The organism is Nocardia sp. NPDC051911, from assembly GCF_040681035.1.
In the GTDB taxonomy this organism is placed as follows: domain Bacteria; phylum Actinomycetota; class Actinomycetes; order Mycobacteriales; family Mycobacteriaceae; genus Nocardia; species Nocardia sichangensis.
Genome location: NZ_JBFAXY010000025.1, coordinates 1 through 56,118, shown reverse-complemented (window position 1 = coordinate 56,118; position 56,118 = coordinate 1). Strand labels below are relative to the sequence as shown.

At 67.2% G+C, this 56,118-nt stretch carries 56 protein-coding genes (1 of these 56 only partly in view); 32 read left to right on the top strand and 24 right to left on the bottom strand.

The window, feature by feature from the left end; all coding sequences use genetic code 11:
* From AB0L97_RS27075 to AB0L97_RS27030, 10 genes are all read right to left on the bottom strand, one after another.
* Nucleotides 1-746, bottom strand: partial view of a hypothetical protein gene (locus tag AB0L97_RS27075; protein ID WP_364434678.1) — the 5' portion only. The gene continues 82 nt to the left of window position 1, outside the view; 746 of the gene's 828 nt are visible here — the first part of the coding sequence; its start codon is at nucleotides 744-746; its stop codon lies beyond the left edge, outside the window.
* Between the two features lie 378 nt (nucleotides 747-1,124).
* Nucleotides 1,125-1,496, bottom strand: a complete 372-nt coding sequence (locus AB0L97_RS27070) for a hypothetical protein (protein WP_364434675.1) — start codon at nucleotides 1,494-1,496, stop codon at nucleotides 1,125-1,127.
* Nucleotides 1,497-2,167: 671 nt separating this feature from the next.
* A complete protein-coding gene (locus AB0L97_RS27065) occupies nucleotides 2,168-2,503 on the bottom strand; it encodes a hypothetical protein (RefSeq protein ID WP_364434672.1) in 336 nt (111 codons plus the stop codon).
* 136 nt (nucleotides 2,504-2,639) lie between these two features.
* On the bottom strand, nucleotides 2,640-4,421 hold the full coding sequence (locus AB0L97_RS27060) for a VWA domain-containing protein (protein ID WP_364434669.1): 1,782 nt from the start codon (nucleotides 4,419-4,421) through the stop codon (nucleotides 2,640-2,642).
* A 33-nt stretch (nucleotides 4,422-4,454) separates the two neighbouring features.
* Nucleotides 4,455-5,639, bottom strand: coding sequence for an AAA family ATPase (locus AB0L97_RS27055; RefSeq protein WP_364434666.1), 1,185 nt, complete (start codon nucleotides 5,637-5,639; stop codon nucleotides 4,455-4,457).
* Between the two features lie 750 nt (nucleotides 5,640-6,389).
* Nucleotides 6,390-8,177: a BTAD domain-containing putative transcriptional regulator gene (locus AB0L97_RS27050; RefSeq protein WP_364434662.1), complete on the bottom strand. Its 1,788-nt coding sequence runs from the start codon at nucleotides 8,175-8,177 to the stop codon at nucleotides 6,390-6,392.
* 4 nt (nucleotides 8,178-8,181) lie between these two features.
* Complete coding sequence (locus AB0L97_RS27045; protein WP_364434659.1) at nucleotides 8,182-8,925, bottom strand: hypothetical protein; 744 nt, start codon at nucleotides 8,923-8,925, stop codon at nucleotides 8,182-8,184.
* A gap of 90 nt (nucleotides 8,926-9,015) precedes the next feature.
* Nucleotides 9,016-10,158 carry a lipase family protein gene (locus AB0L97_RS27040; RefSeq protein ID WP_364434656.1) on the bottom strand — a complete coding sequence of 381 codons (1,143 nt, stop codon included), beginning with the start codon at nucleotides 10,156-10,158 and terminating at the stop codon, nucleotides 9,016-9,018.
* A complete protein-coding gene (locus tag AB0L97_RS27035; protein ID WP_364434653.1) occupies nucleotides 10,155-11,393 on the bottom strand; it encodes a cutinase family protein in 1,239 nt (412 codons plus the stop codon). The genes AB0L97_RS27040 and AB0L97_RS27035 overlap by 4 nt, the downstream gene beginning before the upstream one ends.
* Nucleotides 11,390-12,190 (bottom strand): hypothetical protein, encoded by an 801-nt coding sequence (locus AB0L97_RS27030; protein ID WP_364434650.1) that lies wholly within the window; start codon nucleotides 12,188-12,190, stop codon nucleotides 11,390-11,392. Before AB0L97_RS27030 ends, AB0L97_RS27035 begins: the two co-directional genes overlap by 4 nt.
* A gap of 718 nt (nucleotides 12,191-12,908) precedes the next feature.
* On the opposite strand from AB0L97_RS27030, the gene AB0L97_RS27025 reads away from it, so the two are divergent.
* From AB0L97_RS27025 to AB0L97_RS27010, 4 genes are all read left to right on the top strand, one after another.
* Nucleotides 12,909-13,751 carry a helix-turn-helix domain-containing protein gene (locus AB0L97_RS27025; protein ID WP_364434647.1) on the top strand — a complete coding sequence of 281 codons (843 nt, stop codon included), beginning with the start codon at nucleotides 12,909-12,911 and terminating at the stop codon, nucleotides 13,749-13,751.
* 128 nt (nucleotides 13,752-13,879) lie between these two features.
* The gene (locus tag AB0L97_RS27020; RefSeq protein ID WP_364434644.1) at nucleotides 13,880-14,683 is read left to right on the top strand and encodes a helix-turn-helix domain-containing protein; all 804 of its coding nucleotides are present in this window, start codon (nucleotides 13,880-13,882) and stop codon (nucleotides 14,681-14,683) included.
* 144 nt (nucleotides 14,684-14,827) lie between these two features.
* Nucleotides 14,828-15,316, top strand: coding sequence for a flavoprotein (locus tag AB0L97_RS27015; protein WP_364434641.1), 489 nt, complete (start codon nucleotides 14,828-14,830; stop codon nucleotides 15,314-15,316).
* A complete protein-coding gene (locus AB0L97_RS27010; protein WP_364434638.1) occupies nucleotides 15,313-16,056 on the top strand; it encodes a haloacid dehalogenase-like hydrolase in 744 nt (247 codons plus the stop codon). The genes AB0L97_RS27015 and AB0L97_RS27010 overlap by 4 nt, the downstream gene beginning before the upstream one ends.
* On the opposite strand, the gene AB0L97_RS27005 is transcribed toward AB0L97_RS27010, so the two are convergent.
* Nucleotides 16,053-17,468, bottom strand: a complete 1,416-nt coding sequence (locus AB0L97_RS27005; protein ID WP_364434635.1) for a hypothetical protein — start codon at nucleotides 17,466-17,468, stop codon at nucleotides 16,053-16,055. The two genes, AB0L97_RS27010 and AB0L97_RS27005, sit on opposite strands and share 4 nt — an antisense overlap.
* 193 nt (nucleotides 17,469-17,661) lie before the next feature.
* Here AB0L97_RS27005 and AB0L97_RS27000 point away from each other — a divergent pair, with 193 nt between their 5' ends.
* On the top strand, nucleotides 17,662-17,862 hold the full coding sequence (locus AB0L97_RS27000; RefSeq protein ID WP_364434632.1) for a hypothetical protein: 201 nt from the start codon (nucleotides 17,662-17,664) through the stop codon (nucleotides 17,860-17,862).
* Nucleotides 17,859-18,341, top strand: coding sequence for a DNA-directed RNA polymerase subunit beta (locus tag AB0L97_RS26995; protein ID WP_364434629.1), 483 nt, complete (start codon nucleotides 17,859-17,861; stop codon nucleotides 18,339-18,341). Before AB0L97_RS27000 ends, AB0L97_RS26995 begins: the two co-directional genes overlap by 4 nt.
* Here the strand turns inward: AB0L97_RS26995 and AB0L97_RS26990 are convergent.
* Nucleotides 18,322-18,483 carry a hypothetical protein gene (locus AB0L97_RS26990; protein ID WP_364434626.1) on the bottom strand — a complete coding sequence of 54 codons (162 nt, stop codon included), beginning with the start codon at nucleotides 18,481-18,483 and terminating at the stop codon, nucleotides 18,322-18,324. The genes AB0L97_RS26995 and AB0L97_RS26990 overlap by 20 nt on opposite strands.
* Before the next feature lie 108 nt (nucleotides 18,484-18,591).
* Here AB0L97_RS26990 and AB0L97_RS26985 point away from each other — a divergent pair, with 108 nt between their 5' ends.
* The 5 genes from AB0L97_RS26985 to AB0L97_RS26965 are packed head-to-tail and all read left to right on the top strand — an operon-like array spanning nucleotide 18,592 to nucleotide 22,381.
* Nucleotides 18,592-19,746, top strand: a complete 1,155-nt coding sequence (locus AB0L97_RS26985) for an aspartyl/asparaginyl beta-hydroxylase domain-containing protein (RefSeq protein ID WP_364434623.1) — start codon at nucleotides 18,592-18,594, stop codon at nucleotides 19,744-19,746.
* Nucleotides 19,743-20,609, top strand: a complete 867-nt coding sequence (locus AB0L97_RS26980; RefSeq protein ID WP_364434620.1) for a nucleotidyltransferase domain-containing protein — start codon at nucleotides 19,743-19,745, stop codon at nucleotides 20,607-20,609. Before AB0L97_RS26985 ends, AB0L97_RS26980 begins: the two co-directional genes overlap by 4 nt.
* A complete protein-coding gene (locus tag AB0L97_RS26975) occupies nucleotides 20,609-21,178 on the top strand; it encodes an LOG family protein (protein ID WP_364434617.1) in 570 nt (189 codons plus the stop codon). The genes AB0L97_RS26980 and AB0L97_RS26975 overlap by 1 nt, the downstream gene beginning before the upstream one ends.
* Entirely contained in the window at nucleotides 21,175-21,732 is a 558-nt protein-coding gene (gene pyrE / locus AB0L97_RS26970) for an orotate phosphoribosyltransferase (RefSeq protein WP_364434614.1), read from the top strand. Before AB0L97_RS26975 ends, pyrE begins: the two co-directional genes overlap by 4 nt.
* The gene (locus AB0L97_RS26965) at nucleotides 21,719-22,381 is read left to right on the top strand and encodes an HAD-IA family hydrolase (protein ID WP_364434611.1); all 663 of its coding nucleotides are present in this window, start codon (nucleotides 21,719-21,721) and stop codon (nucleotides 22,379-22,381) included. Before pyrE ends, AB0L97_RS26965 begins: the two co-directional genes overlap by 14 nt.
* A 15-nt stretch (nucleotides 22,382-22,396) precedes the next feature.
* Here AB0L97_RS26965 and alaS read toward each other — a convergent pair whose 3' ends face one another.
* The 3 genes from alaS to AB0L97_RS26950 form a co-directional block, all read right to left on the bottom strand.
* Nucleotides 22,397-25,069, bottom strand: coding sequence for an alanine--tRNA ligase (gene alaS / locus AB0L97_RS26960; RefSeq protein WP_364434608.1), 2,673 nt, complete (start codon nucleotides 25,067-25,069; stop codon nucleotides 22,397-22,399).
* A 165-nt stretch (nucleotides 25,070-25,234) separates the two neighbouring features.
* Nucleotides 25,235-25,600, bottom strand: a complete 366-nt coding sequence (locus AB0L97_RS26955; RefSeq protein ID WP_364434606.1) for a DUF397 domain-containing protein — start codon at nucleotides 25,598-25,600, stop codon at nucleotides 25,235-25,237.
* A 2-nt stretch (nucleotides 25,601-25,602) separates the two neighbouring features.
* The gene (locus tag AB0L97_RS26950; protein ID WP_364434603.1) at nucleotides 25,603-26,466 is read right to left on the bottom strand and encodes a helix-turn-helix transcriptional regulator; all 864 of its coding nucleotides are present in this window, start codon (nucleotides 26,464-26,466) and stop codon (nucleotides 25,603-25,605) included.
* Between the two features lie 176 nt (nucleotides 26,467-26,642).
* On the opposite strand from AB0L97_RS26950, the gene AB0L97_RS26945 reads away from it, so the two are divergent.
* The 11 genes from AB0L97_RS26945 to AB0L97_RS26895 all read left to right on the top strand — a co-directional run bounded on the left by AB0L97_RS26945 (nucleotide 26,643) and on the right by AB0L97_RS26895 (nucleotide 38,031).
* A complete protein-coding gene (locus AB0L97_RS26945; RefSeq protein ID WP_364434600.1) occupies nucleotides 26,643-26,918 on the top strand; it encodes a hypothetical protein in 276 nt (91 codons plus the stop codon).
* Between the two features lie 157 nt (nucleotides 26,919-27,075).
* On the top strand, nucleotides 27,076-27,546 hold the full coding sequence (locus AB0L97_RS26940; protein ID WP_364434597.1) for a hypothetical protein: 471 nt from the start codon (nucleotides 27,076-27,078) through the stop codon (nucleotides 27,544-27,546).
* Between the two features lie 3 nt (nucleotides 27,547-27,549).
* Nucleotides 27,550-28,005 (top strand): DUF4254 domain-containing protein, encoded by a 456-nt coding sequence (locus AB0L97_RS26935; RefSeq protein ID WP_364434593.1) that lies wholly within the window; start codon nucleotides 27,550-27,552, stop codon nucleotides 28,003-28,005.
* Nucleotides 28,005-28,442, top strand: coding sequence for a DUF4254 domain-containing protein (locus tag AB0L97_RS26930; RefSeq protein WP_364434590.1), 438 nt, complete (start codon nucleotides 28,005-28,007; stop codon nucleotides 28,440-28,442). Before AB0L97_RS26935 ends, AB0L97_RS26930 begins: the two co-directional genes overlap by 1 nt.
* Nucleotides 28,443-28,543: 101 nt before the next feature.
* Nucleotides 28,544-29,650: a nucleoside hydrolase gene (locus AB0L97_RS26925; RefSeq protein ID WP_364434587.1), complete on the top strand. Its 1,107-nt coding sequence runs from the start codon at nucleotides 28,544-28,546 to the stop codon at nucleotides 29,648-29,650.
* A complete protein-coding gene (locus tag AB0L97_RS26920) occupies nucleotides 29,650-30,552 on the top strand; it encodes an SAM-dependent methyltransferase (protein ID WP_364434862.1) in 903 nt (300 codons plus the stop codon). Before AB0L97_RS26925 ends, AB0L97_RS26920 begins: the two co-directional genes overlap by 1 nt.
* Nucleotides 30,549-30,896 carry a hypothetical protein gene (locus tag AB0L97_RS26915; RefSeq protein ID WP_364434584.1) on the top strand — a complete coding sequence of 116 codons (348 nt, stop codon included), beginning with the start codon at nucleotides 30,549-30,551 and terminating at the stop codon, nucleotides 30,894-30,896. The genes AB0L97_RS26920 and AB0L97_RS26915 overlap by 4 nt, the downstream gene beginning before the upstream one ends.
* Nucleotides 30,897-31,070: 174 nt before the next feature.
* Entirely contained in the window at nucleotides 31,071-31,292 is a 222-nt protein-coding gene (locus AB0L97_RS26910) for a GNAT family N-acetyltransferase (protein ID WP_364434859.1), read from the top strand.
* A gap of 210 nt (nucleotides 31,293-31,502) precedes the next feature.
* A complete protein-coding gene (locus tag AB0L97_RS26905) occupies nucleotides 31,503-33,494 on the top strand; it encodes a class I SAM-dependent DNA methyltransferase (protein ID WP_364434581.1) in 1,992 nt (663 codons plus the stop codon).
* Nucleotides 33,491-34,795 carry a restriction endonuclease subunit S gene (locus AB0L97_RS26900; RefSeq protein ID WP_364434578.1) on the top strand — a complete coding sequence of 435 codons (1,305 nt, stop codon included), beginning with the start codon at nucleotides 33,491-33,493 and terminating at the stop codon, nucleotides 34,793-34,795. The genes AB0L97_RS26905 and AB0L97_RS26900 overlap by 4 nt, the downstream gene beginning before the upstream one ends.
* Nucleotides 34,796-34,797: 2 nt before the next feature.
* On the top strand, nucleotides 34,798-38,031 hold the full coding sequence (locus AB0L97_RS26895; RefSeq protein ID WP_364434575.1) for a type I restriction endonuclease: 3,234 nt from the start codon (nucleotides 34,798-34,800) through the stop codon (nucleotides 38,029-38,031).
* A 657-nt stretch (nucleotides 38,032-38,688) separates the two neighbouring features.
* On the opposite strand, the gene AB0L97_RS26890 is transcribed toward AB0L97_RS26895, so the two are convergent.
* A complete protein-coding gene (locus tag AB0L97_RS26890) occupies nucleotides 38,689-40,359 on the bottom strand; it encodes an FAD-dependent oxidoreductase (protein WP_364434572.1) in 1,671 nt (556 codons plus the stop codon).
* Between the two features lie 181 nt (nucleotides 40,360-40,540).
* On the opposite strand from AB0L97_RS26890, the gene AB0L97_RS26885 reads away from it, so the two are divergent.
* Nucleotides 40,541-41,032, top strand: coding sequence for a histidine phosphatase family protein (locus tag AB0L97_RS26885; protein ID WP_355080039.1), 492 nt, complete (start codon nucleotides 40,541-40,543; stop codon nucleotides 41,030-41,032).
* Between the two features lie 23 nt (nucleotides 41,033-41,055).
* On the opposite strand, the gene AB0L97_RS26880 is transcribed toward AB0L97_RS26885, so the two are convergent.
* On the bottom strand, nucleotides 41,056-41,259 hold the full coding sequence (locus AB0L97_RS26880) for a hypothetical protein (RefSeq protein WP_355080041.1): 204 nt from the start codon (nucleotides 41,257-41,259) through the stop codon (nucleotides 41,056-41,058).
* 58 nt (nucleotides 41,260-41,317) lie between these two features.
* Here AB0L97_RS26880 and AB0L97_RS26875 point away from each other — a divergent pair, with 58 nt between their 5' ends.
* Complete coding sequence (locus AB0L97_RS26875) at nucleotides 41,318-41,689, top strand: glyoxalase superfamily protein (protein WP_355080043.1); 372 nt, start codon at nucleotides 41,318-41,320, stop codon at nucleotides 41,687-41,689.
* A gap of 10 nt (nucleotides 41,690-41,699) precedes the next feature.
* Here the strand turns inward: AB0L97_RS26875 and AB0L97_RS26870 are convergent, their stop codons facing one another.
* Entirely contained in the window at nucleotides 41,700-42,308 is a 609-nt protein-coding gene (locus AB0L97_RS26870) for a TetR/AcrR family transcriptional regulator (RefSeq protein WP_355080045.1), read from the bottom strand.
* Nucleotides 42,309-42,385: 77 nt separating this feature from the next.
* Between AB0L97_RS26870 and AB0L97_RS26865 the strand changes: the two genes are divergently transcribed.
* The 6 genes from AB0L97_RS26865 to AB0L97_RS26840 all read left to right on the top strand — a co-directional run bounded on the left by AB0L97_RS26865 (nucleotide 42,386) and on the right by AB0L97_RS26840 (nucleotide 47,099).
* A complete protein-coding gene (locus AB0L97_RS26865; protein WP_364434566.1) occupies nucleotides 42,386-43,270 on the top strand; it encodes an alpha/beta hydrolase in 885 nt (294 codons plus the stop codon).
* 123 nt (nucleotides 43,271-43,393) lie between these two features.
* Complete coding sequence (locus tag AB0L97_RS26860; protein WP_355080049.1) at nucleotides 43,394-43,852, top strand: MerR family transcriptional regulator; 459 nt, start codon at nucleotides 43,394-43,396, stop codon at nucleotides 43,850-43,852.
* Nucleotides 43,849-44,859: an aldo/keto reductase gene (locus AB0L97_RS26855; protein ID WP_364434562.1), complete on the top strand. Its 1,011-nt coding sequence runs from the start codon at nucleotides 43,849-43,851 to the stop codon at nucleotides 44,857-44,859. Before AB0L97_RS26860 ends, AB0L97_RS26855 begins: the two co-directional genes overlap by 4 nt.
* Nucleotides 44,860-44,884: 25 nt before the next feature.
* Nucleotides 44,885-45,178, top strand: a complete 294-nt coding sequence (locus AB0L97_RS26850; RefSeq protein WP_355080053.1) for a putative quinol monooxygenase — start codon at nucleotides 44,885-44,887, stop codon at nucleotides 45,176-45,178.
* Nucleotides 45,179-45,318: 140 nt separating this feature from the next.
* Nucleotides 45,319-46,113, top strand: a complete 795-nt coding sequence (locus AB0L97_RS26845) for a GNAT family N-acetyltransferase (protein WP_364434558.1) — start codon at nucleotides 45,319-45,321, stop codon at nucleotides 46,111-46,113.
* Nucleotides 46,110-47,099 (top strand): pirin family protein, encoded by a 990-nt coding sequence (locus AB0L97_RS26840; protein ID WP_355080057.1) that lies wholly within the window; start codon nucleotides 46,110-46,112, stop codon nucleotides 47,097-47,099. Before AB0L97_RS26845 ends, AB0L97_RS26840 begins: the two co-directional genes overlap by 4 nt.
* A 208-nt stretch (nucleotides 47,100-47,307) precedes the next feature.
* Here the strand turns inward: AB0L97_RS26840 and AB0L97_RS26835 are convergent, their stop codons facing one another.
* Together AB0L97_RS26835 and AB0L97_RS26830 are read right to left on the bottom strand one after the other, a co-directional pair.
* Nucleotides 47,308-47,784: an SRPBCC family protein gene (locus AB0L97_RS26835; protein ID WP_364434553.1), complete on the bottom strand. Its 477-nt coding sequence runs from the start codon at nucleotides 47,782-47,784 to the stop codon at nucleotides 47,308-47,310.
* Nucleotides 47,781-48,113 carry a metalloregulator ArsR/SmtB family transcription factor gene (locus AB0L97_RS26830; RefSeq protein ID WP_364434550.1) on the bottom strand — a complete coding sequence of 111 codons (333 nt, stop codon included), beginning with the start codon at nucleotides 48,111-48,113 and terminating at the stop codon, nucleotides 47,781-47,783. The genes AB0L97_RS26835 and AB0L97_RS26830 overlap by 4 nt, the downstream gene beginning before the upstream one ends.
* 299 nt (nucleotides 48,114-48,412) lie before the next feature.
* On the opposite strand from AB0L97_RS26830, the gene AB0L97_RS26825 reads away from it, so the two are divergent.
* Nucleotides 48,413-49,036 carry a hypothetical protein gene (locus AB0L97_RS26825; RefSeq protein ID WP_364434547.1) on the top strand — a complete coding sequence of 208 codons (624 nt, stop codon included), beginning with the start codon at nucleotides 48,413-48,415 and terminating at the stop codon, nucleotides 49,034-49,036.
* On the opposite strand, the gene AB0L97_RS26820 is transcribed toward AB0L97_RS26825, so the two are convergent.
* Complete coding sequence (locus tag AB0L97_RS26820; protein WP_364434544.1) at nucleotides 49,033-49,887, bottom strand: helix-turn-helix transcriptional regulator; 855 nt, start codon at nucleotides 49,885-49,887, stop codon at nucleotides 49,033-49,035. The genes AB0L97_RS26825 and AB0L97_RS26820 overlap by 4 nt on opposite strands.
* Nucleotides 49,888-49,988: 101 nt before the next feature.
* On the opposite strand from AB0L97_RS26820, the gene AB0L97_RS26815 reads away from it, so the two are divergent.
* A complete protein-coding gene (locus tag AB0L97_RS26815; protein WP_364434541.1) occupies nucleotides 49,989-50,999 on the top strand; it encodes an aldo/keto reductase in 1,011 nt (336 codons plus the stop codon).
* Between the two features lie 242 nt (nucleotides 51,000-51,241).
* Here AB0L97_RS26815 and AB0L97_RS26810 read toward each other — a convergent pair whose 3' ends face one another.
* The 3 genes from AB0L97_RS26810 to AB0L97_RS26800 all read right to left on the bottom strand — a co-directional run.
* Nucleotides 51,242-51,766 (bottom strand): DUF4442 domain-containing protein, encoded by a 525-nt coding sequence (locus AB0L97_RS26810; protein ID WP_355080069.1) that lies wholly within the window; start codon nucleotides 51,764-51,766, stop codon nucleotides 51,242-51,244.
* Between the two features lie 78 nt (nucleotides 51,767-51,844).
* Nucleotides 51,845-55,798: a DNA-directed RNA polymerase subunit beta' gene (locus AB0L97_RS26805; RefSeq protein ID WP_355080071.1), complete on the bottom strand. Its 3,954-nt coding sequence runs from the start codon at nucleotides 55,796-55,798 to the stop codon at nucleotides 51,845-51,847.
* Nucleotides 55,799-55,900: 102 nt separating this feature from the next.
* Nucleotides 55,901-56,118 (bottom strand): hypothetical protein (locus AB0L97_RS26800; RefSeq protein WP_356968766.1); only part of this gene is annotated, 218 nt, incomplete at its 5' end.

Sequence of the window (56,118 nt, the reverse complement as noted above, 5' to 3'; positions counted from 1 at the left end):
TGCACCGCGCCACTGGACCGCCCGAGTTCCTTACCGATCTGGTGGGGGGTGAACTCCTTTCCGGGGTTGTCGCGCAGGAAGTCATCGACCTGTCCCCGCAACGCACCGGCGGGCAGCCGTTCCACCGTCGACTCCGCGTTCGCCGCTGCCGCGTCATCGGCCGGGACCGGGACCGCCGGGGCCGGTTCGGCGGAATCGTCGCCCATGGGTGCAGCCACCACCGTCTCCGGCGCGCTGTCCGGCACGGGGTCGGCCAGTGCCGCCTCCTCGGCGGGGGCGGCCGGTTCGGGCGAAACGGATTCCGGCGCGGCAGGTTCGGCCGGGGCCGGTTCCGGGGTCACCGATTGCGGCGCGGCCGGTTCCGGGGTGGCGGATTCGGTCGTGGCCGGGTCCGGGGTGGCCGGTTCCGGATCGGCGGCGGGTTCGGGCTCGGCCGATCCGGCGGTCCAGGTTTTCGCGACCCGGGGCGATGCGGGGTCGGTGGCCGACCACGCGGCCCCGGCGGTTTCCCACCCCGTCAGCAGACGGCGCGCCGTCGACACCCCGATGCCCGCCGCGTCGGCCAGCGCGGCGGTAGTGCTGCCGGGGTTGCTGCCCAGCGCCGCCCACAACGCCCGGACGCTGTCGTTGCCCAGCACGGGCACCGCCCCCGCCCGCGAACGGGTTTCCGGTACCGGTGCGGCGGTTTCCGGGCCGGGCGCGGCCGGTGCCGTGGGCGCGGTGGCGGCGTTCTTCTTTTTCGACATGGGGGATCCTTCCAACATTGGGTTTCGGTGAATTCGGTGATGTCCCGGTCGGGACGGAAACCACACCGATCGGGGCGAATTCCCGGGGGGGTCGGTGCAATTCCGGGTTCCATGGACGCTCGATACGGGGTGCGGTGTCAAGCGGAACGTGGAAACGAATTCCGACCCCGAATTCCTCTCTTCCATTTCTGGAATGCGAACAGCACGAGAGGAATTCGACTCGCGGGCAATTGTTGCGGCAGCGCGAGGGCGACTCGCGCCCGGCGGCCTCGCCGCCGGGTCACGGCGGGCGAGCACACCGCGCAGAACGAGGCCGGTCGGTGGCGGTGTGCCGATCCTGTTCTGGCACACCGCCACCTCTCGCGCGGGTTGTGCCCGCTACGAGTCGGCCTCAGCGGGCTGGATACCGCCGGTGTCGGTTTCGGCGGGCGGTGTGTCGAGGGCTTTGCGCAACCGTCGCCCGCCGCCAGTGAGTTCGTAGTGCACGTGATGGTCGAGTTCCCAGCTCTCGGCGGACGCTGCCGACGAGATTGCGGTTCCCTGAGTCCAGCGAATCTCCGAAGAGGCGATACTCCCGTCGACCAGTCGGATACATTGCGTGACATGGGGATCGGCGATGAGATAGGGCGCGAACGCGCCGAACGAGAGAATGCGGCGGCCCAACTCGCGGCGCGTTCGGCCGTCGATGCGGTCAGGAACTGGACAAGGTCGATAGACGCACTCAATCAAACCGCGCTCGAGATCGTTCAAGCCTGTGTCGATCTAGGCCACCCCGTCAACGCCAGCTCGACGTTTCACCGTGGGTGGAGTTTGTCTTTCCCCAGCGTCGTCCCTTACAACGGCGACCCCTCCCGCCCTGCTTTCCGTCACCTCGCAGTCCTCTACCGGAAAGATGGTTCCTGGCAACTGCTCGCACCCCGCGAGTGGAGATGCTCGCGTTCGAAAAAGAGCGGCGGCAGTTGCATGACGCGACATTCTGCCGTGCCGCGTACGTGGACTGAAGGACGTTGGCGCTCAGAGGACCACCTGACACCCGAACGCATTCTCCAGTCAGCAAAACCCAAGCTCGCGTCGGCTGGCCTAACCCCTGTCCACCTGCATTGAGGGCGCTGGCCGCTGGAGGGCCGAGGTCCGTAGCCGAACTCACGCATCGGGGATCGAATCACTCTCGCCGCGTTCGGCGCACACACCTGCGAGATCAGGATGGACCGTGGCGCGGTCGACCGTGACCCCACCTCTGCGACGGCGGTTTTGGGGTCGCCGACCGCAACGACTACGACGACGAGGACGACTGGGGCTCGGAACCTGCGTAGCGCACGGACCCGCCCCACGAGAGCGACGAACACGAACGAGCCGACCCTTTCCGGGTCGGCCCGTTCGGCGTCGTCGTCGGCGCGGTGGCGCACCGGCACAGGTACCCGCTAGGAGTCGGTGCCGGGCTCGGCGGTGCCGGTCAGGTGCTCGTACAGGGGGCCGGTGGTGCGGTCGAGCCACACACTCGCCCCGTGCCCGCGCCCGCTCCGGCGCACCAGGTCGGCGGCACCGGTGGCGTAGGCGGCGATGTCGTCGGGGTGCACGAGGTGAATCCGGGGGGCGGCATAGCCGCCCGTACCGCCGGTCACGTGCGCCACGGTGTACATGCCGCGCTCGTCGTGCGGGCCGGGGGCGTAGATGATGAATTGATCGCCCGTGATGGCGTTGGCGATCACGTAGATCGGCTCGAGGGCGGCGGTAGTGGGGATCGCGGGGTCGGTCATGGTTGCCTCCTGTCGTTGCCGCCCCGGTCGGGGCGGGGTGAGGGTTGGTGGTGGTGGTGGTTGGGCCGCGCCGGTGGCACCGTGGCGGCCCTGTCCGGGTGCCCCGGGCGCGGTGCGCGCCCGGGGCACCCGGGGTTTAGGCGGCGCGTACGGCGGCGGTGGCGGCGCGGCCGATGGCGGCGGCGGTGGCGGCCGGGTCGGTAACCAAGTGCAGGGTCACTCCGTCCAGCGGTTCCGGGTCGCTGTCGGCCGGTGCCAGCCACAGCACCGCGCATCCGGCCGCGCGCAGCGCGTTCACGCGGGCTTGGGCACGGTTACGGTTGTGGCCTTGGTATTGGCCGTCGGAGATGATGACCAACAGCCGGGTTGCGCCGGGCCGGGCCAGGTCGAGGGCGCCGTCGAGGGCCTCGACAGCGGTATCGATGGCGTGGAGGTAGTCCGGGCAACTGAATTCGGTCACCCGCGCCGGGGCGGTGCCCGGGTAGGTGATCGGTTTGACCGAGGCCCCGAACGTCACGGTCGCGGTCTGGGCGGGCATGGTGGCCAGCTCGGCCGCGCGGGCGATGATCCACGCGGCCGAGGCCGCCGGGGCGGCGTAGTTGCCCATCGAGGAGGACACGTCGCACGCGACACCGACTCGCAACGGCGGCACCGGCGGGGTTTTGCGGATGGTGCGGGTGAACGGCTCGGCGGTCGGAATCGCCCCGGCGGCGCGTTGGGCCTCCCGGGCCAGCGCGCCGCGCATCCGCAACCGGCCCGGCGGCAGCGCGGAGGTTATTTTCACGGCGGTCCGTTCGCGGGTGGCGGCGGTGTTGAGGGCGCGGGCCAGTACCCGGGCGGCGGTGTGCTCCTCCGGGCGGGCGGTGCGTGTGCGTCGCGTGCTTGCGGTGCGGCCCCGGCCCGACCCGTCACCGAACACCGTCCGCGCTTGCCTGGCAGCGTGTTCGGCGGCGCGTTCGGCGGCCTCCCGCGCGGCGGCGGCGACCTCGGCCGGGTCGGGGTCCACCGGCGAGGCGGCGACCGCGTTGCCGATGTTGGTCACGGTGTCGCCGATCGCGGCCCCCAGCGGCGAGGACGGCACCGGATCGGTGTGGGGGTCGGGGCCGACGATATCGAGCCAGCGTTGCCCGAGCTCGAGCATGGCGGCGGTGTCGGTGTCGGCCACGGTGTGGGCCTCGCGCCAGATGGCGCGCAACTGGTCGAGGGTGTCGGTGCCGAGGATGGCCTCGATCGCGGTGGCGGTGGGCGCGCATTCGGCCGCCTCCAGGATGCCGCCGTCAAGGCGGGCCAGGATGAGCGCGGCGTTGCGGGCGGCGTTGTAGCGGGTTGGGGGGATCTGGGCGGCGGCGATCGCGCCGCCGTTGTCCCCGATCACGATCTCGGTGGTGCTGGCGCGCAACCAGTGCCGGTCGTCGGGGCGGCGGCGAATCTGGGCGGCCTCGATCCGTGATTCCTCGAGCAGCATCGCGGCCTCGACCACCCCCGGGTGCGCCACCGGCGGCGGGTTCCACGCCGAATGTTTGGCGTGCGCGCACTCGTGCACCAGCGCGCCCCACACCGCCGGGTAGCGGTTGCGGTCACTGTTGCGGGCGGGGTTGGCATCTGCCGGGTCGATCTTGAGGCGGGAACCGTCGAGTTCGATGGCCGCGAGCCCCGGCATGAACACCGCCGGGTTCCCGAACGCGGCACCGGGGGCGATGCTCACGGTCAAATCGTCACGGTCGGCGATCGGCGGAACCTCGGCGGTCATCGCAGCGGAGAGGGTGGCCCATCCCCCGGTCACCGGCACCGGCACCGACGCCGGGGCGGGGGTGGCAGGCGCGGCGGGGGCCGCCCCCGCCCCGGCGGCGGCCGGGGCGGAAGCGGTGCCGGTGCCCGGGGTAGCGGGGGCGGGGGCGGTGATCACGTGGTCGGTCATGCGGGCAATGCCTTTCGTAGGCGGGGTGGCGGGTCAGATGCGGGGGCCGAGGGCCAGCGGGGCGTGGTTGGTGCCGTACAAGGTGCGCACCACGGCGGCCACGATGGCCCGGTCGTCCTCGGGGGCGGCCCCGATCAAATTGGCTGCGGCGGTGGCGGAGTCGGTGGCGGCGGCGATCTTGCGGAACGCCAGCAGTTCGCGCAGTTGGGGTGCCCACCCGATTTCTCCCTTTTCCTGTCGGGCGGCCAGCTCGCGCGCCACTTTCACCGCCCGCCGTTCCACCCCGAGCTGGGCGGCGAGGTCGTAGTCGCTGCCCACCTGCACCTGGAACGCGAACCGGCTCGCCAGCGCATCGGACAGGATCGCCCCGTGCACGCCGGGGTTATGGCCTGCCACCACGAAGAACCCGGGCTCGGCTTTGATCACCTCGCCGCCGTGGGCTTTGATGACGATCTCTTGGCGGCCGTCCATGGCCGGGTACACCACCGACAGCACGGTCGGCGGGATGAGGGTCGCGTCGTCGATGAACAGCACCCGGCCCTCACGCATGGCCCGGACCAGTGGCCCGTGCACGAAAACGAAAGTGCCGTCCGGGTTCTGGGTGTACTCGCCCACCAGGTCGGCGACCGTGGTGTCCCCGTCGCCCTGCACGGTCAGCAGGTCCCCGTAGGCGGCCTCGATGAGCGAGGTCTTGCCGGTGCCGGGCGGGCCGTACAGCAGCACCGGCACCTCGGCCGCGCGCATCGTTTGCAGCACATCGACATCGGCGCGTCCGGCGAGCTTGCGCACGTGGTAGTCCTGCCCGTTCGGCCGGGCCACCGTGTTGCCGGTCCGGGCCGGTGCCGCCGGGGCGGCGGGCGCGGCCGGGGCGGCGGCGGTGGTGTTCTGCTTGGTCCGGCGGCGGGCCGGTTTCGCCGCCCTACTGGCGGCCGGGGCTGCCGGGGCGGCGGGCGTGGCCGGGGCCGGGGCGGCGGCGGTGGCAGTAGTGGGGGTGGCGCGGTAGCGGCGGGGCGAGGCCGAAGTACGTTCGGCGTGCCCGGCGGCGGTCAACGCCTCGAGGGCGTTGCCGACCGCGCCGGAGGACCGGTTGAGCCCGTTGGCGATTTCGCGGGGCGACTGTTCGCGGCCCGGATCGGCGGCCAGCGCACCGGCGACCATGCGCCGCAATTCCCCGTTGGGCAGGCGACCGGCGGTGGAGGTGGCGGGTGTGGTGGTCATTGCAACTCCTGAAAATCCGTTCCGAATTCGTGCGCCGTTTCGGCACAGATGCGGCGGGGCCGCCATTCGGATTTCTGCGAATTTCCCGGCGAATTCCGGGAACGTGGTCGACGCTAGCTCGACCTCGAACGAGCTCACAACCCCAAAAAGCGCTCGAATTTCCGGAATTTTTCCGGACAACGGCGAGTCGCGCAGCGCAATACGAACATGAAACGCGCACACAGCAATACCCACGCCCGACAACAGGCAGCCAGCCAAACGAACGAAAAGCAACAAGGAGATAAAAGAAGAACGAGAAAGAAAGGGGAACAAGACGGATGGAGCAGCGGAAGGTGGGCACCAACCGAATGTCGGAGGCGGGCGACGACGGACCGGCGACGCATGTCTATATAGCTTTGTATATAGACAATCCTGGACGCTATCCGCGCAGATATTCGGCCCGCTACCTGCGGATATGCTGGCCGGTGGTGGGGATATTTGACCGCCCCACGTATTTCCGTACGTATTTCCCCACGCATTTCCCCATGTATCGACCGCGCACAACTCGCAGAGAGTTCCGGAGATCGAATTTCCGGATATTCCGAAGCGATCCGGCTCGATAGATTTCGGAGAACACTGTCGGGCGACCCGAATATCGGCGCGGCGATTCCGGGCGAATAGGCGCTGTGGATTCGACCATTCCCGGCAATAGACTACCTGCTGTTTCCGCATTTTTAGGCGTGTACGGGTAATCGATTTCTGCCCGACCAGTCAGGGTTCAGGCTGGAGTGGATTTCGGTCTTCTCCTCGGCGGAGATGTTCGAGGAGTTCGCGGGTTTCTCGGCTCGGGGTTTCGCCGATCTCGCCGAGTTTGCGGGTCATGAGTGTGTAGGTGCGGGCGAGAGCGGCGTATTCGCCCAGGCGTGCGTGCTGGCGCAGGATGTCGCGCCAGACGGTTTCGTTGTAGGGGTCGGTTTCGGCTGTCAGCTCGAGCAGTCCGAGGGTTGTGCGGGGGTCGTGGTCGGCGTCGTGGGTGGCCAGCCAGTCCAGCGCGTTGTGGGCGTCGCGGCGCGCGGATTCGCGCAGCGGTTCGATCCAGGAGCCGGTGATGTCGGTGGCCAGGTCGGTGCTGGCGATGCCGGTGATGGCCCGGCACGCGGCACTGCGGTCGGTGTCGCTGCTGGCGCGGCGGCGCGCGGCGACAGCGGCGAGGAACTCCCAGTAGTCGACACTCGCCGCGGTCGCCGACAGACGGCAGTGCAGCCGGTCATCGACGAGCAGCCCGGTGATCTGCCCGCCGGTGGCCGTCGTGATCGAGGCCCGCAGCCGCGAGAGGGCATTGCTCAACGCGGCCGAGCGCTCCGGCGAATGCCCGCCCCAGATCAGATCGATCAACCGAGATCGGCTCAACCCCTCCGGATGCAGTGCCAGCAGGGCCACGATCTCACGGCTGCGCGGCTGCAACTGGCTCGTGATCTCCACCTGCTCACCGGACTCGGGCGCACGCCAGAACACCCTCGTCGCCCCGAACACGAACACCGACAGGGCAGGCGAGTCGAACTCCGGCGACGCGGCGAGGTCGTCCTCGCCCAGCTCGCCGGCATCCTCGCCCGGCTGGTCGGCGTCCTCGGCCTCGCTCGCGAGAACAGGCTCGGGAGCCGGTGGCCCCCCGCTGGGCACCGGAGGTTCGGCGACTACGGGCTCCGGCGCGGGTGGGCGCGGTGGCGGCGGCAGGTCGATCCGGTAGATCGTCGGCCCGGCGTCATCACGGCGACTCGGGCGGCCCTGGTGGACAGCCTGGGGTGTGTGCGGCTGGGCGAGGCGTTCGCGGCGGCCCTCGGCGCGGAGCTGGAGTTCCACAGCGGCGGTGATGAGCCGGGCAGGCGGGAGCAGTTGCGAGGACCGCCGGACGCGGCGGCCTGCCAGTAGCGCCTGAGCACCAGCGCGGGTGGCGGGCAGGCTACCCACTACCGGGACACCGAGGGCAGTGGCGTAGTCGCGGCTGCCGCCGATGAGCACGACACCCCGGGGGCAGCCGTGGCGGGTGAGGGCACGGATGCGCCGGATAGCGGGCTCGGGATCGATGTGCTCGGCACGCACCACGAACAGGCAGGCGTCGGCGGCGGCGATGACCGGGTGCGGGGGCGAGTCCGGCTCGGGGACACCACAATCGGCGAGCACGGTCGCGCCGAGCCCCCGCCAGTTCGCGTAGCGGCCGGTGAGCAATTCGGCGGCCGGGACAGCGCGCTCGGGGTCGCGGTGCGGCGGCGCGGCCAGCAGCGCCTCTCCGCCGGGCAGGAACTGCAGGTGCTGTGCCAGCAGATCCGGGGTGATGGGCTCGCCCGAGGTCGTCCTGCGGGCCAGGCTCGCCAGACCGAGATACGGGTCCGCGCCGACCATGTCGGCGAGCTGCCCGCCTGCGGGGTCGGCTTCGACGATGAGGGCGGTTTCCGGGCCGGGCCAGGTGTGGGCGAGGGCGACGGTGGTCGTGCTGGTTCCGGCGCGGGGGCTGCATCCGGCGACCGCGATCAGTAGTGGCGCCTGCGAGCCTGTCCTCATCCCTCTATCCCTGCTTCTGGAAGTTGGAGATCAGCAGCGCGGTACCGGTGTCGGCGGGGCGGGTGTTGATCAGTTGGAGGTAGTCGACGCGGGTGCGGTCCGGACGCAGCTCGGCGATGTGGACGTTCGCGGTGGTCGGGGTGATCGCGGTGATCGCCACGCAGTGCCGAGTGCCGGGCGGGATGCTGGCGATGCCCGCGGCGAGGGCATCGGCGGTGATCCCGGTCTCGGGCGCGAGCAACGGCATCGCCTTACTGGCATCACGGTCGATGTAGTAGGCGGATTCGAACGAGGCGATCACCCCGGCCAGGGTGGCGGGGTCACCGGCGCGGTCGGTGACGACCTCGCCTGAGAGCCCGGCGCACGGGCCCTGCGCCGTGGTGGTCGGGCTCGGCGGCGCGGCGGTGGCCTGGACCTGCGGACCGGCGTCGCGGCTGTCGGTCGCCGTGCCCACCAGGACCCCGGTCAGTATTGCGATGGCGGCCACCAGCGCGGCCCAGGCCGCGCGCGGCAGCCGGTCCCCGATGCTGACCCACCATCCGGAAATCCGGCCCGTGTCGGCGGTGTCGGGAGTGTCCTGTAGCGGGGCGAACCAGACGCCCTCGGGCAAGGGTGACTGGCCGGGCTCGTCGACGCCGGAGACGAAGCTGGAGTCGGCAACGACGTGCGAGTCCGGAAGAGACTGAGGCAGGTCGACCCATGCTTCTGCCTCGTCGTCATCGGATGGATTGTGGGGGTACCTCGCCATTCATCTCGCCTCGCCTCGGATCGGGGTGTCTCCGGGGCCTGCCCGCACCCCGGGAGGGGTTGCGGGGTACGGGCAGGTTCCCCGGAGGGGTCAGGGGCGGCTCGTGTGCTCGGCCTCCGGTGCCACTGGTGTGGTGGTGGGCTGGTGCAGGGGTCGGCTGGTGATGTCCACGGTGAGCCGGGCCAGGACATCGGAGATCGCCAGGTGCGCGGTACTGCGGTGGTCGGCGTCGTACTCGCGCCAGCTGACCTGGGTGCCGCGTTGGCGGTAGGCGATGAGGGTGCGACGTCCCGCCGACACGGGAACGATGGCATCCAGCCCGCCGTGGTAGAGGTGCAGCGGCATCCCGGGGCGGGTGTGGGCGAGGGTCTCCATCGCCAGTACCCGCCGCCACCAGTGGTCGTTCCAGGGATCGGGACGACGGCACCAGTGCGCCACCGGCTGCGGGAACTGTTGCAGCAGTTCGGCGGCGGTGAGGTGCTGGGCCTGCTCGACCGCACGCGCCCCGTCCTCCGACAGCACGTGACGCAGCGGCAGGTGCTCATAAGCGCGGGAAAGGCCGACCAGGGCGGCGAGCCCCAGGCCGGTGGCCTCGCCGCGGGTGAACGCCGGTGCCAGGGCGGCGAGGTCGGAGGCCACGGCTCCGGCGGCGATACCACGCAGGTCCACCTCCGGCGCGTACCACGGCTGCAGTTCCCCGGCGGCGGCGACCGTGCGCCCGCCATCGGCGTAACCCCAGGCCACCACCGGCGCGACCGCGACCCCGAGGTCCGCGCCCTGATAGACCGCTCGCGCGAGATCGAGCACCACCCGCCCACCGGCGCGGGCGGCGAGGAAGGTGTGTGGGCCGCCTCCGGTGATGCCCAGGCCCTCTCCGTCGACGATTGCCACCACCCAGCCTCGCGCGAGGGCGGCCTCGATACCGGTGGTGTCGGGTTCGGCACCGATCGCCAGCAATTGCGAGGGCGCACACACCCCGCCCAGGCCGCGAAACCCCGGGCAGTACACCAGGATCGCGGTCGCGCCCGGGCCTGCGATGGTCTCGGGGACCAGCACGATCCCCGAGGCCGCGATGGTTTCGGAGCGGGCGTTGGCCGTGGCGTAGACGACCTGCCACGCCCCCCGCGCCTCGCTCAGCTGCGCAACGAACACCGGTCGTGTGCGCACCAGGTCTCCGGGGCGGCAGCCATCGAGGGTCGTGACGTTGTAGAAGTCGTTGCACTCGGTGGTCATGGGTGGCTCCCGGCGAGGTCGTGGGCGAGTGCGGTCAGCCACGCGATGCCGCTGGCGAGTTGCCCGGCTGCGGCGTAGCCGGTGTGGCGGCCGTGGATGTCGGCGTAGCGAAGCCACACCGCCGGATCGAGCAGGTCGGCGTTGTCGCCGACCAACTGCCCCCACGCACCCGAGAGTTGCCCGGCCAGCTTCGGCAATTGCCCGACCGGGTCGGAGGCCACCACCCCGGTGATCTGTCCCCACCGGGCCGTCGCGGCAGCCGTCTGGTCCGGATCGGGTCGTGGAGTGCGGGGGTCGGAGGCGTCGGTGAGCCGGTCGGCCAGACTCACCGCGGGTGCGTAATCGACGATTCTGGGGCCGATGCGGAAGTCGTTGTTCACCACGGTGGTCCAGGCGTCACCGAGCACCCCCGACAGCAGCGCCTGGATCGAGCCGAGCGCGGTGACCGGATCACGCAGATCCGCTTGGGCGGCGACCTGCGCGGCTACCCGCAATAGGGCGGCGCGATCGGGTGCCGAGCAACTCAAGTCGCCCTCCACGCAGATGTCGGCCACCCGGCCGGTCAACGCCCCGTACTCGACACCCTCGCCGGGAGCGATGCCGCCGCCGGAGGCCGGGGCGGTGGTGATCGACACCCCCGACACCGCCGCCCCGGACGTTCCGGGGGCGGGGTCGGGGATGAGTTGGCCGGGACGGCCGGGGATCACCGGCGAGCCCGGGGCGCGATCGGGATCGGAGTAGAGGGCGATACCCGCCACCCGCTCGGGCGGGACGGGTCCCTCGCCCGCGCCGACAGCGCGGGCGAATTCCGAGACCACCTGCGCGCCTTGGGAGAATCCGACCACCGCGAGCGCCGTGGCCGGGCAGTCGGCGGCGACCCTCGCCGCGGTCGCGGTCAGTGCGGCGAGGCCCTCGCCGACCGAGGCCGCGTACGGGGCCGTGCCGCCACCGGTGCCTACCGCGCCTCCGAACGCGGCCGGATACGGGATGTAAGTGCGCTGCACCAAATCCGGCACGGCGGCAAGCACCGGGCCGAGCAAGAATCCGAGCATCCCTGTGTCGGCGGTCTCGGAAGCCCCCGGCGAGGACTCGCCGGTGCCCTGCACCCCGAGGACCCACAACACCGGGCAACCCGGCCCGGCGGCGGATGGTTGCGCCGACCCGAAGCCTGGCGTGCACAACGCACTCGTGCAGGCCGCCACGACGGTGGCGGTGAAGATTCGCAGACCGGTCACGGCTGGCCCACCCCCACTCCGGCGCCGAACCCCGCGCCCACCGTGCCACCGGCCAGCGCGCCGACCGCGGCGGCGGGAATCCCGGCCACGATCGCGCCCGCGACAGCGCCCGCTGCCGCGCCCAGCGCGGTACCGGCCACACCGGAGGTGATCGTGCCGATGACCGGCACGGTCACCACGGTGCCCAGTGCGGCACCGGCGATGCCGCCGATCGTGCCACCGGCCAGCCCGCCCGCGACCGCGCCCGCTGCCGCCGCCGGGGCACCCGCCAGCGCGCCTCCGATCGCACCACCGATCCCTGCCCCGGCGATCGTGGCACCGGCCACCCGATCAGAGCGACCCGCCGGGATCCCGATCGAGTCCAGGAACGTCGCAGCCTGCGCTTCGACGTTCGCGGCGGCGGTGTTGATGCCGTCACGGATCTCCGGGGGCAGCCAGTCCGGCGACGGCGTCTCCCACTGGCCGATCCGGATCGTGTCCGGCGGGGCCTCGATCGGCGCGACCGGAGGCACCGGTTCCGGTGAGTGCAACTCGACCACCTGCACCGGCGGCGCGGGAGCGGGTGAGGGCGCCGGGCGCGGGGCCGGGCCGTTGCGGACCTCGGGCGGCTGTTGCGGATACACAGCGGGCTCGGACGGCGGCGCGACCGAGGGCGGCGGAGGCGGGGCCGGAGCGGCGGTTCCGGGCTGGACCGGGGCGGTGACTCCAGGCTGGTCGGCGATCGGACCCAGCGTCACAGCACTGGCATCCGGGACGGCCAGCAGCATCACCACCGGCACCACGCCGACAGCCAACACACGGCCACCCCACAGCAGCCGACCCCCGTACGCGAGAGATGTAATCCCATTTTCGGGCACGACAAATAACCCTTTCAATCGAATGAGAAAGGAGAGGAAAAGGATCAGTAAATACGCGTGACAACGCGCAAGAAAGTCTGATACTCCCGGCTGCCCGACCACAGCCGGGAGGCTCTTGGACGTATCTCTCGAATCAGAGGAATGGCCCCACGTTCAGACGAACGACAGGACCAGACTCAACGCCTGCGAGGCGACCGACAGCACATTCGAGACCAGCGACGCACCCGCATCGAGTAGCACCAGAATGTTGTATATGTCCACGGTTTCCCTTTCTGAGGAGGTGTGATGCTCCACCATCACAGCCCCGAAAGCCGCTGCTGCGCTACCCCTTCGAGAGGTAAAGAATGTGCTATCACAACCATTACCCCTCCGGCCGCACATGATGGCCTGCGTCGATGCAGGAAAGGGGTAACGCGAGTATCAGTAGAGAAACTAGAGAAACGTCCCGAACGCGCGTGTCATCCCGGTGCGCGAGCACAGCAACACGCCGCGCCTGCTGCGCGGACACCTATGGCTATTTGTCGGCTAGCTCACAGAAAAACTTGTTTGCCGGGGATGATCTTTCTCTGGTAGGAACGAATCAGCTCGGGGAAAGTGAACCCTTCAACGTACCCCACGTGGAAGGAAGTACGGAAGACCGTAGTAGGAGGGGCTTTACGTGACCCGGACAACGAACCCGGCCCACCATCCGCGACGACGCCGCCAGCAGGACCGCGCCAGTTCCTCTCGGTCGGAGATACCCGACCTCGGCTGCTGGGCGCGCCGGATCCGCGAGCGCCGCAAGCTCCCCCGCCCGCGCGCGGCTGACCGCCTCCACATCAGCGAGGAGATGCTCAAAAAGATCGAACACAACAAGGCGACGCCCTCACCAGCGGTCCTGAGCCACCTCGTCACCGCCTACGAGCTGGATCGCGGGCAGGAACGCTACACCCGCGACCTCGCCCGACCCCCGGTCGCTCTGCCACCGATCTCCGAACTGCGCACCCGCATCGACACTCCCGAGCACCGCGCGACACTGACCCGCCTCGACCGCCGCGAGATCGCCTGCGCCTACATCGATCCGCTGTGGAATGTGGTCCTCGCCAACGAACGGTTCACCGCGGGCCTGCCCGGCATCGAACAGTTCCGAGGCAACGTCGTCTTGTGGTTTTTCCACCCCGGCTCCACCACGCCCACCGCCGAACCCATCGTCCTGCACTGGGACAGCGCCGCCGCCTACCTGGTCGCGACCCTGCGCGGCGCCCTCGGACGCCACCGCGCAACCCCGCACGCCCTGACCCTGTTCCACGACCTGCGCGTTGCGGCCACTTTCCGCGAGGCGTGGGAGACCAGCGACGCGGTCGCCTACGGCCGCCGCCCCGAGGAACCCCTCCACCTGCGCGACCCCATCACCGGCGAGCCGTACTCCGCACGCATCCACCTCGGCTACGCCTCGAGTTCCCACGACGTCCGATTCTGCGTGTGCTACCGCGAGCCCTACAGCGGACCAGCACTGCTCTGATCGACCACCGAACAGGAGTACCGAATGACAGGCAATCCCTCCACCCGCCACCACAACGCCGAGTCGGCACCTCGTCGTGCGCGCGCCGGGCGGATCGCGCACTCGCTACCCCCGCAGAGACGGGCAAGATGAAAATGCGGAAAGCCCCGGCACTCGACGGGATGCCCGACTTCCACGACTCGCTGGAATGGCTGCGCCACCGCCATCACCTCTCCCGCGAATCCACCGCCCAACAAGCCGGTTTCAGCAGCTCCTACCTCCACCGGCTCATCCGGAATCGGACCTACCCCGGCCCTCGTGTCTTCACCAAACTGGTCGACTCCTTCGACCTCGACTCCTCCCAGCGACGACACCTGCACGACATGTGGCAACCCTCTCTCGAACTGCCACCCGCCGAGGAACTACGCCAGCGCCTCACCGGCCTGGGCATCCAAACCCACCTCGACCAACTCGATACCCGCTACACCCTCGCCGTCTACCTCGACCCCCTCCGAACCGTGCTGCACGGCAACCAGACATTCCACCGCATGGTCCCCGGCCTCGCCGAGGCCGACAACAACTACTTCCAGTGGATGTTCTCCCCCGCCGCCCGCGACCACATTCACGACTGGGACAACGAAGCCCGCTACACCGTCACCATCCTGCGCGCAACCCTCGGTCGATACCGTGACCTCCCACGAGCACGAACCCTGTTCCAAAGACTGCGAACCACCCCCGAATTCCCCAGCATCTGGGAATCCACCCCCATGCAAGTCACCTACGACCGCCCCCGCCCGACACCAATCCACGTACGCACACCCGGCACCGACAAGCCCCTCTCGCTGAGTCTCGAGATCAGCGATTACGGCGAGTGCCCCGACGTCCTCCTCGCCTATGGCACACCCGCCCTCGCTGCTGAGAACACCACCTTGGAACACGACAGAACCGGGTAGTCGCGGGGTGGCCGCCCGAGTGCCATCGGAGCGCCGCCGGGCGAGTTGGGCGACCTCGCCCGGGGCGTGTAGGCGTAGTGATGGTGTAGCCCGGCAGTGTCCTCTGCAGACTGCCATGATGGGCTCATGACTGACCGAACTCAGGTGAGTGAGCTGGTCGAACTCGCCCAGGCTGAGGGCTGGGACGTGTTCGTCGTCGCCTCGCCGAACGGTGTCCGCTTTCTCGATACCGACGCTTTGGAGGCGCAGACCGGTCACCCGGTGCGCTGGGAGTTCAAACAGCCAGGAACCGAGGACCTCCTGCCCCTGGCCGACGCGATCATCGCAGCACCGCTGACGACGAACAGGATGGCGAAATGGTCAGCCGGTATCGGTGACACACTGCCGCTCGCCCTGTTGGTAGAAGCCGTCGGCGAAGGGCTGCCCGTCGTAGCGATCCCGCACGACAAGCAGGAGCAGGTCAACTTCCCCGCCGTGCGTGAGGCCCGCGAGCGACTAGCTGCCTGGGGTGTGTGGTTCGTCCGCATTACCGAGGACGGTGAAACCAGACCGCTTCCTTGGACGCGGGCGCTGAACGTGCTGGGTGAACCGTTGACCGCTGCAGGGTCCGCTACCGTCTGCCAGAATCGATGAACATGGCTGAGACACGGGCAGGGCTGATCATCTGGGATGTGGACGGCACGCTGATTCCGGCGGACCTGCGCTGGCTGCGGCGAGCAGTAGCCCGGACCTACGACATCGAAGAGTCGGCTGTCGTGTTTCCCGCTGCGCGGATACATGGTTACACCGACGAGTCCATCGTCGTGGACACGGCCATAGCCTCGGGCGTCGCCAGCGAGACCGCCGAAGAAGGATTCAGCCGGTACGCTGAGGTGCTGATGCAGGTCATGAGGCAGGGAGAGGCTGAGCTCGCCCGCGACCAGGCAGCGTATCCGGGTGCCGTGCAAACTATCGCTACTTTGGCCGAGCACGGGTACGTCCAGACGGCTCTTACCGGGAACCTCCGTGTATCGGCCGAATTCAAACTGACCGTGGCGGGCCTGGACTCCCACCTCGACCTCGAAATCGGTGCCTTCGGCTCAGACGCGCGGGAACGCTTCGACTTGCCCGCGTTCGTCGCCGACCGATATCAGGCGAAGTACCGGCACCCCATTGAACCTGCGCGGACCGTCATCATCGGCGATGCGCCGAATGACATCGCCACCGCTCGGCACGCCGGATTCGGCGTTGTCGCGGTGTCGCACCGGATCACCTCCGAGGAGCTGTGGGAACACTCGCCAGATGCGGTCGTGGACCGGCTGGATCCCGACGAGGTACTCGAAGCTATCCGTTCGGCACAGACGATCCGATCAGCCGCGAAGCTCGATCGCTAGGCGGAGGTTTCGCCTACTCGCTCCATCAACGCGAGGACCGGCTTCTCGTTCTGCCATGGAGCCATCTTCTCGATTGCGCGTTGCGCACGTTCGAGTCCGCGACGATTGCCCATGGTTGCCAAATCCTCGTAGGTCTCACCGAGTACCCGGCATCCCTCGTCCAGTTCTCCTGACAGCGCGTACGCGCTGGCGAGGTCGACGCGCGCCGCCAGGGCGACGTTGGGGCTGTCCATCTCGGGCGAGTCCAGCGCGGCGGCAAGGGCGGCGATAGCGCGTTTCGGTTGCCCGAGGAGGAGCTGGCAGGTGCCGACGTAGACTTGGATCCGGGTGCTGTTCCAGTCGCTGAACAGGCCGGAGCGGTTGTCTTCATCGATGCTCTCCGCGGCGCGCTGAGCGCGAGTCAAGGCTTCCTCGCATTCATCCCGAAGGTCCAGCACGGCGTAAGCCTGCGCCTGCTCGGCGCCGATTCGTGCTCGCGCCGCAGGTGGCAAGAAGGCGGCGAGGCCGGCTGCCTCATTGAGTACTCGGAGCCCGATGACCACGTCACCATCCGAACTGATCAACGTCGCTGCATCCGACCGGAGATTGCTCTCGAAGATTCGTGCGATACCGCCCAACGTCTTGTCTTGGAGCTGGTCGGCAAGCTTGCGGGCGAACGCGGCATGGGTGAGTGCCATCGACCGGTCACCGATGGCGCTCCACACCCGGCTCGCCACAACGGATGTCTCGCCCAGGAGCGCCCCCGCCCGCCGTTTGATCACATCGTCGCTCGCAGCTCGAAACAATGACGCGACAGCATCTCGGTGAGCCTCGATCGGGCCGATGAGCGCATCGGGTGCCAAACTCTGGCGCTGACCAGCCAGCAGATCGGTCACGGTAGCGAAACTGCTGAGAGAACTTCGCGCCGAGCGCGTTCGCATCAGTGCCGAAGCCTCTTCCACGTCCAACACATCGATTGCCGTGTGATCGGCCCCGACCAGCACCGAGCTGCTGATCGGTGCGACGTCAACTGTCGACGCGGAGGAGTCACCGCCCCCGGCCAACGGAAAGTCCGTACTCACCGACGCTGACTCGGGGGCCGTGGCCGGGTCAGCGCTGGGCACATTACCGGTGTTCGAGTCAGCCTTGCTTCTACGCGCACCTTTCGGGTGACGTGCTCGCCAGGCGGCTTCGCCTTCGGCCACGATCTGCTCGAACCGTTCCCGGTCTTCCGGTGTGGCGCGTTGGGCGTAGGCGGTGTCCAGGATCTCTTGGGTATGCGCGCGGAGTCTGACCGCGCTCAGCCCCGACTTCCAATTGCTGATCGTGGTGCTTTCGACGCCGAGCATCGTGGCGAACTGCCGAATCGGTTGTCGCATAGCCTCTTGCAACACCGCAGCTTCGAAGCCGGTCCATTCCCGCGCTCGTATCATGCGGCCCCCTTATTCCCGCTCCTGAACTGGGAAGTGCCTACGGTACGCCTACGCTACGCCAACACTGTGCGGTTCCTTCCAATACGGCTGGCGCGCCACGATTTTCACCAGGAACCCATTCCTGGGGAGGCCGAGGCACAACCGCCCGATCCGACTTCCCTCAACGTTGGAAACGCCATCAGGGAGGCCGCGCATGAACGGCAGCAACGAGCCGAACTCACTCCCGCCCGCGGCGAGGCAGGCCGAGCTGGGCGAGTCGGCCGGCGCCCTCGCCGAGACCGAGATCCCTCGCGCATTCGACTGCTCACTGTCGACCCTGGTCAGGCAGCTCAACGCGATGACGATCGCCGGATGGGCGACCAGGGTTACTGAGCCGTCCGGGGAGTTGCGATGACGCCGACCAGCACGCCGGTGCAGCCGAACACCGAGTCTCCGCACAGCCGGTCCGAGTTCTACCGCCGCATATGTTCGTTGCCGACCGTGGTCGACCCGCAAACGGGACGGATCACGATGAAGGCCGGGTCTCTCGTCGCAGCGGTGATGATGCCGACCGGACTGGCGCAGCAGGTCAAGAACAGCCTCGATCTGCGTAGTGTCGCTCCGCTGTCGATCATCGGCCACCCCCGCGCAGGGATGTGGACCTTCCTCGTACGAGCCGACATACGGCCTATCGCCGACCCTGCCGTCATCGCCCAGCTGTGGCACGCCCGGGTGGTAGTCATCCGCGACGGAGACATCGCCCTGCCCTCGCCCGTCCCGGACCCACTGATGATCCGCACCTGGATCTCCCCGGCAACCGGCACCTTTCGGCCCTTCGGCGAAGTGGTGATTGAGTGCGCCCGAGCACTCCTACCTAGGACGGCTCGGCGATGAAACCCGACAGCAGGCAGTCGCCGTGCCCGGACGAACCCCCGACCGCCACGTGGACGTTTCTGATCCGCTCCGACATCCCCGCCACGATGACCGCGGCTGAGGCCGCCTTGTACCGCAGCCGCCGGATAACGGTGCTCGGCAACGGCGACTTCGTGGCGCTGCCGTTCGCGAGCCGATCAGGGCTCGGAGTATCGCGGATGGATTACCGTCGCGCACTTGGTCTTCCGTACCTCCGGGCGTGCGGTGCTGTATGCGGTGCACGCCTGCCTGGCCCCGACCCGCCAGCCCGCGTTATGAGCACCACCGCGTTGTCGCCCCGAGCGCGGAGCACTTCCCCAACACCAGCATCCAAAATGCGGTCGCCTTGGCCTGTGCCCTGGTGACGCCGACACGCACCATTCCCCCGTTAGGAGCCCCGCATCATGAAACTGGTTCCCGTTCAGCAGCTTGGTTCTGTTCTCGCCGCTGCCGTCATGCTCACTCTCGCCGCGTGCGGATCACCCCATCCCACCGATACTCGGGGAGTAGGTGGGCGGCAATGATAGCGAAATCCGTGTCTGGGCTCGGCAAACTCGTCGGGCAGATAGCGTGTCTGGATCGAGTCGAGGTGACCACATTGGATCGAATACGTCACGAGGCGTTGACAGTTCCCGACGATCGAGCGTGGGTGGCCGAGTACGGGGAGTTCCAGTCCGGGGGTTGGTCGACGCTATCGCTGATCAACGATTCGGGCGACCCCCGTGATGTGCGAATCACTGATTGTTCTCCGCGAGCGACGACGATGCTCGAGCAGATGCCGGTCACACGAGAGTTTCTGCTTTCGTTGGGATTTTGCTTCATGTGGGCGCGGCTCGCGCGACTGAGCGCGCACTCGTTTCTGTGGGAGCATCGCGACTATCAGGAACTCGACAGCTCGGCCCGGGTGCGGTTGCATGTCCCGCTGGTGACCAACGCTTCGGCTGTCCTGGTCACCGCCGGTGCCCGAGTCCGACTACGCGCCGGGCGGATCTGGCTGTTGAGACCGACTCACGCTCACGGCGCGGGCAATCTGCTCGGCCCCGACCGATACCACCTGCTGCTGGACTGCTACCTCGATGACCGACTCACCGAGGCGGTCGATAATGCGTGGCTGGAGGCCGATGACGCCGAACCCATGCCCTCCGCCACGTCCGAGGAACTGACGCGGCGGTTCGATCAGGCGCTATCGCTGGCCGAGCTGGGTTACCCGTCCACGGCCGAGAAGCACCTGCTGCGGCTGTTCTACGAACGCGCCCTCCCTGAAGGGCAGGTTTACGACCTGATCGCGGAGCTGTACGCCCGGCTGGGCGACACCGAGGCCGCGCAACGGTGGCGAACGAACAAGCGCACGATGCTCGGCGAGGTCGCGCCGGGGGTGCTCGCATGAAGACTCCCGGCCTGCGTACCCTGCTGGAAACAAACCGCCCTGATCAGTTCGCGCTGCTCGAGGCCGCGACCGAACTGTTCACGCGCAGTGACGCGGTGACCGAGCTGCTGGTGCGCGGCTCGCTGGCTCGCGGCACCGCGGACCGCCTCTCGGATGTGGACTTCGTGGTGGCCGTCGAGGACGCGAGGTTCCCGCAGTTCGTCTCAGCGCTGGACCCGCTTATCGGGACCGAACTCGGCGGCATCCTGCCCGGATGGCGTGACACGATCGTAGGCGACATGGGCGGGCTCGGATATGTGTTCCTGCTCGTGCGGGCCGATCACCTCCAGCAGTTGGACCTCTACGCCGTTCCGGCGAGCCGCCTGGCACGAGTGCGCGAACAGTCGCTATGCCAGACGATCTTCACCCGCGACCCCGAGGCCACCCGTACCGTCGATGACGAGACGACGCGGTTCGTCACACGCGCGGTGCACCAACCCCCCGACTGTGAGAACCTGCTGATTGAAGCCCTGGTGATCGGGTATCTGATCCGCAAGCGAGTCACACGCGGGCAGGACTTCGTCGCCTATTCCGAGGGATTCCTGTTCAACACAGCGGTCAAGAACCTGATCAAAACCGCTCTCGCTCCGTCCTCGTCCTACTACGGCTGGTACCAACTGCACGAGGAGATCGGCAGAACTCCGCTCGGGCGCGACTGTCTCGAGCATCTGACCGCGTTGGTGACCGCGCCACCGATCCCCACGCTGGCCTCTGTCACCGAAGGCTTGAATCGAGTGATCGCCGTCGCGGAGAGAGCGGTCCCGGAGATCCTGCAGACCCACCGTGACGCGATCGACGCCTACCGCCGCTACATGGAGCTGTGATGAGCCAAACCAATAGAACTGCCTCGTTTTTCGGTGGCGTAGTGCCGGGCTCGGTCGCCGATCTCGAACTCGCCTACGGCATCGGCGACGCCCTGAGCGCGGCGGGATTCGTGCTCCAGCACGGCGGCTACAACGGGCTGATGGAGGAAGCTGCTCGCGGAGCCGCAGACCGGGGCGGACAGGTGGTCGCGGTTTCCTTGGACGGAATGGAGTGGGGCGAGTTCAACCCCTATATCTCTTCTTCTGTGCATCTGCCGACGATGGGTGAACGGCTGCACCGGTTCCTGGACGGCGCTGATGTGGTGATCGCGATGGGCGGCGGGGTTGGAACCCTGCACGAACTCACCGCCGCGCTGTGGTATGCGGGCAACATCCGCCCGGTACCGGTGTGGCTGTGCGGGCCGACCGCGCTGCGGCTGGCCGCGTTCCTGCGCGCGGAGCGGTGGCTGTTCGAGTCACCGACCCGGCCCTTGTCGTTCCTGTGCGAGATCGCCGATCTGGAGGGATTCACCCGCGCGTTGTCAGCGCTCGACGCGGCTCCGTCTGCGGTCTCGGCTGGTGACCGATGACGGTCTCGGCCGGGCTGGTGGCTCGGATCCGGGAGTCCGCGATGCGCAAGGGCGGTTTCGTGCTCGCCTCCGGTGAGGTCCTCGACGAGTACTTCGATCAATACGCTCTCGCTGCGGCGCCTGAGCTGCTGGCCGAGGTCGCTGCGGCGATGGCGGGCCTGATTCCGACTGATGCCGATGTGATCGCCGGGGTCGCGCTGGGCGGTGTGCCGCTGGCGGTGGCTGTGTCGGCCGTGACGGGCATCCCGGCCGCGTTCGTGCGTCCCGAACCAAAAGCGCACGGCCTACGACGTCAGGTCGAGGGGGAGATCGCGGTCGGTACCCGCGTGGTGGTGATCGATGACGTCGTGCGCACTGGAGGACAGGTCCACCGCGCGGTGGACGCGCTGCACGGCATCGGCGCGCACGTGTCGACCGTGGTGTGCGTCCTGGACCGTCGTCTCGGGGGCGGTATTTTACTGCGCGCCAACGGAATCGAGCTGCGTGGGCTGCTGGACCCGGACGAGCTGGTATGTGTGCCCCGGCGCGGGGAGGTGTCGGATGCGCTCGGGTGAGCGCCGGTATGCGGCCCTTTTCGACCTCGACGGCGTGGTCATCGACGGCCGCGTGGCGACGCTGGCGGCGCTGCGTGCTCTGGCGCAGACGTGGTCGATGAGCACGGTGGAGGAGAGCGTGCTGGGCCAGTGCGCCGCGATGCCCCCGGTGCAGGCCCTGGAGATGTTGGGAGTGCCTGATCCTCGTGAGGTGTATTACCGACACTTCGACGCGGCGCTCTCGGCCGCGGTGAGCGAAGGCGTGCTTGTGTTCGAGGCCGTCGTCGCGGCGATGTCGGCATTGGCCGCCCACGGTGCCGGTATCGGGATCGTCACCGCCCAGGCACGCAGCCGGATCGAGTTCTGGATTCCCCCCGCCGTAGCCGACCTCACCGACGTCCTCGTGGCCTACGAGGACGCGGTCCCCAAGCCGGCGCCCGATGGAGTACTTGCGGCGTGTGCTCGGCTCGCAGTACCGCACGATCGGGCGTTCTTCCTCGGCGACTCCCCGACCGATATCGCGGCCGGACGCGCGGCGGGGGTGTTCACCGTCGGCGCGGGATGGGGATTCACCGGACCGGATGCGTTGCGGGAGGCGGGCGCGGATCTGGTCCTTATCAGCCCGGACGAGGTCGGCCCCGAGGTGCTGTCGCATCTCGGGGCCGACTGAACTGGCTACGGCGGGTCAGGGCGTGGCCTTCTGACCGACTGTCTCGCGCACCAGCCGCAGGGCCTCGCTGGTGGCGAGCGGGTCGGTGCCGCCGCCCTGGGCGATGTCGGGTTTGCCGCCGCCGCCGCCCTTGAGGGCCTTAGAGGCGACGCGCACCAGGTCACCGGCTTTGAGCCCGCGCTCCTGTCCGGCCTGGTTGACGGCTGCGACCACGATGGGCTTGTCGTTGGACAGTGCGGTCAAGACGACCACCGACGCATCGTTGCCGAGATACTTGCGCACGTCGAGGACAACGCTGCGCAGCTCTTCGGTAGTAGCGGGCTCGGACAGGTGTTCGGCGACGACCGCGACACCACCGATCGAGGTGGCTTTGCTCGCGAGATCCTTTGAGAGATTCCGCAGCAGATCGGCCCGGAAGCGGCCGAGCTGCTTCTCGGCGTCGCGGAGCTGCTTGACCAGCGCGGCGACGCGATCACCGATTTCCGGGGTCGGCACATTCAGGATGTCGCTCACCTTGACCGCGAACGCGCGTTCCTTGGCAAGGTACCGGTAGGCATCGATACCGACATAGGCTTCCACCCGACGCAGCCCCGACCCGACCGAGGACTCACCGATCACCGTCAGCGGACCGACCTGCGACGAGTGCCCGACATGGGTACCACCGCACAGCTCTCGCGACCACTGCCCGCCGATCTCGACCACACGGACGTCTTCGTCGTAGGTCTCACCGAACAACGCCAAGGCACCGATCTCGCGGGCCTTCGGCAGCGGCATGTACTCCACGGCCACGGGCAGGTCACGGCGGACGGCGAGGTTGGCTACCTCCTCGATCTCGGTCCGGGTCTCGGGTGAGAGGCCACCGGTCCAGGAGAAGTCCAGGCGCAGGTACCCGGGCTTGTTGTAGGAACCGCTCTGCAAGGCGGTCGGCCCCAGGACCTGCCGCAGGGCCGCGTGCACGATATGGGTTCCCGAGTGGGCCTGGCGGGCACCGAGCCGCCATTCCGGGTCGACCTTGGCCAGCACCGACGCGCCCTCGGCGATCTCCCCGCGTCGGACCTTGACCTGGTGGACCCAGAGCTTGCGGGCGATCTTCTGGACGTCGAGGACCTCGAGGTCGACGCCATCGGCGGTGATCACCCCGGCGTCGCTTTCCTGTCCACCGGCCTCGGCGTAGAGCGGGGTGCGGTCCAGGACGAGTTCGACGATGTCGCCCTCGGCGGCCGAGCGGATGCGTTCGCCGTCGCGGATGAGACCGCGCACAGTGGCCTCGGAGGTGAGTTCGCCATAGCCGGTGAACTCGGTGGGGCCTTGAGCGAGCAGGTCGCGGTAGACCCCGGACTCGCCGTGCCCGCCGGACTTGCGGGCGGCGGCGTCAGCCTTGGCGCGCGCGCGCTGCTGGGTCATCAGCTCCCGGAACCCGGTCTCGTCCACCTTCAGCCCGGCCTCGGCGGCCATCTCAAGAGTGAGGTCGATCGGGAAGCCGTAGGTGTCGTGGAGCTGGAAAGCCTTATCGCCGGGCAGGACTCGGACGTCGGCCTTGCGCAGTTCCGAGGCAGCCAAATCGAAGATCGCGGTACCCGAACGCAGGGTTTGAGTGAAGGCGGCTTCCTCGGCGACAGCGACGCGGTCGATGCGCTTGTGCTCGTCCTTGAGTTCGGGATACATCGGGCTCATCGCCTTGACGGTGCGCGCGACCAGCTCGTGCACGACCGGATCGTCCGACCCAAGGAGTTTCATCATGCGCACAGCTCGGCGAAGGATGCGACGCAGGATGTAGCCGCGTCCCTCGTTGGAGGGGGTGACGCCGTCACCGATGAGCATGACGCTGGTGAGAATGTGATCGGCGACCACACGCAACCGCACATCCTCGGTGACCCCGGCACCGTACTTGGCTCCGCTGAGTTCGGCGGCCAAGTCGAGGATTTGGCGGGTGGTATCGATGTCGAAGATGGTGGGCACATTTTGCAGCAGCAGGGCCATGCGTTCGAGACCGAACCCGGTGTCGATGTTCTTCGACGGCAGGTCCCCGAGGATCGGATACCCCTCCTTGGCGGGGCCTTCGCCTCGGATGTTCTGCATGAACACGAGGTTCCAGATTTCGAGGTAGCGCTCGTCGTTGGCGACCGGCCCGCCTTCTTGGCCGAAGTCGGGTCCGCGGTCGAAGCAGATCTCCGAGCACGGCCCGCACGGGCCGGGCACACCCATCGACCAGAAGTTCTCGGACATGCCCAGGCGCTGGATACGGTCCTTGGGCACCCCGACGTCGCGACGCCAGATCTCCTCGGCTTCGTCGTCATCGAGGTAGACGGTCACCCACAGTTTGTCCTCGGGTAACCCGAGCCCGCCATCACTGATCGAGCTGGTGAGGAACTCCCAGGCGTAGGGGATGGCCTTCTCTTTGAAGTAGTCGCCGAAGGAGAAGTTGCCGAACATCTGGAAGAACGAGCCGTGACGGCTCGTCTGGCCGACCTCTTCGATGTCGACGGTGCGTACGCACTTCTGCAAGCTCGTGGCCCGCTTATACGGGGCGGGCGCCTCGCCGAGGAAGTAGGGCTTGAACGGTGCCATACCCGCGTTGATCAGAAGCAGGGTCGGGTCATCAGCGATCAACGATGCTGACGGTACGACGGTATGGCCTCGCTTCTCGAAGAAGCTGAGGGCGCGGCTCCTGATGTCGGCCGAGTACATAGACGCCTTCCAGACTGGTCGAGGGATGTCGCAGCCGCCCCGAGTAGGCGAGCTGGATCAAGCATCCATCGTAAGGCGACCAGGTTCGACCGGTTTTAGCGCCCTGCGTCCGCCGTAGGAGAGATTGTGCAGGCCCGGCAGACTGATCGACCAACTGTTCGCAGGTCAGGGTGCCGTGAACTCCCCATCAACGATGCCCTTGGCAAATGCGTCCATTTCGTCAGGTGTGAACTCCAGTTCGGCGTCTGGGCTGCTGAAGGTCGCCGCGCCATCTGGGTGAATAGTCACTCGCATAGTCTCACCCACCGCGAAGGAGGACATGCCGACTGTACGGTCACAGACCTCGGCCCACAGGCTGATCGGTATCTCAATCTGAGGCTGTGTCGTGCCGTGGTTGGCTGGGTTTCGGCGGAACTTGGTGTCGCGGACAAGGATGGCGTCGCCATCGATCTTTACCTCAACGCACGCGCCACCGTTGTTGCCGCTGAAGGTGCTCGTTGTCCACTCACTCAGCCGGATATTGGTGGTCATCCTCACTCCATGTTCTTCATCTTCATGATCCGACTCTGAATGGCGCTTGCCGTGTCCTCCGCTGAGAGCGCTCTATCTGAGAGTCGATCCGCGATCAATGCATACAAGTCTACGTCGGAGCGTTCTTGCAGGTAGAGGGCACCGGTGTGGTACTCGATGTAAGCGATCCCGCGAGCCTCAGTGAAGTTCAGCAGGATGAACGGATTCGATAGCCCGTCGTGATTCCCGACCGCTGTAGGGATGACGCGCAGGTCGATGTTCGGCAAGGTCATCAGTTCGAGGACATGCTCGAACTGCTCGATCATCACCGTCGGGCCGCCGAAGGGCCGATCCAGTACCGACTCCTCCACGACCGCGCTGATCTGCAGCGGCTTGTCGTCGTCAGCCACCCGTTGCCGGTCGATACGTGCACGAGCGGTCTGAGCGACATCCTTGGCGGGTATGTGGAGGCTATCGCCAACCACGGCTGTGGCGTAGTCGAGCGTTTGGAGCTGACCGGGAAAGAAGCTGTTGGTGTACTCGAATTGCCGCTGGGCCAGCTTCTCAAGGCCGACGTACAGCTTGAACCAGTCAGGCCAAACGTCATCGTTGCGCGTGGACAGGACGCCGTGGTCGGCGCGGACCGCCAGCGAGACCACCCACTCGACATCTTCAGCGGGTGCGTTGTAGAGCCGCATCAACTGGGCGACATGGTCGGCGCTCTGGGCAGTTTCGCCACTCTCCATGTAGCTCAACTTGCCCGACGTGAAGCCGATGTGCTTCGCGGCAGCTTGCTGCGTGATGCGCGCGCTGGTTCTCGCTGCCTTCAGCGCGCTCCCAACAAGGAATCGCAGGGCCGACGCATCTGATAGCTCGTCGTCGCGCATCCGATCCTTCCGTCCTCGCCGATGCTTCTGCCCAAACTACCGCATCGGATTGACCTGAAATCTAGCGCCAAACTCGTTTTTAAGTTTAAATCTGATTGTGAATTCAAAAGCGGGTTGAACTCTCTTCCCCAGCTCAGAGGCGGTTAGACATGCCGAAAAGAAACAGTGAGCGATCGTTGACCGGCGAGGCTCAGATCGGGCATCAGGCCCGTTGCGTCGGTCAGGGCCAGTGGGTGGTGAGCTTCCTACCTGGCCGGACGCTGTCGAAGAACCAAGCGAGCGCCGCTCTGCGGGTGGCCGAAGAGCTGGACGCCATGCGCGGCTATGCGGCTGCGCTGGGTTTGACGGTGCTCGAACTCGTCGGGTTGGCCATGATGGACAACTCGGCGGAGCGGCTGTGGTCGCTCGGCGACGCCTCGCAGGCCCTCTCACGGCTGGGCCGGGCACAGTGACCGGCGAGCAGGCCGTGACCTCGGCTGCGGCAGTCGCGGCGTTCAGTGCGGGAGCCGCACGAGGCCACGAGGCCGCCGCCTTCGAGTTGGCAGAACTCGATGCCGCTTTGGACGCGGCGGCATGGCGCGTGTTCGAGGTTCGGGCGGTAGTGCGGTGATGTTCGAGAGATGTCACAGTGCACGGGAGGTCGCCGAGGTGTACCGGCGGCGCGGGTTCATCGTGTCGTGCGCGTTCGATCGCGTGTTCCTGGTCGCGTCGCTGGCGTTGGGTGCGGTGGTGATGCCCGCGCCGCTGGGTGGGCGGGTGCGGAAGGCACTGATCGATACGGGCAAGTTCACCTCGGTGCCGGTCCTGACCCATGCCCGCCCGGATCGGGAGTGGGTGTTCCTGGTCGGCCCGGCCTGGGGTGCCGGAATGTCGACGCCGACCGTGGCGAGCCTGGAGACGCACGGGGTGCGAGTCCTCGACGCTCGGCAACGGATCTGGTTACCGATGACCGATCACCCGACCGGCTGGCATTGGATCTCCGAGCCGGTCGACGCCACATCGATCCCGTCGCGCACCACCGTGGCTTGCCGTACCCGCGACCTCCTCGCCCCAACGCGGTCGTCGCGGGCGCGGAGGTGAGTGATGGCCTTCACCCCAGACGACGATGCGAGGGTGCTGCCCTCCGGGGAGTCGCTGCTCTCCGCTATTCGCGGCCATCACGTCGACGCGCACCGGCTGACGAGGTTCGCCGCCGAATTCGGGAGGCTGTATCGGGGCTCCCCGGGGTGGTTGCGGTGCGGCTGCCGTTGCCGCAGTGACGAACTCGTTCTCGCTGTCGATTCGTGGGCGGCCATGCGTCTGCCGGTTCCGCATTCGGGGGCGCGGTTGCACACCGAGACTCTCGGCGCGGTCATCGACCGCCTCGCGCGTAGCCAGGCGCGCGCCTACCACCTGTTGATGACTGTGGATGATGTGGCAGATCCGCAGGTGCACGCGGCCTGGTATCGGCTGGCGGAGCTGGTGGATGGTTACACCGATCTCGCTGACGCGCTGACTCAGCGGTCGGTGCGGTTGCCCGCGCTCGGAGACGGTTGCTGATGAGACCTGCGCTGCCGGGCAAGGACGAACTGCTCATGGCCTGCCGGGGCTTCCCACTGCCCGCCGACGACCCGGTACTGAACGCGGCTGCCGAACTGGCCGTGCTGCATCAGCGGCGTGAACACACAGCATGGGAAGCGCTGGCGGTGATCGACGCGCCCCGTGCCCGGTTGATGGACACCATCGACACCTGGGTACAGGTGGTGATCCCGGAACCGGTCTCGGGTGCACGGGTCCACACCCAGACGATGGGGCAGGTCATCGACCGCCTCGCCCAGTTGACCGCCCACACCTACACCACGCTGGCGGGCGCCTCCGAAGAGGTGTTCTGGCCATCCGCGGAAGTGGTCGATGACCTCGCCATCGCCTACGCCGACCTGGTCGAAGAACTCCTCGCCGGTACCCGCCGCTTACCGATGACCACGACCTCGGTGTAGCGCACCACTCGGCATCTCGCCCGGTCCCCCTTACCTACACGGCTTCGGCTTGAGGTCGCCCACGTAGACACCACCCACCCCTTTCCTGAAGAGAGCACCCCATGCCCGAAACACCTGACCGCCGCCCCACCGCATGGCCGGTGACGACCGCAATCCGGTTCCCGCTGGCCGGTGACCCGCACCGCGCCGTCACCATCCGGCCCTACACGCGACGACAACCCGTACAGCACAACCTGTTTCACCCCGATGAAGGAGAACCGAACATGCCCGACCATGTCCCCTCGACCGACCTGTGGACCACCCAACCCGAACCTGAACCCGAGACCGGTGGCCTCGTGATGCTGTCGACCGATGTCGCCTATGACCCGGACGATTTCGTGGCGTTGGTGCTTGCAGCCCGGCTGGTGCCGCCGAGCCAGCTGGTGGTAGTGACAGCGGATGAGGTCGGCGGTCTGCGCGCGCAGTTCGCGCGCCGCGTGCTGGACTGGCTGGACCGCGGCGAGGTACCCGTCGTCGAAGGTATCGACCTGGGCGGCAAGCGCCGGTTCCTGCCCGATCCCGGCCAGCAGATCCCCGCCTATGTGCGCCCGACATCCGAGGAACGCGAGAACCGTCACCACGCGATGATCGATGTCCTCGCCAACATGATCGCCTCGGCCGAAGGCCCGGTGCGGTGGGTGGGGTGCGGTCCGATGGCCGAGCTGGCCGCGGTGCTCACCGCCGCACCGGAGTACGCCGAGCAAGTGGTCGTCACCCAGATGGGCGGATGGCTCGACCACTACCGCGACCTCGAACGCGCTTCCCACAACTTCCACACCGACATGAGTTCAGCCGGCCTCGCCCTGCGGATACTGCCCCGCCCCAGGTTGGTGCTCTCCGAGCACACCAACCATCCCGCGATCCGGGTGACCAAGGACTGGGCACTCATCGACGCGCTGGACGCCGATTCCGCTCCGGAGTGGGCGCGGTGGCTGTCCACGCATTTCCATCGCTGGTTCGCTGTCAAGGACGGCTCGTGGATGCACGACCCCCTGACCCTGTCGGCCGCCCTCGGCTATCCGTTCGTGAAGTTCACCAGCGAACGGATCCGCATCGGCCACGACGCGCGCCTGTACCGCAACCCGTACGGACGCCCGATGCACGTATCGACAGAGGTGGACTACGAAGCGTTCCGGGACTGGATGCAGTCGGTGGTGACGAACTGGTGATGTGCCCCACCTGCGGTCAGACCACCCAACTGGCCTGTGACCCGGACACGATCCGGGCGCGTGAGCGCGCGGTCAACGCCGAGCTGTCGGGGCCGACACACGCTCGCGTCCTCGATGCTCTGCTGCCCGCCGACCTCGACCGCCCCTACAACCCTGACCGGATATCCGGCAAGGACAACTTCGCCTGCGACCGCGACATGGCCGCCCTGTTGGACCGTCACGCGCCGGGATTCCGGGCCAGCGTCCACGCCGGGCACATGTTCTTGCTGCGCGCGGTAGCGGAACTGGCGCGGGCGGGGGTCTCACAGTTCGCGGTCATCGGGTGCGGATTTCCGCGCAAACGCAACGTGCACACCGTTGCCCGCGAGATCAATCCGGCCGCCCACGTGCTCTACCTCGATGACGGCGCGTTGGTGACAGCACACGGACGCGCCCTCCTCATGGCCGAATCCCGGTTCACACGAGCCGATCCGGGTGACCCGGCCGCGATCCTGGCTGCCATCGGCCACCCGCACGGCCCGACAGGCTGGCTCGACCCCCGCGAGCCGATCGCGCTGGTGTTCGGGTCGCTGGTCCTGGAACAACTCGACGCACCCGGACAGGTAATCGCGGAACTTGTCGCCGCACTGGCCAGCGGGTACGTGGCGGTGACCCACATCTGCACCGACACCGCCACCGACGTCGCCCGGCGCGCAGCCACCGTCTACACCGCCCACAACCTCACACTGCGGCCCCGCACAACCCGCGACGTCACGACCATGCTGACAGGCGTGGAACTGCTCGGCCCCGACCTGACGGTCGCCCAGGACTGGACCCCCGCCCACGCCACCCGCCCCAGCACGGGCGAGACGAGCTGCCGCTGCTGCTGGGCCGCACTCGGAACATGGGGAGCGAGCCGATGACACCCGAGTACCTACCGGAGCGCGACGGCCGTGGCGCGGCCAGGATCGCCCACCGCACCACACTGCCCGCGATCCAGGACAGCAACATCGCCGACACCAATTGCGCGGTCGATCCCAGCGACCTCAGTCCCGACGACGCGATCCGCACCCTCAGCGTCCACCACCACTGCTCATCGCCCTGTCATCCGCGTACGCGGGCGCTGTTGGTACTGGGCACCGAATACAGTGCGGCGTCGACACCCGGCGAGCGTCGGCCCGCGCGTGCACTGGACGAACTGGACCAACGGCTGGCCGAACTGATCCGCGAATACCTACGCCAAGTCGCCGAACGCGCCGACCGGTAACCGCAGCCCCAACAGAACGAGCCCGGACGGCATCGCCGTCAGGGCTCGTCTCTCACGAAGCGCTGGCGCGCGCGCCCGCCTTCCATCGAGCGGCGGTCCACCACGTATCGCAAATGCCTTTCTCAACTTCAGCGGCGAGCGGCTTACCGCTGGCGGGACATCTAGGACGCCTGGATCCATCCGAACCATCGGCAGCGAGGCATCACCCGCACCTTGCTGCACAGCGTGCACGCTCAAGCCGAAACATGGTTGTGCAAACGGATATACCTCACATCCGAACAGGAAGACCAAGTGGCACAATCTACTTGGACCAGGGGTCGGTTATGTCAATGTCCCCGGCGACCACGAGATCAACGGCGTTTCGGTCTTCACCGACTACAAAGGGCCAGGTCGTAGCCGCCGCGCGGTCTAAAATTCAGCTTGGGCTGAATGCCATCAGGTCAGCAGGTCGCGGGCCCTGCTCCGACAGGTTCGCTTCCTTCGGGCTGGGGGCGAGCCGAATAGCACCAATGGCCGGTGGTCACCGGTAGGGTGCGGTAATGCGTCGGCGGCCTTCACCGATAGAGCCGCGACGGCCCCCTCAGTCCATGACCGGAAGTAGCGACCTTGAGCGTCCTCAGTAGTTTCGTGTGGAGTGTCGCCGACACACTGCGAGGCCCCTATCAAGAAGCCGAGTACGGCTCGGTGATCCTGCCGTTCACGGTGCTACGTCGCCTGGAGTGCGTGATGGAGCCGCACCGGGAGATGATGGCCGAGATCGTCAAGTCCTACTCAGGTGAGCAGCAGCGCCGCACCCACCTGAAGATCAAGACGAGGACTGCCGACAACGCTGGTCTGAGCTTCTGGACGACCAGTGACTACACGCTGGAACGCGCACTGCAGGACCCGGAGAACCTTGCGGAGAACTTGATCGACTATGTCGCCGGGTTCTCCTCGAACCTGGACGTGTTCAAATCGTTCGACTTTGAGAACGTACTACGCACGCTCGACTCCCGTGAGCGTCTCTCGCAGGTCGCCAACCACTTCGCTGGCATCGACCTGTCCCCTCAGAGCGTCTCCAATGCCGACATGGGCGACCTGTTCGAGAACTTGATCTACCGGTTCGCGGAGTCGGCCAACGACGGTGCCGGGCAGTTCTACACGCCGCGCGACGTGGTGCGGCTGCTGGTCGACCTCGTCTACGCCGAGGACACCGAGGCGCTGCGCGACCGCGGACAAGTACGTTCGATCTATGACCCGACTGTTGGCACCGGTGGCATGTTGACGGTGGCTGACGAGCACCTACATGACCTGAATTCCAGCGCCACAACGGCCCTGTTCGGTCAGGAGGTCAACCCACGTACCTACGCGATTTGCAAGGCGGATCTGCTGATCAAAGGTCAGGACCCGACGAACGTGCGTCAGGGCGACACTCTCGTCGTCGACCGGTTCAAAGACCGGAAGTTCGACTACGTGCTGTCCAATCCGCCGTTCGGCACCGACTGGAAGGCAGTCGCCTCGGATGTCAACAAGGAGCACGAACGCGGCGGACAGGGCCGGTTCGCCCCTGGGCTGCCGGGTACGGGCGACGCCGCGATGCTGTTCCTGCTTCATGTCGCCTCGAAGATGCGCGACGTCGACGACACAGGCCGCGGGGGCAGGGCGGGCATCGTCCTCAACGGCTCCCCGCTGTTCAACGGTGGCGCGGGATCGGGGCCGTCGGCGATCCGCGGCTACATGCTTGAGAACGACCTGGTCGAGGCGATCGTTGCCCTACCCAACGACATGTTCTACAACACCGGCATCGCAACCTACCTGTGGATCCTGTCGAACGCTAAGCCAACCGACCGCAAGGGCGTCGTGCAACTCATCGACGCCACGGGGCTGGGCAGCAAGCTGCCCAAGTCGATCGGTTCTAAGCGTGTCGAGATCGCCGAGAAGGACCGCGAAGCGATCGTGCAGACCTTCGCCTCCCGTGAACTCTCCGCCACCTCGAAGGTCTTCGAGAAGCGCGACTTCGCGTACTGGACGATCACCGTCGAGCGCCCGCTACGGCTCAACTTCGAGTGCACCGCCGAGCGGATCAGTGACGTCGCCGAGCACAAGACACTCGGCAACGTCAGCGGCTTGGTCGAGGCGCTCGGATTGTTCGGCGAGCGGCTGTACTTGAACCGCGAGGAGTTCCTCCGCGACCTCGGCAAACACCTCGGTGACAAGGGCGTCCGGCTGACCGCGGCCGAGCGCAAGGCACTGTGGCAGGCGATTGGTCGGCACGACGACGCCGCCGACATCTGTTGCGTGCAGTCGGGCAAGAACAAAGGCCAGATCGAGCCTGATCCCGCGCTGCGTGACACGGAGGACATCCCGTTCGGTTGGGGCGGTTACCCCAAGACCCACGACGCCGCCGAGAAGACGATCGACGCGTACTTCGAGGCAGAAGTCAAGCCGCACGTCTTTGACGCCTGGGTCGACAAGACGAAGACGAAGACCGGATACGAGATCCCGTTCACACGGCACTTCTACGAGTACGTACCCCCGAGGCCGCTGGAGCAAATCGACGCCGACCTCAACCGGGTCGTCGGCGAGATCCTGGAGATGCTCAAGGAGGTCGAGTCGTGACGACCGTCGTTGAGCACCCGGCCGTCACTGAACGAATCAGCATGTGGCTCGGCTCGTTGCCCACGGGATGGACCGGTGCGCGCCTCTTCGAGGTTGCCGACGCGTGGACAAGCAACGTTGATAAGCACTCCGTCGATGGGGAACCTGCGGTTCGGCTCGCCAACTATGTAGACGTCTACCACAACGATTCAATCGTGGGGTCTTTGAACTTCATGTCGGCGACCGCCACACGCGAACAGATCAAGCGGTTTCGTATTCGCCTCGGGGATACCTTGATCACCAAAGACTCCGAGACAGCTGACGACATCGGGATTCCTGCGTTCGTGGAGTACGAGGCCGACGATCTGATCTGTGGTTACCACCTCGCAATCGTGCGGCCAGCTCCCGAGAAGGTCGTGCCAAAGTTCCTGTACTGGGCACTGCGATCCGCGCCCATCGCACGACAGTGGGAAGTGCTCGCCTCGGGGGTGACTCGAGTAGGTATCCGAAGCACTGACCTCGACAAGGTCACAATCCCGCGACCCCCGCTCAACGAACAGCGGGCCATCGCCGACTTCTTGGACCACGAGACGGCACAGATCGACACCCTGGTCGCTAAGCAGGAGGAGTTCGTTGCGCTCCTTCGGGAGCGGCGCTTGAGCCAGACCGCTGACGTTTTGGCGGCGCTCGGTGAGCCTGACACTCAGTTGCGCAGAGTCGCTCGCATCCAGACAGGTGTCACATTGTCCGGCGATGGCAATCCAAGCTTCCCGTTGTGGCCTTATCTTCGTGTCGCCAACGTGCAGATGGGGCATGTAGACCTCACGGAGGTGAAGGAGATCCATCTGTCGGCGAGGGAAGCGGCCGCATCGATGCTCCGTCCTGGCGACGTCCTCATGACTGAGGGTGGTGATATCGACAAGCTGGGCCGCGGCACAGTCTGGGACGGCCGCATAAGTCCGATGATTCACCAGAATCATGTGTTTGCCGTTCGCGCGGACCCTGCCATGCTCGTCCCCGAGTATCTGGCGAGGTTGCTCGACTCGCCAACCGCGCGTGAGTACTTCTATCGAACCGCGAAGAAGACAACCAACCTCGCCTCGACTAACAAGACTATCGTAGGCCGGCTACCGATGCGGGTGCCGTCGATCCGCGAGCAGCATGCGGCCGTGGACGACCTTGACGAGCAGACCGCGCGCATCGACGCTCTCATCGCCAGGGCCCAGGAACACATCTCGCTGGCCAAGGAACGCCGTGCCGCGCTGATCACGGCAGCGGTGACCGGTCAGTTCGACGTACACACCGCGCGGAAGGCGAGCTGACAGTGGCAACGGCAGATCAGACGCGCGAGAAGGCGTTCGAGACCGAGATCGCCAAGTATCTGTCCGATCACGGCTGGGAGTACAGTCCGACTGACGAGGGCTACGACGTAGCGCGGGCGCTGTTGCCCGAGGACGTGCACTGGTGGCTCAGCACGACACAGGCTGAGGAGTACGAGAAGGCCGTCAAAGTCGGCACGCCGACCGAGCAGGCAGACAAGGACGCGCTGCTCGATGCCCTAGTGACGCGCCTCGACACCCCGATGACCTCGGGCGGTGGCACATTGAATGTGTTGCGACGGAAGTTCTCGCACACCCGAGGCCAGACCGCGCACTTGCGTATGTGCCAGTTCGCTCCGGCGACGACGCTGAATCCAACAGTGACTAAGGCGTACAACGCCGTGCGACTGCGTGTGGTGCGTCAGGTGCACTTCTCCCCGAAGCGCGGCGACAACCGCTCGATCGACTTGGTGTTCTTCGTCAACGGGTTGCCGACGGCGACGCTTGAGCTCAAGTCGTTCTTCAAGCAAGAGTGGCGCACCGCGGTCAAACAATACAAGAAGGACCGCGACCCGAAGGGGCAGCCGCTGCTCGGATTCGGCAGCCGGGCGCTCGTGCACTTCGCCGTCGACGACGACGAGGTCTGGATGACCACCAAGCTCGCCGGTGAGAAAACCTACTTCCTGCCGTTCAACCGGGGCCACGAGAACGGGGCGAAGGGCAATCCCGCGAACCCCAACGGCACGGCGACGTCCTACCTGTGGGAACAGGTGCTGGAGCGACACAACTGGCTCGCCATCCTCGGCTCCCAGATGTTCCTGCGCGAGGAGACCGACGAGGACCCGGTCACCGGCAGGATTAAGCGGTCCAAGACGCTGATGTTCCCCCGATACCACCAGTGGCGGGCGGTGCGGAAGCTCGTCGAGGCCGTGCGAGAAGAAGGCCCCGGCCGCCGGTACCTGATCGAACACTCCGCCGGGTCGGGCAAAACGAATACCATCGCGTGGTCCGCGCACCGGCTCGCGCGTCTGCACGACGCGGAGAACACGAAGGTGTTCGACAAGGTGCTGATCATCTCCGATCGCAAAGTTTTGGACAGGCAGCTCCAGGATGCCGTGGACCAGGTCGACGACAGCTCGGGTTCCGTTGAGGTAATCGACTCCGCTGCGGTACGGCGCTCCGGCGGTTCGAAGGCCAGGGCTTTGTTGAACGCACTCACCGGGCCGACGCTGATCGTCGTCGTGACGATCCAAACGTTCCCTTATGTCAAGGGTCTGCTGGAGACGACGTTAGGCGACAAGAACTTCGCGGTGATCGTCGACGAGGCCCATACGTCCCAGTCGGGCAAGACTGCCGCCGACCTGAAGAAGGTCCTCACCGAGGGAGGTGAGCAGATGGCCGAGGACGAGACTGTCGACACCCAGGATGTCGTCAACGAACTGCTGTCGGCCGACGACGAACGCGAGCAGCGGATCAGCGCGGAGACCGCGGCTCGTGCCGGAGCGAAGAACGTGTCTTTCCTGGCTTTCACCGCCACCCCCAAGCACAAGACGAAGACGTTGTTCGGACGTCCCGGCGAGGACGGAAAGCCGGTCTCGTTCGACGTCTACACGATGCGGCAGGCGATCGAGGAGGGGTTCATTCTCGACGTGCTGCGTGGTTACCAGACCTACAAGACCGCATTCGAGATCGAGCAGCGCGGCAGGGACGGTGTCGTCTGCACGATCACCAGCGATGATGACGGGCAAGGAGATAGTCTCGTGGACCCGAAGATCGCCACTCGGGCGATCATGCGGTTCAAGCACCTGCACCCGTCCAATATCGGCCAGAAGGTCGAGATCATCGTCGAGCACTTCCGCGCCAACGTAGCGCATCTGCTCGATGGTCAGGCCAAGGCGATGGTCGTCACCGACTCGCGCCAGGCTGCGGTGCGGTACAAGGTCGAGACCGACAAATACATCCGCACCAAAGGCTATGGGATCAAGACGATTGTGGCCTACTCCGGTGATATCACCGACGCCGAGTACGGTCTGGAGAAGGCGACCGAGGCGAGTATGAACCCGGGTCTCGGCGCTGATCTAGCTCGGGAGTTCAAGCGCCCGGACTATCGGCTGATGTTGGTAGCGGAGAAGTTCCAGACCGGCTTCGACCAGCCGCTGCTGTGCGCGATGTACGTCGACAAGATGTTGCCAGACGTGCACGCCGTGCAGACCCTGTCCCGGCTTAACCGCACCTACCGCGCTCCCTCGGGCGAGCAGAAGGACAAGACCTTCGTCCTGGACTTCGTCAACGACCCCGACGGAATCCAGGAAGCGTTCCTGCAGTACTACACCGAGGCCCGCGTCGAGACACAGACGGATCCGAACCAGGTCCACCGGTTGGCGACGAAGCTAGCCCAGGAACGCATCTACACCCCGGGCGACGTCGAGCGGTACGCGGAGGCTTGGTGGGGCACGGGGGGCTTACAGTCACACTCGGCGCTAACTGCTGCGATCACACCGGCGCGCGACGAGTTCATGGGCCGTTGGACCGAGGCGACGGAGGCTCACGACAGCGAGGCGCTCAACAGACTTCGGGAGTTTCGCAAGGACTGTGGCTCCTACGTGCGCCTGTATGACTTCATGTCGCAGGTGGTCGACTACGGCACCACCGACCTGGAGAAGCTTGCCGAGTTCCTGCGGCAGCTGGTGCGGCTGCTAGCTGTCGATGACCCGAAGGCTGACGTGGACCTGTCTGGGGTCGTGTTGAAGAAGATCCGCCAGATCGACCAGGGCAAGGCCGAGATCGGCCTGTCCGGGGACCAGGAGGCGCCGGGATTGAAGGGGATCACAGGTGTCGGGTCCGGCGTGAGTCGTGACGACCCGCAGCAGGTCCTGCTCTCGGAGGTGATCGAGAAGATCAACGACCTCTTCGGCGGGGAGTTCGCCGACCCGCAGATCGGCGGCTTTGTCACCGCCGCGGCCGGGATGGCCGAGGAGGACCCGCGCATCGCGGAGCAGATCGATAACAACGCTCAAGACCAGTTCTTGATCTCCCCGGACCTGCGCGAGACGCTCACTGACGCTGCTGTGCTCAACGAAGGTGCGTTCGGAAAGCTGACCCAGGCACTGACCGGCGAGAGTGAGCGCGCCGACGAGTTCATCAGGCTGATCGGTGCATACCTGTATCAGTCGCGACGCGCTCGCACGGACACTGAGGAGGCGGCGGAAAACGCTGACGTCGACCCTGGAGGCCACTGAAGCGCCGTGCTGACCTGCTACAGCCTGAACAGTCACGGCCGACGACTGGACCTTCTGGGCCTAGGACCGTGCGTTCGGAGTCGTACAGCTCCCCACGGCCATAGCCGCAACCAGTGGTGGCGGTCGGTCAACAATGCCGCGCGGGCGGTTGCTGGCCTGCGGTCCCTGATTGTCATTCATTCCGCCATTTAATGGCTGACGTCAGCCAACGCTACCCACACGCGCCAACATCAATGATGAATATCACATAGTGTGCCAGATGCCGGTTCGACATCGGCACAGCTCAGATACCGCATGAACCAACGACACCCGACATCGCCAACGCTTGACAATGACACCAACCGCAAGCTAATTCGATGCGAGTACATGGAGTTACCCATGTACTTGCGAAATCAGTAGGCTGCTCCGCGTCTCCGCCTCTTCAGGCCGTACTGGTCAGGGGCTCGGCAGTTGCGTTCAGGGCTTGCGTGGGTGCCGCTCGGGTTTTGGACGTACCCGACGAGCTATCCATGTGCCTGCGAAATCAGTCGGCCGGTTCTCGCAGAAGATCCACCTGGTCGGCGTCCTCGTTGGATCCAGCCGATGCTTGGGCCACGTCGGGACCTGGGGATCGGAGCCGGTCGGGTCGCGGGGTGATCCGACCGGCGTCCTGGGTCGTCAGCCGCGGGCGGCTTTGAGCAGGTCTTCGCGGGTGGTGAACTTGACCCGCGGGCGGCCCGCGGACTTGCCCGCGGACTTTTCCGCCTGGTCGATCGCTCGCCAGCCCGCCCGGTCCACCAAGTCGGCCTGGCGCTCGGCGAGCAGCGCCTTCAGCGCGGCGCGGTCGGCCTGCGGCGCTGCGAGTTTGCCCGCGGTGAAATCGGCGAGCAGCAGCTCCACCGTCTCCTCGGAGTCGGTTCGGTTGGAACCGATGACGCCGCGTGGTCCCCGCTTGATCCATCCGCTGACGTACACGCCGCTCAGCAGCGTCCCGTCGTCGCCGACGACCCGGCCGTGCTCGTTCGGCACGACGCCGCGCCGCTCGTCGAACGGCAGCTCGCCGATCCGCTCGCCGCGGTAGCCGATCGAGCGCAGCACCAGCGAAGTCTCGATGCTCTCGGTGCGGTCGGTCGGGCGCGCCACGAGCTGACCGTTGTCGTCGAACAACTCGTTGTGCACGATCTCGATGGACTCCACCCGATCGGTGCCGGTCAGCGCGGTGGGCGAGGTCAGATAGCGGAAGACGATCCGCTTGTTGCCCTCGGCCCTGCGCCCGCCCGCGTACTCCTTGGCCAGGGTGTACTTCAAGGCCAGCGACGGCTCCACCTGCGGGTCGTCCACGAGCGCCTGGCTGGCGTGGTCGAGTTCCAGGTCGGCCTCCTCCACGACGACGTCGACGCCCTTCAGATGCGCGAGCGCGAGGAACTCCGGCGAGGTGTAGGCCGCCTGGAGCGGGCCGCGCCTGCCGAGCACGACGACCTCACGGATATTGCTCTGTCGCAGGGCATCCAGCGCGTGATCGGCGATGTCGGTCTTGGCGAGTTCGTCCGGATCGACGGTCAGCACGCGCGCCACGTCCAAGGCGACGTTGCCGTTGCCGACGATCACCGCGCGCTCACCGGACAGATCGAAGGTCCGGTCGGCGTAGTCGGGATGGCCGTTGTACCAGGCGACGAACTCGGTGGCGGAGTGGCTGCCCGGCAGGTCCTCGCCCGGGACGCCCATCTTGCGATCGCTCGAGGCGCCGACCGCGTAGATCACGGCGTGGTGGTGGCGCAGCAGTTCCTCGTGCGAGATGTGCGTGCCCACTTCGACGTTCAGGTAGTACTGCAGGGTCTCGCGGCGGAACGCGGACTCGAACATGCCCGAGACCGTCTTGGTGCCCGGATGGTCGGGCGCGACGCCCGCACGCACCAGACCCCACGGGGTGGGCAGCCGGTCGAACATCTCGACTTCCACGTCGGCCCTGCGCAACAGTTCGTCCGCCGCGTAGCAGGCCGCGGGCCCGGCGCCGACGATCGCGACGCGCAGGGTGCCCAGCTCCTTCGGCGGACGCGAGGGCGTGACGATCGGATCGAAGTTGGATTCCAGCGGATGCCGTTGGAAATAGGCGGCATTGATGTCGCGGAATCGCGCCAGCGAAGCGGTCAGGTCGTCCTCGGAGAAGATGGCCTCCACCGGGCACGCGTCGACACAGGCGCCGCAGTCGATACAGGTGTCGGGATCGATGTAGAGCATCTCGGTCGTCGCGAACTCCGGCTGGTCCGGAGTGGGACGGATGCAGTCGACCGGGCACTCGGAGACGCAGCTGGCGTCGTTGCAACAACGCTGCGTGATTACGTAGGCCATATTGTGCTGATCCTCGAAGAAGTACGTGGGCTGTGGCCACCCAGGGGTTGTGGTGGACAGATGAGCGGCGTCCGTCACGTCCGCCGCGAGGGTCGCCCGCGGGAGCACGTGATGTGATGCCGCTTTCAGTTTGCCTCGAGTGTGGTCGGGACCTCTCGCCCGGAGGGCTTACCGTATCTCCATGGCGCGGACTCTGATCCTCATGCGGCACGGCAAATCGGCCTATCCGGACGGCGTCGACGACCACGAGCGACCGCTGGCGCCGCGAGGCAGGCGCGAGGCCGGACTCGCGGGTGAGTGGCTGCGCGCGACCCAGCCGCCGATCGATGCCGTGCACTGTTCCACGGCCACCCGCACCAGGCAGACGCTGTCCGCGACCGGCATCACCGCGCCGGTGGTCTTCGAACCGGGGATCTACGAGGCCACGCCGGAAACGCTGATCGAGCTGGTCCGCCTCAGCGCCGACGACGTGGCGACACTGCTGGTGGTCGGCCACGCGCCGGGCATGCCGTGGACGGCTTGGGAGCTGGCGAGCAATCGCGACAGCGCCCCCGCGGTCGAACTCAGCCGGAAGTTTCCGACTTCGGCGCTCGCGGTACTGCGCTTCGACCGCGACTGGGCGGACGTCGATCCGGGTACCGGAGAGCTGGTGCAATTCCACATCCCGCGCTGACCGCACGCGATCCGGACGCGCGGTCAGCGCAGTAATCTGCCGCCGACCACGACGACCGCGCCGAGCACGAGCAGCAGCGCGAACGCGGCGAGTCCCCCGAACAACCACCACACCACGCCGAGCGCGAGCGCGAACGGCGCGACCGCTATCGCGGTGATCACCGGGCTTTCCTTGACCGTCGCCCAGGCCGAACGAGCCCTGATCCGGTCGATGTCCTTTCCAGGCATGTGCCCAGGGTAGGCCGGAATCCGGGACTTTGTCGGTGCACGATGGAATGCTCGCCGGATGGATTGGAAAATCGAACTCGTCGCCATTCCGGTGACCGATGTCGACCGCGCCAAGGACTTCTACACCAAGATCGGCTTCAACGCCGACCACGATCACCGGGTGAACGAGAACCTGCGCTTCGTTCAACTGACCCCGCCCGGTTCCGGATGCTCGATCTGTCTCGGTGAGGGCATCACCGACGCGGAACCCGGCAGCGTCCGAGGCATGCAGATCGTGGTCGCCAGCGCCGACGACGCCTACCAGCAGTTGATCGCCGCCGGTGTGGACGCCGCCCCGGTCGAGGACCTCGCCTGGGGGCGGTTCACCTACTTCGCTGATCCGGACGGCAACAAATGGGCCGTCCAGCAGCTGCCCGATTACAGCAGCTGACCGACGCGCGTCAGTCCGCCCGGAGCACCCCCGCCCGGGCGGCCAGCGCCGCCGTACGCGCCGCGCGCTCGGCCACCGCGTCGTCGACCGGCTCGCCGGTGACGAGCATGCGGTAGTAGATCGGAGCGGCTGCCAACCGGATCACCTCCGCCGGATCGGTGTCGGGGTGCACCTCACCGCGTTCGAGCGCGCGCCGCACGATGACGACCACCTCCGCGAAGCGGTTCTCGAACAGCAGGGAGAACGTGGCGCGAGCGGACGGATCCCTGGTCGCGGCCACCACCATCGCGTACAGCCAGTGCTCCGCCACCGGATTCCGATACACCTCGACCACGGCGCGGGCGAAGTCGATGAGATCGCGTTCGAAGTCCCCGGTGTCCGGCGTGACGATGCCCGTGCCGACATCCATCCCGGCCTCGAGGATCACGCGATCCAGGCCGCCCCAGCGCCGGTACAAGGTGGACACCGCGACGCCGGCTCGCGCGGCGATCTTCTCCAGACTTGTTCCCGCGTAGCCATTCTCGACCAGTTCCGTCAGCGTCGCCGCGAGCACGGCCCGCTTCGTGCGCGCCGTCCTTCCGCCCGGGCGGACCGCACCGGGCCTGATCTCCTCTGCCATCGAACAGCTTTCCCTTGCGTCGATCCGTCAGCCCTGCCACGATCTTAATGCAAACTTCTTCTCGTTTAGGTGGTCCTGTGAACATCGCCAAGGTCTCGCACCGGTTCGTCGAGGTCGACGGCGTGCGCGTCTTCTATCGCACGGCCGGACCGGCCGACGCGCCCACGCTTCTCCTGCTGCACGGATTCCCATCCGCTTCCCACCAGTTCCGCAGGCTCATCGACGCGCTCGGCGACCGCTACCACGTGGTCGCGCCGGACTACCCGGGCTTCGGACACACGGAGGCGCCCGCCGACTTCCCCTATTCGTTCGACTCGCTCGCCGACGTCCTGGAGGGTTTCGTCGAGGCGCTCGGCCTGACCCGGTTCGTCATGTACGTCTTCGACTTCGGCGGCCCGGTCGGGTTCCGGCTGGCCACCAGGCAACCGGACCGCATCGCGGGCTTGGTGATCCAGAACGCCAACGCCTACGCCGAAGGGTTGTCCGAACTGGCGCGCCAGACCGTCGCCAACCGGCCGGGCGTGCCCGGCGCCGAGGACAACATCCGGCAGATCCTCACCCTGCCGGTGACCCAGAGCCAATACCTGGGCGGCACCACCGATTCCGAACTCGTCGCACCCGACGGATGGGTGCTCGACCAGTACTTCCTGGACCGCCCCGAGCGGCAGCGGGCACAGATCGCGCTCGGCTTGGACTACCACTCCAATGTCGAGCTCTACCCTGTTTGGCAGCGCTGGCTGCAGTCGCACCGCCCACCCACATTGATCGTCTGGGGAAGAAACGACGCCTTCTTTCCCGAGCCGGGCGCGCACGCCTACCTCCGCGACCTACCGGACGCCGATCTGCACGTTTTCGATACCGGCCATTTCGCGCTCGAGGAGTTCCTCCCGGAGATCGCCCCGCTGGTCGCCGACTTCGTCGACACCGTCGCGCGACAGGACGCGAAGCCGGTCTCGCGGTGACGGCGACAGCCGGGAGAAACAACCGGAGAATGGGTCTTGCTTGGAGTGCACTCCAGGTGATTAGCGTCGTCAGTGTTCAACGAGAAGGGCGAGTGCAGTGAACGAGCGTCAGCGAGTGAAGTCATGAGTGAAACCGCGTTTCCGGTGACCGCGAGTGACGACCGGGAGCTGCCGCGGTATTCGATCGGCGAGGTGTCCGAGCGATCGGGGCTGAGCCGGGATACGTTGCGCTGGTACGAACGGATCGGGCTGATGGACTACATCGGCCGGGACCACTCCGGCAAGCGCCGGTTCAGCGACCGGGATCTCGAATGGCTGGCGCTGATCGGGCGGCTGCGCACGACCGGCATGTCGGTGGCGGACATGGTTCGCTACGCCGAGCTGGTGCGGACGGGAGACGCCACGCTCCCCCAGCGGCTGGAGATGTTCCGGGACACCCGCGCCGAGGTACTCGCCAAGATCGATGAACTCCGTCAGACCCTGGCCGTGCTGGACCACAAGATCGCCCTGTACGAGGGCAAAGTCGAGACAGCTCCCCCGGCCATGGTCACCGCGCACGACAGCGAAGGAATCAAGCTATGACGAGCACGGACAGCCTGCCCACCACCACCCTGGGAACCAGCGGCATCGAGGTGGGGACGCAGGGTCTGGGCTGCATGGGCATGAGCGAGTTCTACGGGCCCAGCGATCTCACCGAATCAAGGGCGACCCTGGATCGGGCGCTGGAACTGGGTGTCACTCTGTTCGACACCGCCGATGTCTACGGCTCCGGGCACAACGAGGAATTCCTCAGCGATTTCTTCGGCGCCGAGCGCGACCGGCTGGTGATCGCCACCAAGTTCGGCATCGTCCGCAAGGCCGACGACCCGGCCTTCCGAGGGTTCGACAACTCCCCCGCCTACATCCGCGCCGCGGTGGAGGGCAGCCTGCGCAGGCTGCGGGTCGACACCATCGATCTGTACTACATGCACCGCAAGGACCCCGCCGTGCCGATCGAGGACACGGTCGGCACGATGGCGGAATTGGTGCGGGAGGGCAAGGTGCGCGCGCTCGGATTGTCCGAGGTGACGGGCGCCGAACTCCGGGCGGCGCACGCGGTGCACCCGATCGCGGCCGTGCAGTCGGAATGGTCGCTGTTCTCCCGGGACGTCGAACGCACCGTGGTGCCCGCCGCGGCGGAGCTGGGTGTGACCTTCGTGCCGTACTCGCCGCTTGGTCGCGGCTTCCTGACCGGATCGTTCACCGGCACCTCCGACAGGAGCGATTTCCGTTCCACGATGCCGCGCTTCACCGGCGAGAACGCGGCGCGCAATGCCGAACTGCTCGACCCGCTGCGGGCCATCGCCGAGGCACGCGGCATCACCCTGGCGCAGGTGGCCCTGGCCTGGGTGCACGCACAGGCCGCTGTGCGCGGCCTCGCAGTGGTCCCGATCCCCGGCACGCGCAGCCGCACCCGGCTCGCCGACAACGTGGCCGCCGCGACCATTTCGCTCACCGCCGACGAACTGGCGACACTGGAGCCGATCGCGAGCCGGGTGACCGGCACCCGGTACGCGGACATGTCGTTCACGTCGGCGGGCCGCGAATAACCCACCACGAGATCAGGAGACGCTCATGTCGACGTTGACGCTCAACGTCCGCTTCACCGCCAAGCCGGGTCGCGAGGCGGAGTTGAAGGACCTGTTGCAAGGCATGATCCAACCGACGCTCGCCGAGGACGGTTGCGTCCGATACGAGCTCTACCTGCATCCCACCGACCAGAGCCGGATGGTGCTGCTCGAGGAGTGGGCCGACGAGGACGCCTTGGCCGCGCACTTCCAGACGCCACACCTGAAGGCCCTGGCGACGGCGTTGCAGGACGTCCTGGTCGAACCGTTCCAGCTGCGACGGTTCACCGAGATCGGATGAGCGCGGCGGTGGTCCGGGGTCGCGTGCGGGCCCGGCCCACCACGGACTCCTTCCCTACCACACGCTTCCCCGGACCGAAGTCCGTTTCTCCGGCGGCGCGGTCTGCGCCGTTCACCGGCGGCCGCTAACATCCCATGAATATGAGCCCCGAAGCCCCGCGAGATCGCGTCTGGATCGACAAACGGACGCCCACCGCGTTCCGCGCACTGAACGGCGTCGCGAGCGAGGTCAGGGCCGCCGCCGCGGCCGTGGGGCTGGATCGCCGGATCATCGAACTGATCAATCTGCGCGTCTCCCAGATCAACGGTTGTGCGTACTGCCTCGACGTGCACTACCGGGCGGCCTTGGCGGCCGGGGCTACCGAGCAGGAGATCGCGGTGCTGCCCGGCTGGCGGCGCGGCGGCACGTACCCGCCCTTCGAGCAGGCCGTGCTCGCGATCGCGGAAGTGACGGCGACGCTCCCGGACGAGCACGTCATCGAGCGTGAGTACGCTTTTGCTCGCCGGTATCTGACGGATGACCAGCTGTCCGTCGTCATCTGGGTGGCCACCACGATCGGCGCGTTCAACCGGGTCTCGATTCTCAGCAGGCATCCGGTTCGCGCACGGAAGGAGAAGGGAACCATGACCGAATCGGCTTCGGAGTCCAAGGTCGTCCGCAACGACGAGCGGCATCGCTACGAGGTGTTCTACGGCGGGGAGCTGGCCGGCTTCGCCGACTACGAGGAACGCGACGACGAGACGGTGTTCACGCACACCGAGGTCGACGGCGCGTTCTCCGGGAAGGGCCTCGGCTCGGTCCTGGCCAAGAGCGCGATCGAGGACGTCATCGAGCGGGGGCGGGTGATCCGGCCGGTGTGCCCGTTCATCAAGGCGTACCTGGACAAGCACCCCGACTACGACAAGCACGTGATCGGCAAGGGCGTCGATCGATGAGTGACCTGGATCCGCGCCCGGCTGAGACGCTGTGTGAACCCGCGCCCGGCCCCGGCCCGGTCGCGGAGCGTTATCCGGCCCGCGAGGTGCCACTCGGCGGCGTGCGCGGTGTGTACGTCGAACGGGTGCTGCCCCAGCGCGACCTGCCCACCGTCGGCGCGTGGTGTTTCCTCGACCACTTCGGCTCGCCGACGGTCACCAAGACCGGCGCGCCGCCGGACATCGATCCGCATCCGCACATCGGCCTGCAAACGGTGACCTGGCCGTTCGAAGGCCGTATCCGGCACCGCGACTCGGTCGGGTCGGACGTGGAGATCGAACCCGGTCAGCTGAACCTGATGACGTCCGGGCGCGGCATCGCCCATTCCGAGTACGCCGTGCCCGGCGCGCCCGCCGGACACGGCTTGCAGCTGTGGATCGCCCTGCCGGGCCACCGCACCGGCATCGCGCCGCATTTCGAGCAGCATCGCGAACTGCCGGTCGTCGAAGCGCCCGGCCTGCGAGCGATCGTGCTGATCGGGTCGCTGGCCGGGAAGACCTCGCCCGCCATCGCCTACACACCCATCGTCGGCGCCGATGTGCGGCTCGAGCCGGGAGCCGATGTCGCTCTCCCGCTCGACCCTCGTTTCGAGCACGCTGTGCTGGTGATCGAGGGCGAGGTGACCGTCGCGGGCGACGAACTCGCGGCTGGACCGCTGCTGTACCTGGGCACCGGCCGTGACGAACTCCAGCTCACCAGTTCCGGCGGCGCGCACGTCGCGCTGATCGGCGGGGAGCCGTTCGGCGAGGAACTGGTGATGTGGTGGAACTTCGTCGGCCGCAGCCACGAGGACATCGTCGCCGCCCGCGCCGATTGGGAGAATCACGACGTCAGCCGGTTCGCCGACATCGCGGGCCACACCCCGGGGCAGCGCATTCCCGCGCCGCCCCTGCCCGGACTGCATCTGAAGCCGCGCAAGCGCCGGATCGGCCCGGCCAGGGACTGAACCGCGCCGCGATCTCATCCGGCTCCGCCCGGCGGCCCCGCTGTTGTCAGCACCGCCACCTGTTGAGGATTGCCGCCGCCACCGTCCCGAGCCGGACGGCCGTTCGCGTCCGTAGACGCGCCTGGATCGGCCGCCGATTCCCCTGACACGAGACGGCGCACCCCACGCTTCGGCTCCGCTCACGCGACCGAAGCCGAAGCGTACGGTCTCAGCCTCGGGCGAGCAGTGCGTCCAGTGCGCGGTAGCTCTCGTTGAGCCCGGACTCCATGCCCGACTGGAGCATCCCGTCCCGTTCCTGCGACGTGTGGAACTGGCTGTCGGTGACCACCTTGGTGCGGCCGTCGCCGAGATCGATGAAGCTGACGCTGTCGATGGCCACGTGGGCGGGCATACCGTCCCACTCGAAGGAGTACACGATGCGCTCCCGCGGGGTGATCTCGCGGAAGCGGCCCTCGAAGCCGTGCGTCTCCCCCTCGGCGTGCTCGATGAAACGCCAGTGCCCGCCGGCACGAAACTCCCAGCGCTCGATGTCGAGCCGGTTGCCGCGACCCCACCACTGGGCGAGCTGTTCGATCCTGCTGTAGGCGGCCCACACCCGCTCGCGCGGGGCGTCGAAGACCCGCTCGATGTGGATCGCGCGGTCGGTGTCGGCCGTGATGACAGCGTCGTTCGTGGTTGTGCTCATCGCTCCTGCTCCGTTCGTCCGAGGAATTCGCCGAGACGGTCCAGCCGCGCTTCCACCATCCGCCGGTAGCCCTGCATCCAGGCCACTTCGCGGTCGAAGACGTTCTCGGCGAGGCGGCAGTACCGCACCCGGCCGCGCTTCTCCGTCACCACCATGCCCGCCGCCTCCAGCAACTGGACGTGCTTCTTGATGCCGGTGAGCGTCATCTCGAAGCGCTCCGCCAGTTCGCTGACGGTCGCGGGCCCACTGCCGAGGCGTTCGAGGATGCCACGCCGAGTGGGATCCGCGAGCGCTCCGAAGGAGGCGTCCAAGAAGTCATACTGAACCATCTAGTTCAGTGTTGCGCAGCATGGCGCGGACGTCAAGAGGGAATCGCATCGCCCGGATCCGGCAACTCGACCGACGGTCGGCCGAGAAACCACGACCCGGCGGCCGACCCGACGACGCCGGGGCCGAAGCCCGCCCCGGCGACCGATTCCCGCTTTACAGGCACTCGCCGGCGAAGTGCGACAGATACTTTCGCCGCCGCAATCGGTGATGAACTGTCGCTCAACCCTTCTGATCGAGCCCGTCGAGCGGTATCTTGTCCGGACGAACCGGACACGGGGCGGGACACGGAAAGAGCACGATGAGGATCATCCAATTCACCGCGACCACTCTGGTTGCGCTGGCGGCCACCGCACTCACCACGAGCGCCGCGCACGCGCAGCCCGCGCCCGCCGACGCGCCGCTCGACCTGCACGGCACGTTCCACCAGGTCGCCTACGAGGTCGCCGCCAGCGAGGATCGCCGTGCTGCGGTGGCGACCCTCCAGGACGGAACGTTCGAGCTGACCCACGACGACCGGGTGGTGACGGTCGCCGATCGCGACGGCCAGATCGTCGCCGCGCTGCCGATGACGCTGCGCATCGGGGACCAGCGCGTGTCCCTGCGGCCCGTACTCGAGGACGCGGGACATCGGCTCACCGTCGCGCCGATCGCCATGGCCGACGCGCCGCTGCGCGACGTCAGCGCCCAGGAGCGGTTCTACGCCGAGGCCGAGAAGGTCATGCCGACCATCCTGGCGGGCGCGGGGATCGGCGCCGCCATCGGCTTCATCGTCGGATTCCCGCTCGGCCTGTTCGTGATCGACTTCATCACGGTGCCCGTCGCCGCGGTCGCGGGCGCCGCGATCGGCGCGATGGCCGGGTACGTCATCGGCGGTGGACAGCCCGCCGTCGACGCGGCGCTCGAGTACGTCACCGCGCCCTAGTCGAGCCGGTCGACGGGCGTCAACTGCTGCGTGCCGATCACCCGCAGCAGGTCCAGCTTCTCGGCCGCGTCCGTGCCGGGGCGCGGGAGGTAGACCAGCAGGCGCTGGGCGGAGTTGGGTGTGAGCAGCGTTTCGCAGACCATGTCGATCAGCCCGACCTGCGGATGCAAGATGCGCTTGATATCCGAAAGCCGCACGGCTACTTCGTGTTCGTTCCAGAGCCGGTCGAACTCGACGCTCGCGGAGCGTAGTCGCGCGACGAACTCGATCACGTCCGAATCGGCCGCCCGGCGCGCGGCCGTGGCACGCAGATCCGCGACGTGATGGCGGCTGAGCCGGTCCCAATCCTCCTCCGGGAAGGTCGCGCGCGCGGACGTGTCGGTGAACCAGCGGTAGGCGTAGTACCGGTCCCAGCCGCGCCGTTCGCCGTGATCGCCGACCAGCAAGGTGTGCATCCGGTTCTGCACGAGCACCTCGCCGAGATCGGTGACGACCGTGGCCGCGGTGTCGTCGAGCTTGGCGAGCAAGTGCATCAGGCCGGGGCCCACGTGCTTGTCGGTCGTCTCGCGGCCCGGCGGGGCGTGGTCGCACAGATGGTAGAGGTGGTCGCGTTCGTCGTTGTCGAAACGCAGGGCGCGCGCGAGCGACGCGAGCACCTGGGTGGACGGACGCGGACCGCGTGACTGCTCGAGCCGGGTGTAGTAGTCGGTCGAGATGCCCGCGAGCAGGGCGACCTCGTCGCGGCGCAGCCCCGGCGTGCGCCGCCGGATGCCGGGCGGCAATCCCACGTCGGCGGGCGTGAGCTGCTCCCGGCGACGGCGCAGGAAGTCGGCGAGTTCGGGGCGGTCCATGGTTTTCACTGTCCCCCGAAACGGCGTGCTCAGCCAGGGATCGCCGCTCCCCCGATAAACGATCTCTCCCGCGGCGGTCCCGCACGGTTCAGGCTGGTCCCATGACGACAACGAAGATCGACGAAGTGCGGCTGGGAGCCACCGGTCCGACCGTCAGCCGGATCGGCCTCGGCGCTATGAGCATGTCCGGCGCGTACGGCACGACCGACGACGCCGAATCGACCGCGACCATCCATGCGGCGCTGGACTCCGGCGTCAACCTCATCGACACCGGCGATTTCTACGGCGCGGGCCACAACGAGATGCTGATCGGCAAGGCCATCGCCGAACGTCCTCGCGAGGACGTGGTGCTGAGCGTGAAGTTCGGCGCGCTGCGCGGCCCTGACGGCGGTTTCGTCGGCATGGACAACCGTCCCGCCGCGCTGCGCAATTTCCTGGCCTACAGCCTCCAGCGGCTCGGCGTCGACCACATCGACATCTACCGACCCGCCCGGCTGGATCCGGACGTGCCGATCGAGGACACCGTCGGCGCCATCGGCGAGCTGATCGAAGCCGGATACGTCCGCCATGTCGGCCTGTCCGAGGTCGGCCCGGAAACCATCCGGCGCGCGGCGGCCGTGCATCCCATCGTGGACTTGCAGATCGAGTATTCGCTGATCTCGCGGGGCATCGAGGAGCGCATCCTGCCCGTCTGCCGCGAGCTCGGCATCGGCGTCACGGCCTACGGCGTGCTCTCACGCGGTCTGCTCAGCGATGCGATCCAGCCCGGCGCCACCTTCGACTCGGCCGATTTCCGCGCGCACAGCCCACGCTTCCAGGGCGAGAACCTGGACCGGAATCTGGAGCTGGTCCGCGCGCTGAACGAGATCGCGGCGCGCAAGGACGCCTCGGTGGCGCAACTGGCCATCGCCTGGGCACTGACCCGCGGCGCGGACATCGTGCCGCTCATCGGCACCCGCCGACGCGGACGCTGGGCGGAAGCTGTTCGCGCCCTTGATCTTTCGCTAACCGACGAGGAGCTGTCCACCATCGAGTCGGCCGTGCCCGCAGACCGAGTCGCGGGGGAACGCTACGCCACGGCACAGATGGCGATGCTCGACAGCGAGCGGTGAGGTCACGTCCGGAGCGCGGCCGCGCCCCGGACCACCCGTGCCCGGACCCCCGATGCCGAAATCGACGGCAGCGGCACGGCGAGGGACGCGAGTCCCGACGGCCTCGCCGCGACAGCGGTCCGGGCGACCCCCACTATTCCGCTGTTCTCCATAAGAACCGGCGTGCGTGCGTCCGCGCGCCCGGCCCGCGGTGCCGGTCACTCACCGTGGAGCACGGTAGCTCCGAGCATCTCCGGGCGCGATCACGTCCGGCGCGGACGCAGCACGGCCGTGAACACCGCTGCGGCCACGGTCTTTCCGGTGGCGTCGGCGATATCCACCGGAACTTCGAGTTCGAGCGGCACCTTCGCCTCGATGTCCGCACGCATCTTCGCCAGCGTCTCGCCGGAGAACGCGGAAGTAGCTCGGAACGGCCCCGCTTCCCCTTTCGCCCGGGCTTTGTACTCGATGCGCCCGTCCTTGGCGACGATGAACGTATCCCCCATCAGGTCCACGATTCCCGACACCGACGCGCCCATCGCGGCGGTCTCCGCCATCCCGAACAACACGGCGGCGTGCAGATCCCCGTTGTGGTTCAGGTGTTCCGCCCGCGGCACGACCGACACCACATTGCGCCCCGCCGCGAACTCCTCCCATTCCACCCCCGCGTACTGGATGAACCCCAGCTTCCGGAACCCGGCCACCACCAGATCCGCCAACGCCACGCCGTCCACCGCGACCTCCAGGAGCAGAACTGAAACCTGTTCTACTTTTACTGGCTTCCCCACCGGTTGTCCACCGCGCGCGAAACGAATCCGGCCCCCGCTCCAGAACGGAGCGGGGGCCGGATGCTTACGGCTGACGGATCAGCGGTAGTCGCTGAAGCCGTAGTCGTCGAGCGGAACCGCGGCGCCGGTGGTCTGACCGAAGCTGTCCGGGCTGTAGTAGGTGTCGTCGTAGGACGGCACCGCGTACGCGGCGGCACGGGCTTCCTCGGTCGGCTGCACCTGGATGTTGCGGTAGCGGTTGATACCGGTACCGGCCGGGATCAGCTTGCCGATGATCACGTTCTCCTTGAGGCCGATGAGCTTGTCGGAGCGGCAGTTGATCGCCGCGTCCGTCAGGACTCGGGTGGTCTCCTGGAAGGACGCCGCCGACAGCCACGAGTCGGTGGCCAGCGACGCCTTGGTGATACCCATCAGCACCGGGCGACCCGCCGCGGGCTCGGCGCCCTCGGCGACAACGCGACGGTTCGCGGCCTCGAACTCGGCGCGCTCGGTGAGCGAGCCGGGCAGGAACTCCGTGGCGCCCGAGTCGATGATCGTCACGCGACGCAGCATCTGGCGCACGATGACCTCGATGTGCTTGTCGTGGATCGACACACCCTGCGAGCGGTAGACCTCCTGGACCTCGTGGACCAGATGGACCTGAACCTGCCGGGGGCCCATGATGCGCAGCACCTCGTGCGGATCCGCCGCGCCTTCCAGCAGCTGCTGGCCGACCTCGACGTGGTCACCGTCGGAGAGCAGACGCTCGGTGCCGTCGTCGTGCTTGAACACACGCAGACGCTGCCGCTTCGAGAGCTTGTCGTAGACAACCTCTTCGCCACCGTCATCCGGGATGATGGTGATCTTGTAGAAGCGATCGTCGTCCTCCAGCCGCACGCGACCGGAGACCTCGGCGATGGGCGCCTTGCCCTTCGGCACGCGCGCCTCGAACAGCTCCTGCACACGAGGCAGACCGCCGGTGATGTCGTCACCCGCGACACCACCCTGGTGGAAGGTACGCATGGTCAGCTGGGTACCGGGCTCACCGATGGACTGCGCGGCGACGATACCGACGGCCTCACCGATGTCGACCAGCTTGCCGGTCGCCATCGAGCGGCCGTAGCAGGTCGCGCACACGCCGGTGCCGGTGGTGCAGGTCAGCACGGAGCGGACCTTCACCTCGGTGATACCCGCCTCGAGCAGCGCCTCCAGCGCCGGGTCGCCGAGGTCGGCGCCCTTGCCCACGATGACGTTGCCCTGCGCGTCGAGCGCGTCGGACGCGAGCGTGCGCGCATAGGTGGAGGTCTCCACGTGCGCGTCGCGGATGATCGAGCCGTCGAGCTGCTTCTCCGCGATCGGCACCACGATGCCGCGCTCGGTGCCACAGTCGTGCTCGCGCACGATGACGTCCTGCGAGACGTCCACCAGACGACGGGTCAGGTAACCCGAGTCGGCGGTGCGAAGCGCGGTGTCGGCCAGACCCTTACGAGCGCCGTGGGTGTTGATGAAGTACTCCAGAACCGTCAGGCCCTCACGGAAGGAGGACTTGATCGGCCGCGGGATGAACTCACCCTTCGGGTTCGTCACCAGGCCCTTCATACCGGCGAGGGTACGGGTCTGGGTGAAGTTACCCGTGGCGCCCGAGTCGACGATCGTGATGATCGGGTTGTCGGCCGGGTAGTGCGCGCGCAGCGCCTTACCGACCTCCTCGGTCGCCTCCTGCCAGATCTTGACCAGGGCGTTGTTGCGCTCCTGGTGATCGAGCGCACCACGCTGGTACTTCTTCTCGATCTGATCCGACTGCGCCTCGTAGCGCTCCATGATCTCGGCCTTCTCCGGCGGCACGAGCACGTCGGACATGGAGACCGTCACGCCGGAACGCGTGGCCCAGTAGAAGCCCGCGTCCTTGAGCTTGTCGACGGTCTGCGCGACCACGATCATCGGGTAACGCTCGGCGAGATCGTTGATGATCGTCGCCTGGCGCTTCTTGGGCATCTGCTCGTTGATGAACGCGTAGTCCACCGGCAGCAGCTCGTTGAACAGCACCCGGCCCAGCGTGGACTCGATGGTCCACGCGTCGCCGCGGCGCCAGCCCTCCGGGAACAGCTCGGCCTCGATCTCCTTCGGCGGACGCTGGTCGGTCAACCGGACCTTGATCAGCGAACGCACGGTGAGCTCACCGCGGTCCACCGCCATCTGCGCCTCGGCGGGCGAGGAGTACACGCCCTGCTCCGGACCGTCCTGAGTGGCCGGCTGGTAGGAACCCTTCGCGCCCTCTTCCAGACGGGTCAGGTAGTACAGGCCGGTCACCATGTCCAGACGCGGCATGGCCAGCGGGCGGCCCGAGGCGGGCGACAGGATGTTGTTCGACGACAGCATCAGCACGCGAGCCTCGGCCTGCGCCTCCGCCGACAGCGGCAGGTGCACGGCCATCTGGTCACCGTCGAAGTCGGCGTTGAACGCTTCACAGACCAGCGGGTGCAGCTGGATGGCCTTGCCTTCCACCAGCTGCGGCTCGAAGGCCTGGATACCGAGACGGTGCAGGGTGGGCGCGCGGTTGAGCAGCACGGGGTGTTCGGCGATGACCTCTTCGAGGACGTCCCACACCTGCGGCCGCTGCCGCTCCACCATCCGCTTGGCCGACTTGATGTTCTGCGCGTGGTTCAGGTCGACCAGGCGCTTCATCACGAACGGCTTGAACAGCTCCAGCGCCATCAGCTTGGGCAGACCGCACTGGTGCAGCTTCAGCTGCGGACCGACGACGATGACCGAACGGCCGGAGTAATCGACGCGCTTACCGAGCAGGTTCTGACGGAAGCGGCCCTGCTTGCCCTTGAGCAGATCGGACAGCGACTTGAGCGGACGGTTGCCCGGTCCGGTGACCGGACGGCCGCGGCGGCCGTTGTCGAACAGGGCGTCGACCGACTCCTGCAGCATCCGCTTCTCGTTGTTGACGATGATCTCGGGCGCGCCGAGGTCGATCAGTCGCTTGAGGCGGTTGTTGCGGTTGATCACGCGACGGTACAGGTCGTTCAGGTCGGAGGTGGCGAAGCGGCCACCGTCGAGCTGAACCATCGGGCGCAGCTCCGGCGGGATCACCGGAACGGCGTCGAGCACCATGCCCATCGGCGAGTTGCCGTTGGCCTGGAACGCCGCGACGACCTTGAGCCGCTTGAGCGCGCGCAGCTTCTTCTGGCCCTTGCCGGTGCGGATGGTCTCGCGCAGCGACTCGGCCTCGGCCTCGATGTCGAAGCTCTCCATCAGCTTCTGGATGGACTCCGCGCCCATCGCGCCGGTGAAGTACTCGCCGTAGCGGTCGACCAGCTCGCGGTAGAGCACCTCGTCGACGATGAGCTGCTTGGGCGCCAGCTTGGTGAAGGTGTTCCAGATCTCCTCCAGCCGGTCCAGCTCACGCTGGGCACGGTCGCGGAGCTGGCGCATCTCCCGCTCGCCGCCGTCCTTGACCTTGCGGCGGACGTCGGACTTGGCGCCTTCGGCCTCCAGCTCGGCCAGGTCGGCCTCGAGCTTCTGAGCGCGGGCCTCGAGGTCGGCGTCGCGCTGGTCGGCGACCGCCTTCTTCTCGACCTCCATCTCGGCCTCGAGCGTGGACAGCTCGTTGTGCCGCAGCTCCTCGTCGACCGCCACGATGACGTAGGCGGCGAAGTAGATGATCTTTTCCAGATCCTTCGGCGCCAGGTCGAGCAGGTAGCCCAGGCGCGAGGGCACGCCCTTGAAGTACCAGATGTGGGTGACCGGAGCGGCCAGCTCGATGTGGCCCATGCGCTCGCGGCGCACCTTGGCGCGAGTCACCTCGACGCCACAGCGCTCACAGATGATGCCCTTGAAGCGGACGCGCTTGTACTTGCCGCAGTAGCACTCCCAGTCCCGGGTGGGACCGAAGATCTTCTCGCAGAACAGGCCGTCCTTCTCCGGCTTGAGCGTGCGGTAGTTGATGGTCTCCGGCTTCTTCACCTCGCCGTAGGACCACTGACGGATGTCTTCGGCGGTGGCCAGGCCGATCCGGAGTTCATCGAAGAAGTTGACGTCTAGCACGTAACTTCCTTTCCCCTGTGCGGGTCGAATTCGAGCAAAAGTTCACTAGTTGGGTAATCCGTTGCGGGAGGCCGGATGCCGTGACGGCATCCGGCCGACCGCCTAGTTCGCCAGATCGTCGACGGTCGCGGCTTCGTTCCTCGACAGGTTGATGCCGAGGTTCGCCGCAGCGCGCTCCAGGTCCTCGTCCTCGCCTTCGCGCAGCTCGATCGCGGCGCCGTCGGACGACAGCACTTCGACGTTGAGGCACAGCGACTGGAGTTCCTTGAGCAGGACCTTGAACGATTCCGGAATGCCCGGCTCCGGGATGTTCTCGCCCT

Excerpts from the sequence above, each read along its gene's own strand:
- AB0L97_RS26835 (WP_364434553.1), bottom strand. The coding sequence starts at position 47,784 with ATGAGCACAACCACGAACGACGCTGTCATCACGGCCGACACCGACCGC.
- AB0L97_RS26920 (WP_364434862.1), top strand. The coding sequence starts at position 29,650 with ATGTGCCCCACCTGCGGTCAGACCACCCAACTGGCCTGTGACCCGGAC.
- AB0L97_RS26870 (WP_355080045.1), bottom strand. The coding sequence starts at position 42,308 with ATGGCAGAGGAGATCAGGCCCGGTGCGGTCCGCCCGGGCGGAAGGACG.
- AB0L97_RS27005 (WP_364434635.1), bottom strand. The coding sequence starts at position 17,468 with ATGATACGAGCGCGGGAATGGACCGGCTTCGAAGCTGCGGTGTTGCAA.
- AB0L97_RS26995 (WP_364434629.1), top strand. The coding sequence starts at position 17,859 with ATGACGCCGACCAGCACGCCGGTGCAGCCGAACACCGAGTCTCCGCAC.
- AB0L97_RS27010 (WP_364434638.1), top strand. The coding sequence starts at position 15,313 with ATGAACATGGCTGAGACACGGGCAGGGCTGATCATCTGGGATGTGGAC.
- AB0L97_RS26825 (WP_364434547.1), top strand. The coding sequence starts at position 48,413 with ATGAGGATCATCCAATTCACCGCGACCACTCTGGTTGCGCTGGCGGCC.
- AB0L97_RS26860 (WP_355080049.1), top strand. The coding sequence starts at position 43,394 with ATGAGTGAAACCGCGTTTCCGGTGACCGCGAGTGACGACCGGGAGCTG.
- AB0L97_RS26820 (WP_364434544.1), bottom strand. The coding sequence starts at position 49,887 with ATGGACCGCCCCGAACTCGCCGACTTCCTGCGCCGTCGCCGGGAGCAG.
- AB0L97_RS26880 (WP_355080041.1), bottom strand. The coding sequence starts at position 41,259 with ATGCCTGGAAAGGACATCGACCGGATCAGGGCTCGTTCGGCCTGGGCG.
- AB0L97_RS26980 (WP_364434620.1), top strand. The coding sequence starts at position 19,743 with ATGAAGACTCCCGGCCTGCGTACCCTGCTGGAAACAAACCGCCCTGAT.
- AB0L97_RS27055 (WP_364434666.1), bottom strand. The coding sequence starts at position 5,639 with ATGACCACCACACCCGCCACCTCCACCGCCGGTCGCCTGCCCAACGGG.
- AB0L97_RS26850 (WP_355080053.1), top strand. The coding sequence starts at position 44,885 with ATGTCGACGTTGACGCTCAACGTCCGCTTCACCGCCAAGCCGGGTCGC.
- AB0L97_RS26830 (WP_364434550.1), bottom strand. The coding sequence starts at position 48,113 with ATGGTTCAGTATGACTTCTTGGACGCCTCCTTCGGAGCGCTCGCGGAT.
- AB0L97_RS26815 (WP_364434541.1), top strand. The coding sequence starts at position 49,989 with ATGACGACAACGAAGATCGACGAAGTGCGGCTGGGAGCCACCGGTCCG.
- AB0L97_RS26915 (WP_364434584.1), top strand. The coding sequence starts at position 30,549 with ATGACACCCGAGTACCTACCGGAGCGCGACGGCCGTGGCGCGGCCAGG.
- AB0L97_RS27065 (WP_364434672.1), bottom strand. The coding sequence starts at position 2,503 with ATGACCGACCCCGCGATCCCCACTACCGCCGCCCTCGAGCCGATCTAC.
- AB0L97_RS26855 (WP_364434562.1), top strand. The coding sequence starts at position 43,849 with ATGACGAGCACGGACAGCCTGCCCACCACCACCCTGGGAACCAGCGGC.
- AB0L97_RS26845 (WP_364434558.1), top strand. The coding sequence starts at position 45,319 with ATGAGCCCCGAAGCCCCGCGAGATCGCGTCTGGATCGACAAACGGACG.
- AB0L97_RS27060 (WP_364434669.1), bottom strand. The coding sequence starts at position 4,421 with ATGACCGACCACGTGATCACCGCCCCCGCCCCCGCTACCCCGGGCACC.
- AB0L97_RS26930 (WP_364434590.1), top strand. The coding sequence starts at position 28,005 with ATGAGACCTGCGCTGCCGGGCAAGGACGAACTGCTCATGGCCTGCCGG.
- AB0L97_RS26875 (WP_355080043.1), top strand. The coding sequence starts at position 41,318 with ATGGATTGGAAAATCGAACTCGTCGCCATTCCGGTGACCGATGTCGAC.
- AB0L97_RS26935 (WP_364434593.1), top strand. The coding sequence starts at position 27,550 with ATGGCCTTCACCCCAGACGACGATGCGAGGGTGCTGCCCTCCGGGGAG.
- AB0L97_RS26840 (WP_355080057.1), top strand. The coding sequence starts at position 46,110 with ATGAGTGACCTGGATCCGCGCCCGGCTGAGACGCTGTGTGAACCCGCG.
- AB0L97_RS27020 (WP_364434644.1), top strand. The coding sequence starts at position 13,880 with ATGAAAATGCGGAAAGCCCCGGCACTCGACGGGATGCCCGACTTCCAC.
- pyrE (WP_364434614.1), top strand. The coding sequence starts at position 21,175 with ATGACGGTCTCGGCCGGGCTGGTGGCTCGGATCCGGGAGTCCGCGATG.
- AB0L97_RS27040 (WP_364434656.1), bottom strand. The coding sequence starts at position 10,158 with ATGACCACCGAGTGCAACGACTTCTACAACGTCACGACCCTCGATGGC.
- AB0L97_RS26965 (WP_364434611.1), top strand. The coding sequence starts at position 21,719 with ATGCGCTCGGGTGAGCGCCGGTATGCGGCCCTTTTCGACCTCGACGGC.
- AB0L97_RS26885 (WP_355080039.1), top strand. The coding sequence starts at position 40,541 with ATGGCGCGGACTCTGATCCTCATGCGGCACGGCAAATCGGCCTATCCG.
- AB0L97_RS26940 (WP_364434597.1), top strand. The coding sequence starts at position 27,076 with ATGTTCGAGAGATGTCACAGTGCACGGGAGGTCGCCGAGGTGTACCGG.
- alaS (WP_364434608.1), bottom strand. The coding sequence starts at position 25,069 with ATGTACTCGGCCGACATCAGGAGCCGCGCCCTCAGCTTCTTCGAGAAG.
- AB0L97_RS26985 (WP_364434623.1), top strand. The coding sequence starts at position 18,592 with ATGCGGTGCACGCCTGCCTGGCCCCGACCCGCCAGCCCGCGTTATGAG.
- AB0L97_RS26975 (WP_364434617.1), top strand. The coding sequence starts at position 20,609 with ATGAGCCAAACCAATAGAACTGCCTCGTTTTTCGGTGGCGTAGTGCCG.
- AB0L97_RS26955 (WP_364434606.1), bottom strand. The coding sequence starts at position 25,600 with ATGACCACCAATATCCGGCTGAGTGAGTGGACAACGAGCACCTTCAGC.
- AB0L97_RS26950 (WP_364434603.1), bottom strand. The coding sequence starts at position 26,466 with ATGCGCGACGACGAGCTATCAGATGCGTCGGCCCTGCGATTCCTTGTT.
- AB0L97_RS26925 (WP_364434587.1), top strand. The coding sequence starts at position 28,544 with ATGCCCGAAACACCTGACCGCCGCCCCACCGCATGGCCGGTGACGACC.
- AB0L97_RS27045 (WP_364434659.1), bottom strand. The coding sequence starts at position 8,925 with ATGGCGAGGTACCCCCACAATCCATCCGATGACGACGAGGCAGAAGCA.
- AB0L97_RS27000 (WP_364434632.1), top strand. The coding sequence starts at position 17,662 with ATGAACGGCAGCAACGAGCCGAACTCACTCCCGCCCGCGGCGAGGCAG.
- AB0L97_RS26890 (WP_364434572.1), bottom strand. The coding sequence starts at position 40,359 with ATGGCCTACGTAATCACGCAGCGTTGTTGCAACGACGCCAGCTGCGTC.
- AB0L97_RS27050 (WP_364434662.1), bottom strand. The coding sequence starts at position 8,177 with ATGAGGACAGGCTCGCAGGCGCCACTACTGATCGCGGTCGCCGGATGC.